Origin of the sequence: Dyadobacter sp. 676 (assembly GCF_040448675.1) — a bacterium.
Classification (GTDB): domain Bacteria; phylum Bacteroidota; class Bacteroidia; order Cytophagales; family Spirosomataceae; genus Dyadobacter.
In genome coordinates this window covers 3,051,951-3,092,500 of the sequence record NZ_CP159289.1, presented here as the reverse complement: position 1 = coordinate 3,092,500, position 40,550 = coordinate 3,051,951, and the positions used below count along the sequence as shown (strand labels likewise).

Annotated in this window: 39 protein-coding genes, 2 rRNA genes and 1 pseudogene (2 of these 42 cut by a window edge); 19 read left to right on the top strand and 23 right to left on the bottom strand. The window is 49.8% G+C overall.

Going from position 1 to position 40,550, the window contains the following annotated elements; translation table 11 throughout:
* Together ABV298_RS13925 and rrf are read left to right on the top strand one after the other, a co-directional pair.
* Positions 1 to 903: ribosomal RNA gene (locus ABV298_RS13925) — 23S ribosomal RNA — on the top strand; it begins 1,911 nt to the left of the window's first position.
* A 132-nt stretch (positions 904 to 1,035) separates the two neighbouring features.
* A 5S ribosomal RNA gene (gene rrf / locus ABV298_RS13920) occupies positions 1,036 to 1,147 on the top strand.
* A 382-nt stretch (positions 1,148 to 1,529) separates the two neighbouring features.
* Here rrf and dxs read toward each other — a convergent pair.
* The 4 genes from dxs to mutL form a co-directional block, all read right to left on the bottom strand.
* Positions 1,530 to 3,473: a 1-deoxy-D-xylulose-5-phosphate synthase gene (dxs, locus tag ABV298_RS13915; protein ID WP_353722681.1), complete on the bottom strand. Its 1,944-nt coding sequence runs from the start codon at positions 3,471 to 3,473 to the stop codon at positions 1,530 to 1,532.
* A gap of 86 nt (positions 3,474 to 3,559) precedes the next feature.
* The gene (locus tag ABV298_RS13910) at positions 3,560 to 4,474 is read right to left on the bottom strand and encodes a rhomboid family intramembrane serine protease (RefSeq protein ID WP_353722680.1); all 915 of its coding nucleotides are present in this window, start codon (positions 4,472 to 4,474) and stop codon (positions 3,560 to 3,562) included.
* A gap of 3 nt (positions 4,475 to 4,477) precedes the next feature.
* Complete coding sequence (locus ABV298_RS13905; protein WP_353722679.1) at positions 4,478 to 5,263, bottom strand: rhomboid family intramembrane serine protease; 786 nt, start codon at positions 5,261 to 5,263, stop codon at positions 4,478 to 4,480.
* Between the two features lie 59 nt (positions 5,264 to 5,322).
* On the bottom strand, positions 5,323 to 7,212 hold the full coding sequence (mutL, locus tag ABV298_RS13900) for a DNA mismatch repair endonuclease MutL (protein WP_353722678.1): 1,890 nt from the start codon (positions 7,210 to 7,212) through the stop codon (positions 5,323 to 5,325).
* Positions 7,213 to 7,455: 243 nt separating this feature from the next.
* Here mutL and ABV298_RS13895 point away from each other — a divergent pair, with 243 nt between their 5' ends.
* Complete coding sequence (locus ABV298_RS13895; RefSeq protein WP_353722677.1) at positions 7,456 to 7,620, top strand: hypothetical protein; 165 nt, start codon at positions 7,456 to 7,458, stop codon at positions 7,618 to 7,620.
* A gap of 92 nt (positions 7,621 to 7,712) precedes the next feature.
* Here ABV298_RS13895 and nagB read toward each other — a convergent pair whose 3' ends face one another.
* Positions 7,713 to 9,653, bottom strand: a complete 1,941-nt coding sequence (gene nagB / locus ABV298_RS13890; protein WP_353722676.1) for a glucosamine-6-phosphate deaminase — start codon at positions 9,651 to 9,653, stop codon at positions 7,713 to 7,715.
* Positions 9,654 to 10,005: 352 nt separating this feature from the next.
* Here nagB and glyA point away from each other — a divergent pair, with 352 nt between their 5' ends.
* The 5 genes and pseudogenes from glyA (at position 10,006) to serS (ending at position 15,727) form a co-directional block, all read left to right on the top strand.
* On the top strand, positions 10,006 to 11,307 hold the full coding sequence (glyA, locus tag ABV298_RS13885) for a serine hydroxymethyltransferase (RefSeq protein ID WP_353722675.1): 1,302 nt from the start codon (positions 10,006 to 10,008) through the stop codon (positions 11,305 to 11,307).
* 233 nt (positions 11,308 to 11,540) lie between these two features.
* Positions 11,541 to 12,243 (top strand): annotated as a pseudogene (locus ABV298_RS13880) (tetratricopeptide repeat protein).
* A 118-nt stretch (positions 12,244 to 12,361) separates the two neighbouring features.
* A complete protein-coding gene (ribH, locus tag ABV298_RS13875; protein WP_353722674.1) occupies positions 12,362 to 12,859 on the top strand; it encodes a 6,7-dimethyl-8-ribityllumazine synthase in 498 nt (165 codons plus the stop codon).
* 157 nt (positions 12,860 to 13,016) lie between these two features.
* Positions 13,017 to 14,375: an aspartate kinase gene (locus ABV298_RS13870; protein ID WP_353722673.1), complete on the top strand. Its 1,359-nt coding sequence runs from the start codon at positions 13,017 to 13,019 to the stop codon at positions 14,373 to 14,375.
* Positions 14,376 to 14,434: 59 nt separating this feature from the next.
* Positions 14,435 to 15,727, top strand: coding sequence for a serine--tRNA ligase (serS, locus tag ABV298_RS13865; protein WP_353722672.1), 1,293 nt, complete (start codon positions 14,435 to 14,437; stop codon positions 15,725 to 15,727).
* A gap of 27 nt (positions 15,728 to 15,754) precedes the next feature.
* On the opposite strand, the gene ABV298_RS13860 is transcribed toward serS, so the two are convergent.
* From ABV298_RS13860 to ABV298_RS13845, 4 genes are all read right to left on the bottom strand, one after another.
* Positions 15,755 to 17,098 carry a DNA mismatch repair protein MutS gene (locus ABV298_RS13860; protein ID WP_353722671.1) on the bottom strand — a complete coding sequence of 448 codons (1,344 nt, stop codon included), beginning with the start codon at positions 17,096 to 17,098 and terminating at the stop codon, positions 15,755 to 15,757.
* 63 nt (positions 17,099 to 17,161) lie between these two features.
* The gene (locus tag ABV298_RS13855) at positions 17,162 to 18,403 is read right to left on the bottom strand and encodes a hypothetical protein (protein ID WP_353722670.1); all 1,242 of its coding nucleotides are present in this window, start codon (positions 18,401 to 18,403) and stop codon (positions 17,162 to 17,164) included.
* Positions 18,400 to 18,783: a hypothetical protein gene (locus ABV298_RS13850; protein WP_353722669.1), complete on the bottom strand. Its 384-nt coding sequence runs from the start codon at positions 18,781 to 18,783 to the stop codon at positions 18,400 to 18,402. Before ABV298_RS13850 ends, ABV298_RS13855 begins: the two co-directional genes overlap by 4 nt.
* A 159-nt stretch (positions 18,784 to 18,942) precedes the next feature.
* Positions 18,943 to 19,671, bottom strand: a complete 729-nt coding sequence (locus tag ABV298_RS13845; protein ID WP_353722668.1) for a hypothetical protein — start codon at positions 19,669 to 19,671, stop codon at positions 18,943 to 18,945.
* A gap of 186 nt (positions 19,672 to 19,857) precedes the next feature.
* On the opposite strand from ABV298_RS13845, the gene ABV298_RS13840 reads away from it, so the two are divergent.
* Positions 19,858 to 20,997, top strand: coding sequence for an acyl-CoA dehydrogenase (locus ABV298_RS13840; RefSeq protein WP_353723184.1), 1,140 nt, complete (start codon positions 19,858 to 19,860; stop codon positions 20,995 to 20,997).
* Between the two features lie 173 nt (positions 20,998 to 21,170).
* Complete coding sequence (locus ABV298_RS13835) at positions 21,171 to 22,100, top strand: AraC family transcriptional regulator (RefSeq protein ID WP_353722667.1); 930 nt, start codon at positions 21,171 to 21,173, stop codon at positions 22,098 to 22,100.
* 100 nt (positions 22,101 to 22,200) lie between these two features.
* Here ABV298_RS13835 and ABV298_RS13830 read toward each other — a convergent pair whose 3' ends face one another.
* On the bottom strand, positions 22,201 to 22,638 hold the full coding sequence (locus tag ABV298_RS13830; protein ID WP_353722666.1) for a nuclear transport factor 2 family protein: 438 nt from the start codon (positions 22,636 to 22,638) through the stop codon (positions 22,201 to 22,203).
* A 165-nt stretch (positions 22,639 to 22,803) separates the two neighbouring features.
* Here ABV298_RS13830 and ABV298_RS13825 point away from each other — a divergent pair, with 165 nt between their 5' ends.
* On the top strand, positions 22,804 to 23,094 hold the full coding sequence (locus ABV298_RS13825) for a hypothetical protein (protein WP_353722665.1): 291 nt from the start codon (positions 22,804 to 22,806) through the stop codon (positions 23,092 to 23,094).
* A gap of 157 nt (positions 23,095 to 23,251) precedes the next feature.
* Here the strand turns inward: ABV298_RS13825 and nadD are convergent, their stop codons facing one another.
* From nadD to ABV298_RS13795, 6 genes are all read right to left on the bottom strand, one after another.
* Complete coding sequence (gene nadD / locus ABV298_RS13820) at positions 23,252 to 23,824, bottom strand: nicotinate (nicotinamide) nucleotide adenylyltransferase (protein ID WP_353722664.1); 573 nt, start codon at positions 23,822 to 23,824, stop codon at positions 23,252 to 23,254.
* A gap of 13 nt (positions 23,825 to 23,837) precedes the next feature.
* Positions 23,838 to 24,407 (bottom strand): guanylate kinase, encoded by a 570-nt coding sequence (gene gmk, locus ABV298_RS13815; protein WP_353722663.1) that lies wholly within the window; start codon positions 24,405 to 24,407, stop codon positions 23,838 to 23,840.
* A gap of 378 nt (positions 24,408 to 24,785) precedes the next feature.
* A complete protein-coding gene (locus ABV298_RS13810) occupies positions 24,786 to 25,385 on the bottom strand; it encodes a sigma-70 family RNA polymerase sigma factor (RefSeq protein WP_015813277.1) in 600 nt (199 codons plus the stop codon).
* Between the two features lie 221 nt (positions 25,386 to 25,606).
* A complete protein-coding gene (locus ABV298_RS13805; protein WP_353722662.1) occupies positions 25,607 to 26,110 on the bottom strand; it encodes a hypothetical protein in 504 nt (167 codons plus the stop codon).
* Positions 26,107 to 26,781, bottom strand: a complete 675-nt coding sequence (gene mreC / locus ABV298_RS13800) for a rod shape-determining protein MreC (RefSeq protein WP_353722661.1) — start codon at positions 26,779 to 26,781, stop codon at positions 26,107 to 26,109. Before mreC ends, ABV298_RS13805 begins: the two co-directional genes overlap by 4 nt.
* Positions 26,782 to 27,072: 291 nt before the next feature.
* Positions 27,073 to 28,098: a rod shape-determining protein gene (locus ABV298_RS13795; protein WP_019946014.1), complete on the bottom strand. Its 1,026-nt coding sequence runs from the start codon at positions 28,096 to 28,098 to the stop codon at positions 27,073 to 27,075.
* Positions 28,099 to 28,310: 212 nt separating this feature from the next.
* Here ABV298_RS13795 and ABV298_RS13790 point away from each other — a divergent pair, with 212 nt between their 5' ends.
* The 3 genes from ABV298_RS13790 (at position 28,311) to ABV298_RS13780 (ending at position 31,449) form a co-directional block, all read left to right on the top strand.
* Positions 28,311 to 29,810 carry a GH3 auxin-responsive promoter family protein gene (locus ABV298_RS13790; protein WP_353722660.1) on the top strand — a complete coding sequence of 500 codons (1,500 nt, stop codon included), beginning with the start codon at positions 28,311 to 28,313 and terminating at the stop codon, positions 29,808 to 29,810.
* A gap of 27 nt (positions 29,811 to 29,837) precedes the next feature.
* Positions 29,838 to 30,998, top strand: coding sequence for a 1-deoxy-D-xylulose-5-phosphate reductoisomerase (locus tag ABV298_RS13785; RefSeq protein ID WP_353722659.1), 1,161 nt, complete (start codon positions 29,838 to 29,840; stop codon positions 30,996 to 30,998).
* Positions 30,999 to 31,158: 160 nt separating this feature from the next.
* Positions 31,159 to 31,449 carry a hypothetical protein gene (locus tag ABV298_RS13780; protein ID WP_353722658.1) on the top strand — a complete coding sequence of 97 codons (291 nt, stop codon included), beginning with the start codon at positions 31,159 to 31,161 and terminating at the stop codon, positions 31,447 to 31,449.
* A gap of 47 nt (positions 31,450 to 31,496) precedes the next feature.
* On the opposite strand, the gene ABV298_RS13775 is transcribed toward ABV298_RS13780, so the two are convergent.
* From ABV298_RS13775 to ABV298_RS13755, 5 genes are all read right to left on the bottom strand, one after another.
* Positions 31,497 to 32,261, bottom strand: coding sequence for a glycosyltransferase family 2 protein (locus ABV298_RS13775; RefSeq protein ID WP_353722657.1), 765 nt, complete (start codon positions 32,259 to 32,261; stop codon positions 31,497 to 31,499).
* Positions 32,262 to 32,299: 38 nt separating this feature from the next.
* On the bottom strand, positions 32,300 to 33,130 hold the full coding sequence (locus ABV298_RS13770) for a glycosyltransferase (protein ID WP_353722656.1): 831 nt from the start codon (positions 33,128 to 33,130) through the stop codon (positions 32,300 to 32,302).
* Positions 33,131 to 33,137: 7 nt separating this feature from the next.
* Complete coding sequence (locus ABV298_RS13765) at positions 33,138 to 33,956, bottom strand: phytanoyl-CoA dioxygenase family protein (protein ID WP_353722655.1); 819 nt, start codon at positions 33,954 to 33,956, stop codon at positions 33,138 to 33,140.
* Positions 33,957 to 34,052: 96 nt separating this feature from the next.
* A complete protein-coding gene (locus tag ABV298_RS13760; RefSeq protein ID WP_353722654.1) occupies positions 34,053 to 34,988 on the bottom strand; it encodes a hypothetical protein in 936 nt (311 codons plus the stop codon).
* 39 nt (positions 34,989 to 35,027) lie between these two features.
* Entirely contained in the window at positions 35,028 to 35,909 is an 882-nt protein-coding gene (locus ABV298_RS13755; protein WP_353722653.1) for a class I SAM-dependent methyltransferase, read from the bottom strand.
* 186 nt (positions 35,910 to 36,095) lie between these two features.
* Between ABV298_RS13755 and ABV298_RS13750 the strand changes: the two genes are divergently transcribed.
* On the top strand, positions 36,096 to 37,289 hold the full coding sequence (locus ABV298_RS13750) for a M20 family metallopeptidase (RefSeq protein WP_353722652.1): 1,194 nt from the start codon (positions 36,096 to 36,098) through the stop codon (positions 37,287 to 37,289).
* On the opposite strand, the gene ABV298_RS13745 is transcribed toward ABV298_RS13750, so the two are convergent.
* Both ABV298_RS13745 and ABV298_RS13740 read right to left on the bottom strand, forming a co-directional pair.
* Positions 37,252 to 38,013, bottom strand: a complete 762-nt coding sequence (locus ABV298_RS13745; RefSeq protein ID WP_353722651.1) for a polyprenol monophosphomannose synthase — start codon at positions 38,011 to 38,013, stop codon at positions 37,252 to 37,254. The genes ABV298_RS13750 and ABV298_RS13745 overlap by 38 nt on opposite strands.
* Positions 38,014 to 38,068: 55 nt before the next feature.
* Entirely contained in the window at positions 38,069 to 38,440 is a 372-nt protein-coding gene (locus ABV298_RS13740; protein WP_353722650.1) for a DUF4296 domain-containing protein, read from the bottom strand.
* Between the two features lie 84 nt (positions 38,441 to 38,524).
* Here ABV298_RS13740 and ABV298_RS13735 point away from each other — a divergent pair, with 84 nt between their 5' ends.
* The 4 genes in view from ABV298_RS13735 to ABV298_RS13720 are tightly spaced (at most 31 nt apart) and all read left to right on the top strand, a layout consistent with a single transcriptional unit that may run on beyond the window.
* The gene (locus ABV298_RS13735; RefSeq protein ID WP_353722649.1) at positions 38,525 to 39,418 is read left to right on the top strand and encodes a DUF58 domain-containing protein; all 894 of its coding nucleotides are present in this window, start codon (positions 38,525 to 38,527) and stop codon (positions 39,416 to 39,418) included.
* The gene (locus ABV298_RS13730; RefSeq protein ID WP_353722648.1) at positions 39,411 to 39,815 is read left to right on the top strand and encodes a hypothetical protein; all 405 of its coding nucleotides are present in this window, start codon (positions 39,411 to 39,413) and stop codon (positions 39,813 to 39,815) included. The genes ABV298_RS13735 and ABV298_RS13730 overlap by 8 nt, the downstream gene beginning before the upstream one ends.
* A 31-nt stretch (positions 39,816 to 39,846) precedes the next feature.
* Positions 39,847 to 40,335, top strand: a complete 489-nt coding sequence (locus tag ABV298_RS13725) for a hypothetical protein (RefSeq protein ID WP_353722647.1) — start codon at positions 39,847 to 39,849, stop codon at positions 40,333 to 40,335.
* Between the two features lie 12 nt (positions 40,336 to 40,347).
* Positions 40,348 to 40,550, top strand: the 5' end (the start) of a protein-coding gene (locus ABV298_RS13720) for a VWA domain-containing protein (RefSeq protein ID WP_353722646.1). 817 nt of this gene lie beyond the right edge of the window; 203 of the gene's 1,020 nt are visible here — the first part of the coding sequence; the start codon lies at positions 40,348 to 40,350; its stop codon lies off the right edge, out of view.

Below are 40,550 nucleotides of genomic sequence, written 5' to 3'. Positions count from 1 at the left end.
TAACGATCTGGGCACTGTCTCGGCCGTGAGCTCGGTGAAATTGTAGTAGCGGTGAAGATGCCGCTTACCCGCCACGGGACGGAAAGACCCCGTGCACCTTTACTATAGCTTTGCATTGTTTTCGGGTCAGGGATGTGTAGGATAGGTGGGAGGCTGTGAGTGGGCGTCGCCAGGCGTTCAGGAGCCAACGTTGAAATACCACCCTTCGCTGGCCTGGGATCTAACTGCTCAATGAGCAGGACCGTGCATGGTGGGTAGTTTGACTGGGGTGGTCGCCTCCAAAAGTGTAACGGAGGCTTCCAAAGGTCGGCTCAGCACGCTTGGTAACCGTGCGTGGAGTGCAATAGTACAAGCCGGCTTGACTGCGAGACCGACGGGTCGAGCAGGTGGGAAACCAGGGTATAGTGATCCGGTGGTTCTGTATGGAAGGGCCATCGCTCAAAGGATAAAAGGTACGCCGGGGATAACAGGCTGATCTCCCCCAAGAGCTCACATCGACGGGGAGGTTTGGCACCTCGATGTCGGCTCGTCACATCCTGGGGCTGGAGAAGGTCCCAAGGGTTCGGCTGTTCGCCGATTAAAGTGGCACGCGAGCTGGGTTCAGAACGTCGTGAGACAGTTCGGTCCCTATCTGTGGTGGGCGTAGGAAGATTGACGGGGGCTGACCTTAGTACGAGAGGACCGGGTTGGACCCACCGCTGGTGAGCCGGTTGTTACGCCAGTAGCATGGCCGGGTAGCTATGTGGGGAATAGATAAGCGCTGAAAGCATCTAAGTGCGAAACTAGCCCGAAGATGAATCTTCCACATAAGGGTCGTTGTAGACTACGACGTTGATAGGCTGCAGGTATACGTGTCGAAATACACTCAGCTGAGCAGTACTAATTACCCAACAGCTTGCACATTTAATCTTTATCTTCATCTCTTCTACTTCCAATATGACATGAAATTCAATGTTGAATGTCTGAATCAGTGAATATCTTTTATTCAATCATTCAAAATTCGATCATTCAATCATTGAAATACTCAAAGAGCTTGTTGGTGACTATTGGCCGGGTGTTCACCTCTTCCCATCCCGAACAGAGAAGTTAAGCCCCGTACCGCCGATGATACTTGGTTCAAACCTGGTAAAGTAGGTAGTCGCCACAATTATTTACAAAAGCCTCACAGAAGTGAGGCTTTTTGCATTGTATGCATTTGATTACCTCAGACTCACCCACCTCGATGGGATACGGCTCGAAAAAGAACTGTCTTTTGTTTTTCAGCTCTTTTTAAACCCGATTACTTTAAATTGCCTGCCATTTGCCAGCTATTAGGAAACCATCTGCCACGTATTACGCCGGTGTAGGGGATCATTTCCGCATTGGCTTGTTTTAAGCATCTGAGAGGTTTTCTGTGCAGGAGTCGGAACTCCCGTACTTCGACCTGAAGTAAAGGGATTAAACTGGATTTATCGACTATCCGGAAACACCGGGAAAGCAAAAAAAGCCGATCAATGCTGACCGGCTTTCCATTAAATATAAAAAACTTACTAATGCAAGACTGACGCGATCCTTGATTGACGTTGCATGAATTCAATTGAAGCAGCAACAATGCCGGCGGTATCGATGCCACACTCATGGTACAATTCTGCAGGCTCTCCGTGCTCCACGATGGTGTCCGGGATACCCAGGCGTTTCACCTGGCTCGTATATCCGTGATCGACCATAAATTCAAGCACGGCACTGCCAAATCCGCCTTGCAGGCAGCCATCTTCAAGTGTCATGACCCTGTCATAGGACGAAAATATTTCGTGCAACAGAGCCTCGTCTAACGGCTTTGCGAAACGCATGTCGAACAGGGCAGCATTCACACTAAGTTTTTCCAATTCCTCACACGCTTTCAGGGCGAAGTTGCCGAGCGGGCCAAGTGAGAGAATCGCGAGGTCGGTGCCGCTTTTGATTTTTCTACCCTTGCCTATCTGGATTTCTTCGAACGGAGTCCTCCATTCCGGCATTACGCCGTTGCCCCTAGGGTACCGGATGGTAAATGCATTCTTGCCCGACTGAAAAGAGTCCAGCTGCGCTGTATACATCATATTCCGGAGTTCCTGCTCATTCATTGGCGATGCAACCACCATATTTGGAATACAACGCATATAAGCGATGTCATATACGCCATGGTGCGTAGGACCGTCGGCACCGACTAACCCTGCCCTGTCGAGACAGAATATGACGGGTAGCTCCTGAATGCATACATCGTGCACGACCTGATCGTAAGCGCGTTGCATGAATGTCGAGTAAATATTGCAGAAAACCACTTCGCCCCTCGTCGCCATACCTGCAGAGAAAGTAACCGCATGCTGTTCCGCAATACCGACGTCGAAGGCCCTCTCGGGAATTGCTTCCATCATGATGTTCAGGGAGGAACCCGACGGCATTGCAGGTGTAATACCTACAATTTTTGGATTTTGCCGGGCGAGTTCCACGATGGTATGGCCAAACACATCCTGATATTTCGGTGCCTGGGGTGTGTCGTAGACTTTCTTCTTGATTTCACCCGTTATCTTGTCAAAAACGCCGGGAGCATGCCATTTTGTTTGATCCTTCTCCGCCGGACCGTAACCTTTTCCCTTTATGGTAAGGCAATGCAGGAGCTTGGGCCCCGGGATGTTTTTAAGGTCTTTCAGCACTTCGGTGAGGTGGCTGATATCGTTGCCGTCGATAGGGCCGAAATAACGTAATCCAAGCGATTCGAACAGGTTGCTCTGACGAAGGATTGCAGTTTTCATCGCCGTTTCAACCTTCGAAACGATTTCCTGCGCGCTCTTGCCGAAATTGCTCATTTTACCGAGCAGGTTCCACACTTCGTCCTTAAACTTATTGTAAGTCTGCGAAGTGGTAATGTCGGTCAGGTATTCTTTCAGCGCACCGACGTTCGGGTCGATGGCCATGCAGTTGTCATTGAGGATAATCAGCAAATTCGAATCCGTAGCGCCGGCGTGGTTCATGCCTTCGAAGGCTAGCCCGGCGGTCATAGCGCCGTCACCGATAATAGCAATATGCTGGCGTTGGAAGTTCTTCTCCAGTGCGGACGCTACCGCCATTCCGAGCGCCGATGAAATGGAAGTAGACGAATGCCCGACTCCAAACGCATCGTAAACGCTTTCTTTTCTTTTTGGGAAACCAGAAAGGCCACCGTAAACACGGTTGGAATGGAACTCGTCGCGCCGGCCTGTGAGGATCTTGTGGCCGTAAGCCTGGTGGCCGACGTCCCACACGAGCTGGTCGTCGGGCGTATTAAAAACGTAGTGTAATGCTACGCTTAGTTCAACCACACCCAGGCTAGCGCCGAAGTGACCGCCGTACACGGACACGTTGTCTATGATAAATTGCCTTAACTCGTTACAAACCTGCGGAAGCTGAGAACTATCCAGTTTTCGGAGATCTTCGGGAGAATTAATTGTCGCTAATAATTTTCCTGGCGTTATAAGCATACCGTAGGGCTATTGAATCGAATTTACTAGCTGTCCGCTTTATTAAATAGTCACAAAATTAAGCAAATACGTATTAAATGCGACTATTATTTTTGCTGGCTTGCCTTGAACAACTTCTGCTTTTCCTCGCGTGTCAGACTTTCATAGCCCGATTTCGAGATTTTATCCAGGATCGAATCGATCTCCATCTGGTCGGGCATTTCGATGGTGCCCGACGAAGATGATGAATACACGCTTGTACTGCGGTAAACCTGCCGCTCGCGGTAAGTTACCTGCATCGACGGGCGCTTCCGGAAAATACGTGACCACACAGCCAGAATGCCGTAGATCGGCTTACCCAAATCTGTCCCGTTTTGCAGCAATTTGATGAAAACATAACCTGTAAACGCGCCGCCCAAATGCGCCAGGTTACCGCCTGCATTCGGTCCGACGGTTTGCGCGAGCGAAAGGATTATGTAAAAAAGCGCAATGAATTTGATGCGGACAGGGCCGAGAAAGATCAGGTTAAACGTATAATTAGGCAGCAAAGTTGAAGCTCCCACAGCCACCGAAAACGCCGCGGCGGATGCGCCGAGCATTCGGGAGCCCTCTATATGTGCCTGAAAGTAAGGGAGTAAATTGTATAAAACAATATAAATCAGCCCACCGGCGATCCCGCCAAGCATGTACAGCGCCACGACCCTCTTCGCTCCCAGATATTCATCCACCAGTTTCCCGAACCAGTACAGAAACAGCATATTGAACAGGATGTGGAAAATATCGTCGTGCGTGAAGAAGTAAGTGATGAGCGTCCAGGGCTTGTATATGAACTCTTCCGTGGCTGCAGGAAGCTGTAACATATTGATTACCAATGCATACACATTCGAAGATTGGGAAAGGGTAAGCACAATCTTCATCAGCAGCAGGATCAGGAATACTGCCGTATTTATCAGGATAATCTTTACAAGTGCGTTCTCGGATTTCGCGAATTCCCGTTTTACGTCGTCAACAATATTGCTCATCTTCTAATAGAAATTTGATTTTTGCGTTCCCCAGTAACGCAACAATATATATGCAAATAGCATTCCTCCAACGTGTGCGAAGTGGGCAACATTGTCGGACTGAGCGTTTTGTATCCCCGAATACAGTTCGAAAAGCCCGTAAAAAGCGACAAAATATTTCGCTTTTATCGGAAACGGTACGAACAGGAGAAACAGCTCCGTGTTTGGAAACAGCAGACCAAACGCCATCAGAATCCCGAAAATTGCTCCCGAGGCCCCGACCATAGGGATGCTGATCGACCAGGCATAAAAACCCTGTACCAGCTTAATACTCTGTTGAATATACACCGAATTGGTTGGATTTCCTTCGAAAGAATTTAAAAATTCCAGGTTCGGTTCGTAAAGAGGTTCGGCGTGCTTGCTCAGAAAATCGGCCAGGCCGTCGGGGGTAGGGTTTTGGGTAAATAACTCAACAGCCTTCGCTACCTGCCAATTTTCATAGAGCCCTATTCCGGAGAATAGCAGCCCCGCTCCGATCCCGGTGACGAAGTAAAAAATCAGGAAGCGTTTCGGGCCCCATACTCTTTCCAACAGCGGTCCGAACATGATCAGACCGAACATGTTGCTGAAAAGATGCCCGATACCGCCATGCAGGAACATATAACTTACAAGCTGGAAAATATGAAACTGAGGCGACAGCACAGGCATGAGCGCGAACTGTTCTTTCAGACTGAAAACAGAAGAATCTATGAAATAGAAAAGTATATTCAGGATCAGTAAATTCCTTACAGTAGGGGTTATGGCTAACATATTCAATTAAAATTCAAAAATTTATCTCCAATTAACTGCGTATACCCGGTTTTCGTTTCTCAGTTCCGGAATATATTTGCCAGCTTTTCCATGGTCAGCAGGACGATGATCGGCTCGCCGCCGGGTGTTCGGTTGGGGTCCGAGGACGAGAACAGCTGGTTCATCAACGTGTGTATTTCCATGTGTGACAATTTGACCGCATAGCGCACCGAGAAACGCTTGGCCAACGATCGGGAGAGACTTTCTGGTTTATTCAGTTTAAGGTCGGAATAGCTCTGTTTAAGTTGCTCGATCAGCTCCTCAAACAAATCCTGCTCGCTTTCCTCCGGCAAATCGGCCGGAATACCTCGTATGATAAGCTCATTCGACCCGAACTCGTCAAACTCGAAACCAAGGCTCCGGATCTCCTTTTTAGTCTCATGCACGAGTTGCATATCCGAATGCGTGAGCCGGATGGTTTTCGGAAAAAGCAGCTGCTGGCATGCACCGTTACGGTTAATGAGCATCTTGCGATATCTTTCGTAGAGAATGCGTTCGTAGGCGGCTTTCTGGTCGATGAGCATGATTCCGTCCTTCACCTGCGACAAAATATAGCGGTTATGAAGCTGGAACAACAGCGCATCGGCCTCGGGAGCGGCCACTACTTCGGATGCCATCCTGTTCACCTTGCTGGCGACGGTTTTGGCCTGCTCCTGGTATACAGGTCTCGAAGCGGTAGTCGTACCTATTTCGAATGCAGCCAGTTCGCGGTTCCGGTCTTCGGTGTTTTGCAACCCTTCAAACAATTTGCTCCAATTGGTCAGGTTCGATTTGGAAGCCGTATTCCCGCTCTTGCGCGGCTGTGCGGCCCAGTCGGGCATTACAGTGCGCGGAATAAGGTTAGGGCTTGGTTCGACGGGTGAGGTTGGGTTGAGAAAATTGATGTTCTCTTCAAAATCGATGGATTGTGAAAGATTGTACACCCCCACGGCCTTCTTCACTGCCGCCATGATAATCGCATACACCGAACGCTCGTCGTCGAATTTGATCTCCGTTTTGGTAGGATGAATGTTGATATCGATATGGGACGGGTCGATGTCGATAAACAATACATAAAACGGGTGACTACCCTCCGGAATAGTGCCGTCGAATGCGCTGATTACCGCGTGATGCATGTAATTATGCTTGATGAAACGGTCGTTGACAAAGAAGAACTGCTCTCCACGCGTCTTGCGGGCAAATTCGGGTTTGCCGATGTAGCCGCGGACGTTAATGTAAGAAGTGTCTTCCTGGCAATAGGCCAGTTGCTCGCGGTAGCTTTTACCGTAAATATCGATGATCCTTCTCACAAGTTTCACCGGTTGCAGATTGAAAACTTCTGTATCGTTATGGTGCAGCGTCAACGCGACTTCCGGATGCGCCAATGCAATGCGTTGAAATTCGTCGAGCACATGACGCATTTCGACGGAGTTCGATTTGAGAAAGTTCCGGCGTGCCGGTACATTGAAAAACAGGTTCCGTATCGAAAAGCTGGTGCCTTTGGGGCAAGCGACGGGCTCCTGCGCCTTGATCTCCGAGCCGTCGATACGTATCAACGTACCCAGCTCTTCCGACTCCTGACGGGTACGCAATTCCACCTGCGCCACAGCCGCGATGGATGCCAGCGCCTCGCCGCGAAAGCCCATTGTCCTGATCCTGAATAAGTCCTCCGACTGCCTGATCTTGGAAGTAGCATGCCTTTCGAAGCACATGCGCGCGTCGGTTTCCGACATGCCGATGCCATTGTCGATTACCTGGATAAGCGTTCGGCCCGCCTCTCGCAGTATCACCTGCACCTTCGTCGCCTTCGCATCGATCGCATTCTCCATAAGCTCTTTCACCACCGAGGCGGGCCGCTGAACGACCTCTCCCGCGGCGATTTGGTTGGCTATGGAATCGGGTAATAGTTGGATGATGTCGGATGAAGGCATGTCGGAAGTGGCAGTTAACTTTACTATAACAAATAAACAAAAATTTTTTTTTACGGCCTGGCCAATTTCGACGGGTAACAAATCGGGTGGTTTTTCTTTTTCAAGAATCCTGATTGAAATAATTACATTAATAATTCAAATTTTACACAAAAGGCAAGCGTTATTAGAGTAAAAACTTGTTGACTATTAATTATTTGTATAAATTGGGATACTAACCCACATTAATAAGCACCTGATCCTGTTATGAAAACGCCAATTATCAAGAGATTTAATTTTACAATGGCCTTGCAATGGCTGATCTTCTTACCAGTCATTCTGCCGCTTTGCATCATTTTCGGCGCCGTTCAGGGCGTCATGAATATGGTAGAAAAAATGGCGCACAGGATGTGGGCGGATATGGAACTGTGAGTCCGGTACCGGCATATCGATCGGCGTATCAGGTAGATATAAAATGAAAAGAGCCCGGAATTTTCCGGGCTCTTTTCATTTACGGTTATTGCTTAGAACTTCCAGCGTACGAATGCTTCCATCGCTTCGTATTCGGCCAGGCCGAGGGAGTCGTACAGGCGGGCGGTTCCGCGGTTGCGCTCTTCGGCACGTTGCCAGAACTCGCGCGAATCTTCGCCCTGGAACACCACACCATCTTTCTGCGACTGGTGCTTGAAGATTCCCTGACGTTTTTTCAGTACCTGGTCGGGGCTCATTGGCACCGCCATTTCGATTTCATAAATATCCCATTCCGCCCATGCGCCGCGGTATAGCCATACCCAGCAATCTTTCATGAAATTCTTATGTTTCGAACGCTGCAATGCGGCCTCAATGGCGTCCCAGCACACTTTGTGCGTGCCGTGCGGGTCGGCGAAGTCGCCGGCTGCATAAATCTGGTGCGGCTTGATTTCCTCGATCAGGTTTTCGATGATTTTGATATCTTCTTCGCCGATCGGCTTCTTTTGAACAGTACCGGTTTCATAGAAAGGCATATCCAGGAAATGCGCCTGGCTGGTTGGAATGCCCACAAAACGGCAGGTGGCCTTGGCCTCGCCGCGACGGATCAGGCCTTTCACCTTGCGAACCTCAGGTGTATCGATTTCGCTGTTTTTGGTGTGCCTCAAAAAGTCTTTCGCATCCTGGAACAGCTTGCTCGCATTCGGGCTGTCGATTCCGAAGCCTTTGTTGAAGTCGACCACAAAATCGATGAAACGCAATGCTTCGTCGTCGGCTACGGCGATGTTACCGGAAGTCTGGTAGGCAACGTGTACCTCGTGGCCCTGGTCGACGAGGCGCTGGAATGTCCCACCCATCGAGATAATGTCGTCGTCGGGATGCGGGCTGAAAATCAGCACGCGTTTTTTCGCAGGTTGGGCACGCTCCGGACGGTGCGTATCGTCCGCGTTAGGCTTACCACCCGGCCAGCCGGTGATGGTATGCTGCAACTGGTTGAAAACATTGATATTGATCTCATAGCAAGCACCATATTGTGCCAGCAGGTCGCTCATACCATTGTCGTTGTAATCCTTGTCGGTCAGTTTCAGGATCGGTTTTTTCAAGGTTTGCGACAAGTGCGTCACCGCTTTCTTGATCATTTTATTATCCCAAACTACCGAATCCACCGCCCACGGCGTCTTGATGCGCGTCAGCTCGGAAGCCGCGCTTTCGTCCACCACGAACGTAACGTCCGCATGCGCCTGCAGGTAAGATGCCGGGTTCAGCTCGGTTACGGGACCTTCCACGGCGCCGCGGATTACGGATGCTTTTCGTTCACCCCAGGCGAGCAGGACAATGCGGCGTGCATTCAGGATCGGCGCAACACCCAATGTGATCGCCTTGCGGGGCACATTGTGCAGTCCGCCGAACTCCATGCTCGCGGCGGCGCGCGTCGAGTGGTCGAGCGTGATCAGGCGCGTGTGCGAGTTGATGAGCGAGCCCGGTTCGTTGAAACCGATGTGACCGTTGCCACCGATACCGAGGAGCTGGAAATCCAGCCCGCCTACCGCATTGATTTTATTCTCGTAGGACGTGCAGTAATCGCGCAGCAAAGCGGCGGGTACCGTTCCGTCCGGAATGAAATAGTTTTCTTTAGGAATATCGACATGATCGAACAGCTGCTCTTTCATGAACCGGTGGTAGCTGTAAATGGAATCCGGCTCCATTTGGTAGTACTCATCCAGGTTGAAAGAAATCACATTCTTAAAGCTCAAACCTTCTTCACGGTGCATACGCACGAGGATCGCGTAAACGGTCTTCGGCGAAGAACCCGTCGCAAGTCCCAAAACGCAAGGCTTGCCTTCCTTTTGTTTCTGACGGATCAGGTCCGAGATCTCTTTTGCAACTGCATAGGACGCTTCTTTGGAATCGGCAAAGATCTGCGTCGGGATCTTTTCATAGGTAATGGGTTGCCCTATGGTGCCGGTAGTGCCTTTTCCATTACTGGAAGCTTGCATCAGGATTGTTTGTGGACTTACCGTTTGTTGGCTCATAACTAAATGTTAAGTGATGTAAGAGTTTCGTGAATAGACTGGAATTAAACCGCAAGTTACTCATGTGTTCGATCACGCACGAACGATTTGACCACAAAAGTACAACGGAAAACAATTATTATTAAAATAATTTAAGAAATAACTTACACTTAAAATTACGCCTGTCGCCCGTCTGCGGGCTATTTGTCCGCCCGATGCTTATCGGCCGGTTGGCACTTTAAATATAAAGTAAGTGTTCCTATTTTATTCCAAAATAATTGCTTGTATTTTTGCGGCTTATTCCACGAGTATCACACCATTTTTTCTGACAAATCCCATGTCTACACTCACCAGCGTTGAACGTGACACCACCATTTTTGATCTGATTAACAGAGAAAAACATCGCCAGGAGTCTGGTATCGAACTGATCGCTTCTGAAAACTTCACATCGCGTCAGGTGATGGAGGCGTCGGGCAGTGTGTTGACCAACAAATATGCGGAGGGCCTTCCGGGCAAGCGCTATTACGGCGGTTGCGAAATTGTCGACGAAATCGAGCAGATCGCGATCGACCGTTTGAAAGAACTTTTCGGTGCTACCTGGGCTAACGTACAGCCACATTCGGGAGCACAGGCCAATACGGCCGTTTTCCTGGCTTGCCTGAACCCCGGCGACAAAATCATGGGTTTCAACCTCGCACACGGCGGTCACCTTACACACGGTTCTCCTGTGAACATTTCGGGTAAATATTTCCAGCCTGTATTTTATGGTGTAGAAGCGGAAACCGGTCTGATTAACTGGGATAAAGTTGAAGAAACCGCATTGAAAGAGCGTCCGAAACTTTTGATCTGCGGCGCGTCGGCGTATAGCCGCGATTGGGATTACGAGCGCCTGCGTGCGGTGGCCGACAAAATCGGCGCATTGCTGATGGCTGACATTTCCCACCCTGCCGGCCTGATCGCAAAAGGTCTTTTGAAAGATCCGTTCGATCACTGCCACATTGTTACTACTACGACTCACAAAACACTTCGCGGCCCGCGTGGCGGTGTCATCATGATGCGCAACGATTTCGAAAACCCGTTTGGGATCAAAACGCCGAAAGGCCAGCTGCGTACCATGTCGTCATTGCTCGACTCGGGCGTATTTCCCGGCACACAAGGCGGACCTTTGGAGCACATTATCGCTGCCAAAGCCGTTGCGTTTGGTGAAGCATTAGGCGAAGGATACTATAACTATGCAACCCAGGTTGCGAAAAACGCCCAGGCAATGGCCAAAGCATTTGTAGAAAAAGGCTACCGCATTATCTCTGGCGGTACCGACAACCACCTGATGCTGATCGACCTGCGCACTAAAAACGGTGTGGAATCGGGCCTGACAGGTAAACTGGCCGAGAATACATTGATCAAAGCGGATATCACCATCAACAAAAACATGGTGCCTTTCGACGACAAATCTCCGATGATAACGTCGGGAATGCGCGTAGGGACTGCAGCGATGACCACCCGCGGATTGGTTGAAGCGGATATGGAGCGCATCGTGGATCTGGTAGATACCGTGCTGGTTAATCACGATAACGATGCGAAGATCGCCGCCGTGAAAACAGAAGTGAACGAGTGGATGAAACAATATCCATTGTATTAATATAAATGTATTACAAAGCTGCGCGGTGACCCCGGTTGCCGCGCAGCTTTTGTTTTTATGGCTGGTCTAATGCATTGATGTACAAATCAAAGGAGTTGAAATGCATTTGTCACCATTCGCCTTTCGTTAATTAATGGTTGGCGGGAAATATATAACACAAAGAATTGTGTCCTAACTTGTTTTGACTTAACAAGTTTTTCATAACTTTGCACTCCAAAATCGAATTAATTGATATGAGCAAGAAAAATACGGGCGAATCCGGGATTGAAATCATCGAATCTCCGGAGGCATTAGCAAGCCAGATCAATAAAGCAGAGGTTTTTTTCTTAAAAAACCGTAAGGTTGTTCTTGGAATTGGGGGGGGCTATTCTGGTTGCTATTATCGGCTTTGCCGGTTACCGTTTTTATATCGATGGCCAGGAAGGTACCGCCCAGAATGCACTTGCGAGTGTCGTTTACGATTTTGAAGCCGATTCATTGCAGAAAGCATTGAACGGGGCCGGTGGTAACGAAGGCCTTTTGTCTATCGCTGACAACTACAAGGGAACCGACGCCAGCAACCTCGCGAACTTCTACGCGGGTGTGGCTTTGCTGAAACAAGGCAAATATGACGACGCTATCAGCCGTCTGCAATCGTTTAGCTCTTCGGATCTGTTGATTCATGCACGCGCTCAGTCGTTGATCGGCGACGCCTATCTCGAAAAGAACCAGCCCGCCGAGGCGATCTCATACTATCAGAAAGCCGCTGATTATGAGAAGAACGAATATTTTACACCGGTTTATCTGATGAAATTGGCGCTCGCTCAGGAGAAGGCTAACCAGCCTGCCGACGCGATCGCTACCTATAAACGTGTTGTGGACGAGTTCCCGCTTTCCTCGGAAGTGGTGAACGCCAAGAAATACATGGGATTATTAGAGGGACAGGTCGGCAAATAATGGTTAACCATTCTGTTTCTGAAAAAAGGATAAAGCCGACGCCGGTTTTATCCTTTTTTTATTCCTTTAATCCGAAATTTTAAATAGTACCTGTTTTTAATTAACCTATTGAAAATCAATGTCAAGTGCCGATAAAAACCTGAGCGTATTCACCACGGAAGGACTTCCGGATATTACCCATAAAAAATTCGCGATCCTGGTAGCCGAATGGAACAGCGAGGTTACCGAAAAACTATTCGAAGGCGCTTACCAAACACTTGTGACCTACGGGGCCTTGCCGGCGAACATCGTCAGAGGCAATGTACCGGGAAGCTTCGAGCTCACAATAGGCTCGCAATGGTTCGCACAACGCGCCGATATCGACGCCGTAATTGCATTAGGCGTTGTAATCCAGGGCGAAACCAAGCACAACGACTACATTAACCACGCTGTGGCACAAGGCATTACAAACGTCAGTCTGAAATACGACAAACCCGTTATTTTCGGCGTACTCACGCCTAACAATATGGAGCAGGCACTGGAACGCGCAGGCGGCGTGCACGGTAACAAAGGCGACGAAGCGGCCATTACGGCGATCAAGATGCTGGGACTCAAAAATTTAATTTTGAATGACTGAATGATTGAATGATTGAATAGGGCGTGTTACTGTTTAGCGACAGAATTCACGCTTAATTTTTTGCTGGAAAAAATATTCGGTCATTCAATCATTACGCGTTCAGTATTCAATCATTCAATCATTCGGTCATTCAATCATTCAATCATTCATAATTACTATGCAAGTCTGGAAATTTGGCGGTACTTCGGTAGGGAAGCCTGAGCGTATGCACTCAATCCGCGAACTCCTCAACAATGATCCTAATCGTAAAATTGTGGTTTTGTCGGCATTGTCCGGTTCTACCAATGCGCTGATCGCTATCGGAGAAGCGGCCAAGTCGTATGACGACGCCAAGGCAGCGGCATTGATTGAAGAGTTGAAAAACCATTATGACCTGTTTATCAAAGAACTGTATTCTACGCCGGAAGCATTGGCGGCAGGTCAGCAGATCGTCGATTCGGAATTCGGGTTCATCAAATCGCTGGTAGGCGTGAAACCCTTCACGATCAAGCAGGAAAAAGAGCTCGTTGCGGAGGGTGAAATATTGAGTACCAAAATGTTCCAGGCTTATCTGGAAGAAAAAGGGGAAAACTCCGTATTGCTGCCTGCATTGGATTTCATGCGCATCGACGCCGATGGCGAGCCTGAGCTGGCGACGATCGAAGAGAAATTGGTGACGATTCTGAACCAATATACCGACAAGCAGACGATCATAACGCAAGGCTTTATTTGCCGCAACCCGCGCGACGAAGTGGATAACCTGAAAAGAGGTGGTTCCGACTACACCGCGTCGTTGATCGGCGGGGCCATCCGTGCGGACGAGATCCAGATCTGGACCGATATCGATGGAATGCACAACAACGACCCGCGCATTGTGAAGCGTACCTTCCCGATCCGTGAGCTGACGTTCGAAGAGGCGGCCGAGCTGGCATACTTCGGTGCGAAAATCCTGCACCCGAGCACCATTACGCCCGCGAAACTGCGTGGCGTGCCGGTCCGTTTGAAAAACACCATGCAGCCCGAAGCGCCGGGTACGCTCATCGCGACCCAGACTTCCGACCGCGACATCAAAGCCATTGCCGCGAAAGACAATATCACGGCGATCTACATCCACTCGACACGTATGCTGAATGCTTACGGTTTCCTTCGCAGGGTGTTCGAGATCTTCGAAAAATATAAAACACCGGTGGATATGATCACGACCTCCGAAGTATCGGTATCTGTAACGATCGACAACTCGGAAAACCTGGAACAGATCAGCGCCGAATTGCGAGAATTTGCTGATTTAGAGGAACATGACCGCGATCAGAACATCATTTGCATTGTAGGTAATTTCAGTGCCGACAAGGAAGGAATCGCCCTGAAAGTGCTCGACGCATTGAAAAATATTCCGATACGAATGATTTCGTACGGCGCTTCGGAGCATAACCTTTCGTTGCTTATCCATTCAAAATACAAAGCGGAGGCATTGAACGTCCTCAACGAGCGCCTGTTCTTTTACGAGGATGCAATGAAGGACATATTCACAGCGCCTTAATTTCAAAGTAACCAAAAACATTAAAAGCTGATCGCCGACAGCCGACAGCCGACAGCCTCATGTTACAAACCAATTTTATCCGCGAAAACCGCGAGTTGACCATCGCGGGGCTTACCAAAAAGCATTTCAAAGATGCCGAGCAGGCGGTAGACCGCATTATAGACCTGGATAGCAAACGTCGCCAGGTGCAGCAGGAGCTGGACGACGTGCTGGCAGCGTCCAACAACAAAGCCAAGGAAATCGGCGCATTAATGAAAGCCGGCCAGAAAGCCGAGGCGGAAGCCGCCAAGGCCGATACCACCGCATTGAAAGAGCGTTCCAAAGCATTGGAAGAACAGCATAAGGCATTCGAGGAGAGTTTGCTGCAAGAGCTCGTGAAACTGCCGAACCTCCCGCACGAGAGCGTTCCCGAAGGCCGCACCGCCGACGACAACATAACCGTGCTCGAAGCCGGTACCAAGCCGACATTGCACGAAGGCGCATTACCGCATTGGGATTTGATCAAAAAACTGGGCGGTAACCTGGCCCCGATTATCGACTTTGAACTCGGTAACAAGATCACCGGCGCAGGCTTCCCTGTGTACAAAGGAAAAGCCGCCCGTTTGCAGCGTGCGATGATCGCATTCTTCCTGAACGAGGCGGGCAATGCGGGTTATACAGAAGTGCAGCCACCGATTGTAGTGAATGCCGATTCCGGATTCGCTACGGGGCAGTTGCCGGACAAGGAAGGCCAGATGTACCACGCGACCGTGGACGATCTTTACCTTATTCCAACTGCGGAAGTGCCCGTTACCAACCTGTACCGCGATATAATCGTGGCTGAAAGCGAATTACCTGTGAAAAATGTGGCATTTACGCCCTGCTTCCGTCGCGAAGCAGGTAGCTGGGGCGCGCATGTACGCGGGCTGAACCGTTTGCACCAGTTTGATAAGGTCGAAATCGTGCAGATCAACAAGCCGGAGGAATCTTACAAAGCGCTCGATGAAATGGTTGACCATGTAAAAAGCCTTCTCGAAAAGCTGGAATTGCCTTACCGTATCCTCCGCTTGTGCGGTGGCGATATGGGTTTTACCTCAGCATTGACCTACGATTTCGAAGTATGGTCGGCCGGGCAGCAGCGCTGGCTGGAATGCAGTTCTGTTTCAAATTTTGAGACTTACCAGGCCAACCGTTTGAAATTGCGCTACAAGAACGCCGATAAGAAAACGCAGCTCCTGCACACGCTGAACGGCTCCGCACTGGCATTGCCGCGCATCCTGGCCGCATTGCTCGAAAACAACCAGCAGCCCGACGGGACCGTGAAAGTACCGGCCGTGCTCGTGCCATTCTGCGGTTTTGATGTGATAGAGTGATACTTTTAAATGCATAAGCAAAGGCTCTCATTCCAGTGAGGGCCTTTTTGCGTTTTGAAGCAATGCGGTCACGCCGGTCTGGTCCATGATGAGCCTTCCTACTTTTTCAAATGCGGCGCCTTCTTCTATTTTAAATGTGTTTCGGAATTGATGGTCGGTAATGCGTGTGCGGAAGCAGCGAAAACTCACTTTCGGGTGATCGGTATAATGCCTGATCAGTTCATGCAGGTGTGTCGAAACGAGAAAATATGAACCCTCGAAGTTCGAAAAGCCATCCAGCACCGTTTGGGAGCAATGCAAGGCATCCTCCTGATTGGTACCACGGAATAATTCGTCCACAACCACAAAACACTTTTCTCCGTTGCTCAATGCCTCGGAAATTTGTTTGATACGCATCATTTCATTGTAAAAATGGCTGAAACCCTGATCGAGGTCGTCGGAGAGGTGAATCGAGGTGAAGAGCCGGTCGATAAACGGCAAATGCAGCGATTTCGCGGGTACGGGCCAACCCAGGTGTGCGAGGTAAAGAATGAGCCCGCAGGTTTTGAGAAAGGTGGTCTTACCGCTCGTATTCGCGCCGGTGACGATGCAAACCGGCTGGTTGGTTGTCAACGCCAGATCATTCGCTACCGGATCTGTAATGAGCGGATGCCAGGCGTTTGCTGCGGAGAAGTTTTGGGAACGCGTATCAAAAACCGGGAATGACAGGTCGTGCCGTTTGGCCGTTTTAATAATCGCCAGGCAGGCGTCGAGCCGGTAAAGCGTGTCCAGCATATGCCGGAATTTGTCCCGGTGGCTGATCCGGAAATGATAGTCGAGGTAAAAGATCGCGCCGTTGGAATGTTTACTATCCTTCTTTTTCAGAAAAAGCGATAGGACGGGGGAGAAGATGAAGTCCCGCAATGCGGCAATGTCTTCTGAAATTTCCTCCGGGATTATGGTTTCCGAAAGGTTGCTCAACGTCGATTGTACCGCTCTCACCAGCCGCAATGTGGCCAGTACGCCGCTTTGAATGCGATAGAATTCGGCTTTATTGCGGATGGAATACCACCATGTGTCGAGCCAATGCATGACAGCATCCTGCGACATGGAATGCGCTACGCTCAATGCATAATAACTTTCCGCCGCAGCGGCATAGGCCCTGGCGATATTGACCTGCCATGCCGCCGGGCGGATCGCCATGGCTTTTAAGAGGTCCTGGAAACGTATGACTTCTTCGAGAGTCTGCCGCGGCTTCCCGATCATGCTTTTCAGGTAATCCGCGCCGCCGAGTGTGCCGGCGTGGTCGTAAAATGCCAGAATGCTGGCCGCTCGGCTGTTTTCGGGCAGGAGTTGTAGTTCGTGTAAGGTATGCCGGTCTATGGGCTGCATTCGGGCTGTTTTGGGTATTTCCAAATGTAGAAACCGCGGCGGAATGCAGGCCGTTAAAGAATGTTAAACTTCGTGCTTTTTGGGGAATGCGAGCCAGATGAAATAGCCGGTGAGGATTACAATGGCGGTCTGCATGGCATAATCGATGAGCAATTCGGTTGAAGCTGCGGTGTCCGAAGGCGTCATATAGCAAGGCATCCCCAGCCGCCACCAATAGGAAGGATGCACGACGCAAAGCAGATTGAATACGAAAAGGATCGTAACCTGTGTTTTGTTCTTCCAGTCAATCACATAGAACACCAGCGGGAGCAGGAAAAGGAAGATATAATTGCTATAAGCGCTCTGTTGTACGATCATCATCGTAGCATATAAGACCACCCAGACTTTCGAGAGCATTACCCGGAAATCGGCATTACGAAGCCGCCATGCGGCCATGCAGGCGAGCCCAACCGATACTACCAGACCGATCCAGTTCCAGAACTTCTCGCCAACACCGATGGAATTGTAAAACCACGGATTTAGTACCGATGGAATGTTCGGGGCGCGTAATGTTTTGGCTTCATCGAGGGGCTGCATAAATTCCAGTCCGACGAGCGGGTACAATATGCTCAACGAGACAATGCCGAGAATGGCAATGGGAATGACAAAGCGCACCTTTTGTTTTTCCAGTAAAAACAAAGGCACCACGATGAGCACGAAAATGGCCTTGGTCATCAGCAAACCAATGGCCAGAATGATCGCGTACCATTCCACACGCAATGTGCGCTCCCGTACGAGATATGCGAAGATCACGAAAAGCCACATCCACACATCCTCCTGCGCGCCTATAACGCACAATACGAGCGAGCCCGGGAGCAACAGGTAAACAAGCGCCCGGAACAGGAATGTACCCCGCGTTTGGAATGGCCTGAAAAAATGGTAGGAAATAAGTAATGCAATGCCGTCCATCACGGCCATTGTCAGGACGATCATTTTCGGATTGTACCAAATTTTCAGCCAAATGCCGAGGAAGTAGGCATAAAGGGGCGAGTAGGGCGACCAGAAATCGCGGTACACGACCTGGCCCATCGACGCCTTGCTGCCTTCGTCCCAGAAGCCGTTCACATCCGAGGTCGGCTCCATGTTCGCGACAAGGTACACCGCAATGAATGGTAGCAGACGCAGGAGCACCCATGCTATGGCCATTACTGCATTTGCAGATTTCTTTTCTAACCAGTCGGTCAGAGCCTCCTTTTTGAATAGTAATGCGGCGGTAACCAACAATGCGGCTACGCTGATGACGGTTTTGGCAAGGACTATATTCATGCCGTTGCCAGAGTTTGGGAGTGAACTACCTTACGATAAGTTTCGCGGAGAATCCATAGGAAGCAAAGTACATTCAGGATTTGCAGCACGTACTCGAACAGGTAGGAAGTATTGGCGAACATGCTCAGCGACGTGTACGCGGGCTGTTTGATATACACCCATACAAACGGCTGCACGACCGTAAGCCAGTTCAATGCGAGCAGCACTACCACATGGGCAGTTTTGCGGATATCGATGATCTCGAACAGAACGGCCATCAGGTAGGCGATCACGTACGCACCCATCGCGCTGGCCTGGAAAAGCATCATGCACACGAAACATGCGATGAAAATACCCGGCAATACTTCGCTGACATGCCGGTGCCTGGCTTTGAATGCCATATAAACAGGGATGAAAACCGTAAACAGCAGCCCGAACCAGTTGATAAGCGTCGATTTTTTTCATCCACATGAAAGACGATCTCCACGAAAGGCCTGAGCACCGAGAACAGGTTCGGGGTCATGAGCTGCTCGGTGTGCCGGATCGGCATCAGGAACAGGTCACCGATTTGCCAATAAAGAAAACCCACAGCCGGTAAGCCGATGGCCGCCATAACCAGTAACATTTTGACCGGTTTTTTGACCATCACCAGCAATGCCGGCAGCAGGAATATGAATGTGACCTTGATTGTCAGCAGTGTCATCGCGTACAGCACTCCGATACCCACTTCGTAGTTGCTTCTGTTCCTGATCGTGTAGCGCCAGATCAGCAGCGCGGCCCCCCCAGAACCACACTTCTTCCTGCCCGTCGACAAGGATGTACATGAACGCGGCCGGAAGCATATAGTAAATCGCGGCCAGTTGCAGCGCTTTCGGGCTGCGGCTTTTGTAAGTATCGTAAGTGAGCCAGAGAATGGCGGTTTCCATCAAAACCATAAAGAGAACGATTGCCCGTGCATTGTGCCAGATCCATATCGGAAGGCTGATGATGTAGGCGTACAGCGGGGCATGGTACGACCAGAAATCGCGGTACACGAAGCCACCAGCCTTGGCGCCTTCGGCTTTGTAGAAAAAGAAAGGGATATCGCCCCGCGGTTCCTCGTTGACGATCAGGAAAATGCCGATCCAGGGAATGAGCCGGAAAAGCACAAAGCCTAATGTAAGGATCAGTTTATCGTTTTCCCGCTGCCATTTTGAAAACAGGTCCGAACGACTGATGGTCCAGATGATTCCGATTGTCAATGCAAGGTTAATGAGCAGCTTAATGTAAAAAACGGTAAGAACGGGCATGTGTAATCTGTCGTGATCAGGGCGCAAACTTAAGACAACTTTTCTTCAAATCGGCCTTCAAAACCCAAAGTTTTAATTGGTTAGGAAATTGTATGCTTGCATACTGTTTTCATAAATCTTATTTTTGAAAATCTTCATCCTCAAAAATCAACGTCTTCTATGTCAGCTTCCCAACCCCTTACCGGAATGGATTTCAACCTTAGCGAAGAGCACCTGGCGGTGCAGACCGCTGCACGCGATTTCGCCCAAACCGAGTTATTGCCGGGTGTAACCGAGCGCGATACCGCCCAGCATTTCGACCCGGCATTGTTGCGTAAAATGGGCGAATTGGGCTTCCTGGGCATGATGGTGGCACCCGAATACGGGGGTGGGGGCATGGACACGCTCGCATACGTGCTCGCAATGGAGGAAATTTCGAAGGTAGACGCTTCCGCGGGTGTGATCATGTCGGTGAACAATTCGCTGGTATGCTGGGGGCTTGAAAAGTATGGTACGGAGCAGCAAAAGCGGCAATACCTGACACGCCTTGCGTCGGGTGAGATCATCGGCGCATTCTGCCTGTCGGAGCCGGAAGCCGGATCGGACGCGACTTCCCAGCATACGACCGCCTTGCCGGATGGAGACCATTATTTATTGAACGGTACGAAAAACTGGATCACGAGCGGGAACACGTCGTCGGTGTGCCTTGTGATAGCGCAGACACACCCAGAGTTGCGGCATAAGGGAATCAACGCATTCATTGTCGAAAAGGGCTGGGACGGCTTTTCGGTGGGAAAGAAAGAGGATAAGATGGGCATAAGAGCCTCAGACACAAATACTTTGATGTTTTCGGACGTGAAAGTGCCCGCGGTGAACCGGATCGGGGAGGATGGCTTCGGGTTCAGGTTTGCGATGAACGTACTGAATGGCGGCCGTATCGGTATCGCGGCGCAGGCGCTGGGGATCGCGGCGGGGGCGTTTGAGCTTTCCTTGAAATATTCCAAGGAGCGGAAGACCTTCGGCAAACCCATCGCCGAGCACCAGGCGATTCAGTTCAAATTGTCCGAAATGGCTACGAAAATTGAGGCCGCCCGGTTACTTGTATACAAGGCCGCCCGATTGAAAGACGAAGGAAAGGACTACATTCAGGCTGCGGCGATGGCAAAATTGTACGCATCCGAAGTGGCTATGTGGGTGACAACGGAAGCCGTCCAGGTGCACGGGGGCTACGGTTATGTGAAGGAATACCACGTCGAAAGGCTGATGCGCGATGCTAAAATCACACAGATTTACGAAGGTACCTCCGAAATCCAAAAACTTGTAATCGCCCGGGAGCTTCTTAAATAATTAGTAATTGTTCCAAAAGTCGATTTTGTTCTGAATCTTGGATTAAAATAATATGAAAATATCACTTTTTTTTTAAATTTTTGTGAAACTATACTTGTATTAGTTTTGTACAATTTATTAGATTTGTACAAAATTTGAAAAATCGGTCAAAACGACCCTTAAATATATCAAGTATGGAAGACTATAATAAGATTATTGAGTCGTTGGGGGTGAAATTTGTGAAGGCCCGTCATATCAGGATTTTACAGCCCATCACAATCAAAAATTTCTATGACGTACAGAACTCCCTGACCATTCTGTACGACGGTGAAGTTTCCTTCGGTTCCGAGGAGCCTCAGAAGGTTGAAGAAGGGGATATGCTCTTCATTCCGGGAGGAAAACATGCCACAGTGACGTACGGTAATACCGCCACGGCGAAAACCGTATCGAACGAGGAATTCATGACCAACCGCGATAATTATATCGAAGCCGGCCACGATCCCGCATTGATCGGAAAGTTGCCCAACTCATTCGGTTTGATATCTTTCGAAGCCAAAGTCTTTGATACGGTTAACTTCTTTACCTCGCTGGATGTGCCGCCGTTCCTGATCAAACGCGATGATCAGATTGCGGCGACTATCAACCAGATTTTGATGGAAGATATGCTGGATACGCCCGGAAAGGGCCGGATCATCAAGATCAAGACCGAGGAAGTGGTGATCGAGATCATCCGCTATATCCTGAAAAACAAGCTGTTCGTCGAGCAGCTGGTAACCAATAGTACTTATTTCAAAGACCCTCGTCTGATCGACATTTTCGCTTACATCAAAGACAACCTGGGCGGCGATCTGTCGAACAAGGTGCTCGCGAACGTAGCGAACGTTTCAGAGGATTATGTAGGCCAGTATTTCAAAATGCTGACTGGTATCAACCCGCAGGATTACATCGAGTACCAGCGTATGGAAAAGGCGGTGGACCTGCTCCGCACGTCGAAGAAGAGCATCCGAGCGATCGGTTCCGATGTGGGTTACAAAGACACCGCGTATTTCTGCCGCCGCTTCAAGATGATGTTCGGTATCCCGGCCGGAAAAATGCGCCGCCGCGAATCGCTGATGAATGTTTAAAATGTAATGTTAGACTATAATCGAAAAAGAGAACTGGTTCCGGTTCTCTTTTTTATGGACTTACTTTGCATTTAAAGCCCTGGTTTAGTCACACGGTGCTTCATTGCGCGGGTGTCAGTTGTACGGTCGTGACTCGCCATTTCCCGCCCGCCCGCACGCATACGGTGGTGTAGGCGACGTCCCCGTTGAAGCTGTTGTTCTGAATCCTCGCACTCACATTCCAAAGTCCCTGTACAACTGCCACATCCCCGTATGTGCGCGTACGTGTACTTGTGAGCATGCCGGAGTCGACGATAATGTAGCCCTGCGTAACCGCCTGCTGTAATGCGCGGGCTTCGATGGTTTGACCGTTGAAGTTGGTTACAGTAAAGTCGTTTGAAATGAGGCTGGTGATGGCATTGGCGTCTTCTTCGAGCAATGCTTTGAAGAACAGCTTGGAGCAATCGGTGCCATCGACAGGCTGCGGGACGTTGCCTTGTGCCGCCGCTGCCAGTGTCGCGAATGTTAAAAGGAAGATGGTCAGGTGTTGTTTCATCATGTGGTCAGGTGTTGTCTGATATTGTCAAGCGTTGTCGAGTATGGTCAGGTGTTATTTCATGATGTGGTCGGGTGTTGTCAGGTATTGTAAAACGTTGTCAAGTATGGTCGGGTGTTGTTGGTTTGGAAAAAGCGATTTAGTCAAATAGCGACATTCTCGCATGGTATGGCTAGATTCGCCCTGATTTTGAATGAACGAATCGGGACAATGAAACTATCTATAAAAATTCTTTTGACCGCGCTGATCGGCGTTGTTGTCGGTTGTTCGGGTGCGCCGGATAAAATAGGCAATCTGGACCTTAAAAAGTGGCGAGGCGATCGTGGAGGTTGTAACGGTGTTCGGAAGGGCCTGGAAGGCGATTTTAAGAGTGTAGAAAAGGAATTGAAGGGGGAAATTCGCCGATACGATCGGAGAGCTGCTTGGGCGGCCGGATATTCACCAGCTCGGCGAGCGTAATACCAAATTTTACGTGTATTTTCTTGAAAAAGGCCCCCAATGCGAGAACATGCAAGCAAGGTCGGACGCCCGGAAGGTGTTGTTGAAATTCAACGCGGTGGGATTACTTTCGGAGATTACCTATCAGGACCGGCCGTTGTAATTGACCGACTGCCTTCTATTGATAAAACTTCTTGATTTTAATCAGCTGCTCCACCGGCTCGGGCACCATGTAGCGGATCGACTGGCCTTTTTTAATGCAGGCCCGAAGAAATGTGGCCGAAATGTCCAGTAACGGCGCTTCCACGAATTTTACGTCGGCGTGGTTACTGAATGCGTGCGGTTTTGAATTGGGCCTCGGATAAACATACAGGCCGGTGTATTCCAAAATCTTCTCGTAATTCTTCCAGTTTGGGAACTGCTCCAGGTTATCTTCCCCCATAATCAGTTTGAACTGATGCTGCGGAAATTTCTCCTGCAAACGAACGATCGTGTCGATCGTGTAGCTCGGCTTGGGCATGTGAAACTCGATGTCGCTGGCCCGGAGCAATGCATTGTCCGAAATAGCGCGTTGCACGAGGTCGTAACGGTCGAATTCGTGCAGAAGGCTGTTGTTTTTTTTGAAAGGATTTTGCGGGCTCACGATAAACCAGACCTGTTCGAGGTCGGTGGTCGTGGCCATCGTATTGGCAATGATCAAATGACCGACATGAATAGGATTGAACGATCCGAAAAACAGGCCGATCTTCATTACACAGTAAATTTTAGGATTGAATGAACGCCTGAACGAGTTGTTCCGCTTTGGCAAGCGTTTCATTCAGTTCATCATTGACAAGGACTTCGTCGAATTCGTGCTCGAAACTCTGTTCGTAGCGCACTTTGGCCAGGCGGGTGGCAAGCGTTTCGGGCGTTTCGGTGCCGCGGCCCGAGAGGCGGCGTTGGATTTCTTCGTCGGAGGTAACTTTCACAAATATGGCGAGTGCGGCATCGCCATATGCTTCTTTCAGCTTCAATCCTCCTTTCACGTCCACATCGAAGAGGACGTGCTTGCCTTCGTCCCAAAGGCGCTGTATTTCTGATTTGAGCGTGCCGTAGTAGTTACCGGCGTAAACTTCCTCCCATTCCGCAAACTGCTGATCCGCTATCTTCTGACGAAAGTCCTGCAAGGTGAGGAAGTAATAATCTCTGCCATCTACCTCGTAATCGCGGCGCGGGCGCGTACATGCCGAGACAGAAAATGCCAGTTGCTGTGTGTATTTTGTTAAAAGATGCCTTACAATGGTGGTCTTTCCGGATCCGGAAGGGGCAGAAAATATGATAAGCTTACCTTTCACTCGAACAGATTAACTGTTAATTTTTGAAATAATCGTATTGAGAATGCTCTCCGGGCACGGCTTCTTGACAATTTTGTGATTGAGGGAGTCCTTAATACACTTTTCGAGTCGGTATGATTCGATACAAGGGATGCATTTATCCATGTTTTCGCGGAAGTGGTCTTTCTCTGCTTCGGTCGCCTCGTCATCCAGGATAGCCTGAATGATTTTCATACACTCAGCGTGATGCTCGCAGGTATGCTTCATTTGTTTTTGCGCAACTTCTGTTACAGAAGGCGTCGTGGAAGATGCATTCATTAGTTAAAATGAAAAAAGAATAATGGAATATTGTACAGTTGTACCCTATAACCGAAGAGGTTGCAAAAAAAGTTTCACAACCTATGAATCATATCCCATTGAGCTGGCGTAGCTTCTGAGTTTTTCTTTCAGGAGGTTACGCGCGCGGTGCAGTCTGGACCTCACCGTTCCGATCGGAATGTCCAGGATTTTGGCCATCTCTTCGTAGGTGAAGCCCTCGATGTCGCAGAGAATGATGACCGTTCTGAAGTCGACAGGCAGGGCGTTGAGTGCGTTGGCAACTTCATCGCCGATCAGTTCCTGTACAGCATCGGCACGGAGATCTACGGTATAAGTGGTATCGGATGCTTCCTCGGAATTATAGGTCGTTTCCACTTCCTGATAATCAACCTTGGAAGGTTCTTTACTTTTTTTACGGTAGTCGTTGATGAAGCTGTTTTTGAGGATCCTGAAAAGCCACGCTTTCGCATTGGTACCCTGCTCGAAAGAAGATATAAAACGGAACGCTTTCAGATAAGTGTCTTGAACCAGGTCATTCGCATCGTCTTCGTCCATGGTGAGTCGGAAGGCGAAGTTGTACATGGAATCAATGTGTGGCATGAACTCGCGGTTAAATACTTCATAACGAAGATCGTCCGTGTATTCATTAGTCGTGAGCGTTTCTGACATGGCAACTAACATAGGAATGCTGAATTTACAAAGATTAATAACAGCTCCAATTCGTACAAATTAAAATTTGATAAATGGCTGAATGGAGCGCCCTAACTGCCCTTATTTCACGATAAAATTAAAAAGAGACGGGATGGATAACTTAGCTCCCGAACGGTGTCGCCTCCTATCGTTAATTCAATGTCATTACATCAAATTCCGAGCCAAAAAGGAGGTTACGCCAAAATGTCATGCTAGCGTTTGGAGAAGAGTTCCAGCAGGATAATGAGGATGGTTGTGAACAATGTGCTGGCACCGATGCGGATCAGTGTATAAAGGATCATTCCAAAGTTGTTCATCTCCATCAGGAACAGCATGGAATGGTGTACGAGGATCAACGGGAAAATGTACGAAACAAATGCCCCGAACCCTTGCGCACGTATCCCTACTTCCGCGCGCTCGGCCCCGCGCGACTTCATTTGATAATGGATCACGAATGGCCTGATGTAGGCGATCAGCACCGTGGCGGAGGCGTGCATACCGAACGTATTGGAAAAAACATCGACGATAAAGCCTATGGCGAACGCGATCAGCAGCATATACATCCGGTCCATATCCGCGGGCAGCAGCAGAATGGCCGCAATGTAAATGAAGCTGAACGCGTAGTTGAACAGCACGATATTCCGCATGAAGAAGATCTGCAAAAACAGGTAAAGCAGGATCATCAGGGAATATTGTATGGCTTCGCGTAAGCTCATTTTTTCGGTTCTATGGTTCTGGATTTAAGGTTTTCCTGTTCTACAAGTTGGTGATTTTGTACCACATACACGTAAGACAGGTTCCGGAAGTCGGTCGCGAGGCGCAGGACGATATTATAGAATGTCTGGTTGGGATTCACGGCCACGCTCTCCACTTTTCCGACCATAATGTTCGGCGGGAAAACCGAGTTCTGGTCCGACGTCACCGCCGAATCTCCCTTATAGATTTTGGTATACTTCGAAACATCGATCATATCGATGAAATTGGGATCTTTTCCGTCCCATTTCGCATAACCGATCTCTTTGCTGCGTACGAGTTTGGACGAAACCATGAAGTTCGAATGCAAGATCGACGTGATCACCGAATAATGCTCGGAACAGAACCGCACCTTACCGACTACACCCGTCGCCGAAATGACACCCATACCCGGCTTGATGCCATGCGCAGTGCCTTTGTCGATCGTGATGACGTTGTTCGCCTTGTTGGTTTCGTTGTCCACTACTTTCGCGACGGTGTACGTAAACCGCGACGCGAATGCCGAATCGGGCACATAACCTGCCGGCGCCTGGCTGGTGTTCGTCTGGCTCAGCCTGGCTACCAGAGCGTGCAAATGCGCGTTCTCGCTGGCAAGGTCGGCATTGATCTCGTCGAGCTTGGTATAGTCGCGCACCGAGTTCGAAAACGCGAGCGTTTTGGCAACGTAATAATTCGAAGTATTGAAATAGGTAGCCCCCCCAGTAGGTGTTGTTGCGCACGATCATCCAGACACTGAGCACTTCCAGCAACACAAAAACCAAAAAGAAACGATTCCGGACAACGAAATCAACGAGTTGGAGCATGGGGTTAAATGTTCACGCGCAGTTCATCAATCCCGGCGCACGTTGCGCAAAAATAGAAATTTTTTTCAGACGCGGCGCGTCAGGCGCCAAACGCCGGCTGATGAACTGAGAGCGATCCGATCCTACGAAATCAGTACGGGCTTGTATAGTTCGAGGTTTTTGAGGACTTCCCCGGTACCTTTTACAACCGCCTTCAACGGATCGTCGGCGATGTGTACGGGCAGCTTGGTTTTCTGGGCGATTCGCCTGTCGAGGCCGTGGATCAACGCGCCGCCGCCCGTGAGGTAAATACCGTTTTTGAAAATATCCGCGGAGAGCTCCGGTGGGGAAATTTCGAGGGCCTTCATGACACCCTCTTCTATTTTGGAGATCGATTTATCGAGTGAATAAGCGATTTCGCTGTAAGTGACGCGGATTTCCTTTGGAATACCCGTCATAAGATCGCGGCCGCGGATCTGGTAATCGTCGAGCGGGATTTCCAACTCGGGTGAAGCAGAACCGATCGCCATTTTGATCAGCTCGGCGGAACGCTCGCCGATCAGCAGGTTATGCTCGCGGCGCATGTAATCGACGATGTCACGCGTGAAAACGTCGCCCGCAATGCGCACCGACTGCTCGCAGACGATACCCGACAATGCGATTACCGCGATTTCGGTGGTACCGCCGCCGATATCGACGATCATCACGCCGTTCGGCTGCGTAATGTCGATACCGATACCGATTGCTGCTGCGATAGGCTCGTGCACCATGTAGACTTCCTTAGCACCAGCGTGCTCGCAGGAGTCTTTTACCGCACGTTTCTCAACCTCGGTAATTCCCGAAGGAATACAAACGACCATGCGGTGCGAAGGGGTGAAGAATCGGCTGCCGGTATCGATCATCTTGATCATCCCGCGGATCATCATTTCGGCCGCCGTAAAGTCGGCAATCACGCCGTCTTTCAGCGGGCGGATCGTCTTGATATTCTCATTCGTCTTCTCGTGCATTTGCATTGCCGTGTGCCCGATCGCCAGCACTTTGCCCGTGGTTTTATCCATGGCAATGATCGACGGCTCATCAACAACAACAGTATCTTTATGGATGATCAAAGTATTAGCAGTACCCAAATCGATCGCTATATCGCTCGTCAAAAAATCAAACAATCCCATATATAATGTTAAAAACTTTTGCCCACTTTGATTTCAGGATGGCAAAATTACAGATTATTAACCACAAACAAAGGCATTTAAAAAATTTCGGTATACGGTTTCCGGAGGACGTAAAACTAGTTGCCAGGGGCTTTTCAAGCGGGTTTCCAACCGGGTTTCCAACCGGTTTAAAATCATGGAATTTGTAATTCCTGCGTACATTTGTTTTCACTATGGGAATCAGATCAATTTTGAGCAGGCCGCTGGCCCGCTACATTGTCAAACAGCAGCAGGAATGGATCGCGCGCAGTGTTGAGGTCCAGGAAAAGTGGAGGATGGAACTTGTAAGGAAAGCGGCTGGCACGCGGTTTGGAAAAGACCATTTTTTCAAAGATATCCATAGCTATGCCGACTTCCGGCAGGCTGTTCCGGTGAGCGATTATGAGGATTTGAAATCTTATGTCGAGCAAATAAAATCAGGGGAAAGTGATATTTTATGGCCGGGGAAACCGTTGTATTTTGCCAAAACGTCAGGCACTACTTCCGGCACCAAGTACATACCTATTTCGAAGGATTCGATCTCGAATCACATCGACTCGGCACGTAATGCCATTTTGACGTATATCGATGAGACACAACGGTCTGAATTTCTGGATCATAAGCTGATTTTTCTCTCCGGTAGCCCGGTACTGACAGACACCGGAGGGGTACTGACAGGCCGCCTGTCAGGTATTTCCAACCACCACGTGCCTTCGTACCTGCGCTCGAACCAGCTGCCGAGCTACGAAACCAACTGCATCGAGGATTGGGAGACCAAGCTCGACAAGATCATCGACGAGACGCTCGACCAGCGCATGTCGCTCATTTCCGGCATTCCGCCGTGGGTGCAAATGTATTTCGACCGCATTATCGAACGGACAGGCAAGAAAATCAAGGACGTTTTTCCTGATTTCTCGCTATTTATCTACGGCGGTGTAAATTTCGAGCCTTACCGGGCCAAGCTGTTCGAATCCATCGGCAAGCGCATCGACTCCATTGAGTTGTACCCGGCTTCGGAAGGTTTTCTGGCATATCAGGACAAGCAAAACGATGAAGGCCTGCTGCTTTTGCTCGATACCGGCATTTTTTTCGAATTCATTCCCGTAGAAAACTACTTCGACGAGAACCCGCGCCGCTTATCCGTTGGCGAAGTGGAAGTAGGTAAAAATTATGCGGTGATTGTCAATAACAATGCAGGACTTTGGGGTTATTCGTTGGGCGATACCGTCAAGTTTGTCTCGACTGACCCTTACAAAGTATTGGTAACGGGCCGTATCAAGCATTTTATTTCTGCCTTTGGCGAGCATGTGATCGGGGAGGAGATTGAAAAAGCTTTGAAATATGCGTTGGAAAGGCATCCGGAGACGGAAGTGGTCGAATTGACCGTCGCGCCAATGGTAAATTCACCGGATGGCGGTCTTCCATATCATGAATGGCTGATCGAATTCGCCACACACCCGAACGATATGGAGCAATTTGCGAGCGATCTCGACCGCAGGCTAACCGAACTGAACATTTATTACAAAGACCTGATCACCGGAAGCATCCTGCGCCGCCTCGAACTGACGCCGCTGCGCAGGAACTCGTTTATCGACTATATGCGTGCTAACGGCAAGCTGGGCGGCCAGAACAAGGTGCCACGCCTCTCCAACGACCGCAAGATTGCCGACGAGCTCAACCCGGCTGAACCATAATTGACCGAACCTAACAGTGAGAATGCAATGAAAAAAAGAGTAGCCATTTTAGGTTCGACCGGTTCCATCGGCACCCAGGCCCTCGAAGTGATCGCGGCCAACCCCGAAACTTTCTCCGTGTCGGTACTTACAGCCGGCGGTAATGCGGACTTGTTGATCGAGCAGGCCGTGAAATTCAAACCGGAAGAGGTTGTCATTTGTAACGAACAGTATTACGAAAGGGTAAAGGCGGCCCTTTTTCCTTTCAATATTAAAGTTTACAGCGGCGCATCGGCGCTGGTTTCGGTGGTGGAATCGGATCATGTAGATGTGGTACTGACTGCCATGGTGGGCTACGCGGGGCTTCTGCCGACCATTCATGCGATCAAAGCCGGAAAGGACATCGCATTGGCCAACAAGGAGACGCTGGTGGTAGCCGGCGAGCTGATCACCGCCCTGGCGAAGCAGCATCAAGTCAACATTTACCCGGTAGATTCCGAGCATTCGGCCATTTTTCAATGCCTCGCCGGAGAGCAGGACAATGCGATTGAAAAGATCATATTGACGGCGTCGGGAGGCCCGTTCCGCGGTAAAGACCGTGCGTTCCTCGCGCACGTAACGAAGGCGCAGGCGCTCAAACACCCGAACTGGAGCATGGGTGCGAAGATCACCATCGACTCGGCGACGCTGATGAACAAGGGCCTGGAAGTGATCGAGGCGAAATGGCTGTTCGATTTGAATGCTTCGCAAATAGACGTGATCGTGCATCCGCAGAGCATCGTCCATTCGCTGGTGCAGTTCGAAGACGGCAGTATCAAGGCACAAATGGGCCTGCCGGATATGAAGCTGCCCATTCAATATGCATTATACTACCCGCAGCGTCTGAAATCCGATTTCCCACGGTTCAATTTCATGGATTATCCGTCGCTCACTTTCGAGAAGCCCGACCTGGAAACCTTCCGGAACCTGGCCATCGCCTACGAGGCACTGGAAAAAGGCGGAAATGCGGCTTGTATCGTCAATGCAGCCAATGAAATCGCCGTTGACGCATTCCTGCACGATAAGATAGGATTTCTGGATATTTCGGACGTTATTGTCGAAAGCCTCGCCAAAATCGCATTCATAGGGAATCCTTCAATCGGGGATTACGTTGAGACGAACGAGGCGACAAGGCGTTTTGCTTCTGAAATGATACAGGTTAAAGTATAAATGAAAACCACCTTCTTGAAATACCTGTCTGTTGCGCTTGCCAGTACATTGAAATTCTTCGGAGGGCCGATCGCGGGGGTTGTATTGAAACTGACCTGGTGGGAAACCGCCCTTTGTTCGGCTGTGGGTATGATGTTCACGGTGTTCGTGCTCACATACGTTGGCGGGGCCATTCGTAACCTCATTCAGAAATACCGCAAATCTCCCCCCCAAAAAATTCACGAAAACCAACCGCATTGCCGTCAATATCTGGCGAAAATTCGGGATTGTAGGCATTGCATTCCTGACCCCGCCACTGTTTACCCCGCTTTTCGGGCCCATTCTGGCGGTTGCATTCCGTGTGCCGAAAGCCTCGATATTTCTGTGGATGTCGGCCAGCGCGCTCGTGTGGGGACTGGCGATCTCCTACATCGCCCACAAAATGACATTTATCCAGGAATGGATTAAATAAGTGTGACCAGCTAGGCGCCGCCGGCCAGGCGTGGCCAGCCAGGCGCATTACCTGCTAACTTCCTTCTTCGGCGCGGCGGTTTTCTTCATAAAGTCGCCTTGCGAGAAGTATTTTTCGATGAGGCAGTACATCAATATAAAGAAGTACCGGCTCCCCATTTCCTTGATTTTCAGCTTCGACTCGCCGTATTTCCGGTTAGTCCAGCTATTGGGTACCACGGCATAATTATAGCCGCGTACGATTGCTTTCAACGGAAGTTCGATGGTCAAATTGAAGTGAGGAGCCAAAAATGGCTTGATACCTTCGATTGTTTCGCGCTTGTAGAGTTTGAATGCGTTCGTGGTGTCATTGTATTTAATACCCATCACAATACGGACAATGAAGTTCGCGACGCGGTTAATGACCTTTTTCAATACGGGATAATCGATCACTTTACCGCCTTTTTCCCAGCGCGAGCCAAAAACGCAGTCATAATCGCCTTCCAGCATTTTGTAGTAAAACTTCACGAGGTCTTCGGGATCGTCGGACATATCGGCCATGAAAACAGCCACACAGTCGCCTTTGAAGCGTTCCAGACCGTAACGCACGGCATAGCCGAAGCCGTTCGGGCCGGGATTGGTATAATAAACCAGCGTAGGAATTTGAAGCGAAAGTTCGTCCAGCACACGCAATGTACCGTCCTTCGAATTATCGTTGGTGACGCAGATTTCGTGAGGGATATTGTATTTATTTAATGTATTGTGTAAAGATAAAAGCGTGTGGCTAATGGATTCCTCTTCGTTATATGCTGGTATTACGACGCTTAGCTTCATAAATGTGTTAAGTGTTAAACAGTACAAATTAAAGATTATTAATTCGAACTGCCAATTTTTTCAAGACCGGCAAGAAGCTCGTCGTAACGATGGAGGGTCTTGGTGACAGTCGCGTTATAGCGTCCACCGAGCCATTCGTCCACATTCCGGAACATCTCCTTTCTGTTTTGTAAAAACTTCAAATTCGTGTATGCGTGTACATTGCTCAGGCCCGCGCTATGCTTGCGATAAACGCCCATGACGTCGGGCAAATAGCCGATTTTGCCTTTTGCTGCAAGCTGGAACATAATCGCCCAGTCGCCCGCCGCCGCCTTGGCATGCCATTCTGCAAAGTCTTCCGTCAGGAAATGATTGCGGTAAACCCAGCTTGCGGTCGCCATAAACCATTTGTCTTCGAGCAAATCCTCAATCGTGGAAACGGCTTTCTGGTCGGGAGCATTAAAAAGGTGCGGTGGAGAGCCGTCTTCGTAAATGACCTCCATATTATGATGGCAAACGGCGAAATCGGGGTTCTGGTCCAGAAAATCGACCTGCTTTTGCAGTTTTAACGGGTCGGTCCAGTAATCGTCCCCCTCACACATCGCAACATATTCGCCTTTGCAGGCTTTTAGCAATTGCAGTACATTATTTCGTCCGGCAAACTCGCGCGGCTCTTTCGGCCCCTGGTTTTCGGAATGTAGAAAAGCCCGGATGATTCCGGGCCTTTTTCTAGAATATTCACGAATAATATCCGGTGTCGCGTCCGTGGAAGCGTCATCCCCGATTACAATTTCAAAGTCGAAACTGGTCTGCTGCATGAACGCGCCATCCAGCATTTGACCAATGTATTGCTCGTGGTTGTACGTCGGTACGCAAACGGAAAGTTTCATTCGGATTTTAGCTAAAAACCTCTTTCAACTGCTCTACCGTCGGGAAATTTGGGGTTACGAGCTCTGTTTCGGGTTTGTAAATGTACGCCATCGGATAGCCGCGCTCGATGAAAGTCGGTTCGTCGAGGTTGTTATAACGGAGCTGCACCGACCAGCGGATGTTGTTCGTAATGTTGTTGCCTGACTGGTGGATCAGGAATGCCGAGAAGACGAGGATATCGCCGACTTTGAATTCCGTCTGAATAAAATCTTCGTCCTTTAACTCCACCGTAATGCCTCCCTGATAACCCGAAGTGGACGATTCCTGCAAACCGATCTTGTGGCTGCCCGGGATCACCTGCAATGCGCCGATGTCGGCACCTGCGTCGACCATCGGGAACCAGATCACCGCGCTGTCGAGTGAACCCTGGCCGGTGCGCCAGTCCTGATGCGCATCGAGTTTCCAGTGCTTGCTGCCGTCCTTGGACAAAAAGCGGCTATTGAACTGCATCGCCGCGCGTGCTCCGATAATGGGTGACGACAAGCCTATTTCCTTCAAAAGATTCTCGATAACCGGGTCCACGCCCAGGCGGTGCAGCGAAAAAGAATGCTGAACCGTTTTGCCGGTGCTGACAAATCCGTCAAAATCCTTTTCGAAGAATTCGAACATTGCATTCTCGAAGGTGTCGCGGTCGTCGATATCGACGGTTTTGCCCGTCACGCGCTTGATCTGTGTCGCGAAAATCTTGCGGGCTTCGGTGTATATTTCATTAATGACGCCCTTGTCGAGGTAGTTTCTCAAAAGGACATAACCATCGCGGTTGAACTGCTCCTGAAGTGTACTCATTGTGCGATCACGTTTGTGACATTTAATGGTGATTTCTTCAAAATTATCTCGCCATTGTTGCTGAGGCTATGATGGGCCTCAGTTTGATTCAGAATATTAATCTTCCCAAACCGCGTAGCCAAACCCCGCCGCGCCGAAGCCATTACCGTTATAAAGCAGGTAACGCTTGCCGTTGTGCTGGTAGAAGTTGGCGTAGTCGATCATTTCGTAGTCGAAATCGTCCGGATTTTCGGATTTCGCGATGCCTACCAGGTGATCTTTGCGTTCCCAGTTCGTACCATCGAGCGATTCGGCGTAACCCAGGCGGTAGCTCTGGTTGCGGTCGGTACGGTAGTTGCGGGTATGGCGGTAGGAATAGTACATTTTGTAAATGCCGTCTTCCTTAAACACGCTCGGGCGGCCCACCGCATGCAGGAAATCGTCGAAATCCAATGTCGGAATGTCGCTGATTTGCCAGCGGATGCCATCTTTCGACGTCGCCGACTGGGCGCGGTAGTAGGGCTCGGGGTAGCCGTGAATGTACTCGCATTTATGGCCCGAAATGTACCACATCCGCCAGGTACCATCCTCGTCGATCAGTACGGAAGGCTGTGCGGCCCAGAGCGGGTTTTCGATGCTGCGGTCCATGATCGGGCCGGTAAACATCTTTTTGAACGTCAGGCCGCCATCGTGGCTCACCGCGAGGCCCATAGACAGCCGGTAGGAGTTCCAGGTGCGGTTCCAGCCGGTGTAATACAGCCAGATGTCGCCGTTAGGACGGTCCACAAACCAGGCGGGCATGGCGCCGGTTTCGTCGTATTCGCCCGGGCCGCCGAGTTCGAGCACGGGCTTGTCGTGTATGTAAAGGATCTTTTTGGGGTCGTCGTAATCTACATCGATGAATGTCGGTCGCGACTGTGTGCTGGAATCCCTGGTCGAGAAATAGATCCTTAAAAAATCTTTGTGTTTGTAAGCAAATGGCACCTGCGCATGGCTCTGGCTGTGTGCCATGGAGCCGTCAGGTTTATAAATAACTCCTTTTTTAACCCACATTGGAACGTTGAATTTTGGTATTGAAAAATGGCGTAATGCTTAGTCGACTGCTTTTTCAGCACGCAGGCGCCAGTTATCAACGAAATCTTTACCCGGGATCGGCAGATCGATATCCACTTCCGGAGCCTTCGCGGTTACGCGGTATTCCATTACATAAAATGCATTGCCAAACACGTAATGCAGCTTGAAGTTCTCGATATTGGCCGGAACGTCTTCCAGCGGCACTTCGGCGCGGAACAGCGGGTTCGCTTTCAGTAAAGTGGCGTAAGTAGGTGTATTCCGAAGCCATGGCGCGACGCTTTCGTCGCCTACCACCACTTTTCCACCCGGTTTCACCACGCGGGTCAGCTCGTCGAACGCACGTTTGCGTTCCGAGAAGGTGTTGATGCCGCCGAAATGGAACACGGCGTCGAAAGTATCGTCGGGGAAGGGCAGGTAAGAGCCGTTTCCGAGGAAATAATGCACATTTACATCGTCGGCGGAGAGTTTTTCCTGCGCCAGTTTCAGCATATTAGGCGAAAGGTCCGACAATATGGCAGTCCCGCCGGGCCTTACTTTGTCCAGAATCAATGCAGAATCCTTACCGGTTCCGGCGCCTACTTCGAGGGCCGTCATGCCCGGTTTCAGCTCCATCAGATCGATAAAAAAGCGGCGGGTGGCAGCTTCGTCGGAATGGTTCAGGGTTTCGAACACCCAGGAAACGCCCCGGTCATAGCGAAGGAACGCCTGGTCGTACAGGTATTGCTCGCGGGCATCTTCGGGAAGCAATTCTTTGGGATACAGCATGTTTACAATACCGGTGTCGCCAATTTCATAGACCGTACCGTCTTCGCTTTTAAGTGACTTGCCGTCTTCGGCTATGGTTAAAGGGGTTCCTGTGCGTGGGCAAACCAGTGATTCTAAAAACTCCTGTTGATTCATTTTTGCGTGTCTGATTGATTCATATCCGGTCAAAATTACCTTTTTTCTTCGGAACACCAGCCAATCGGGGCCGCGTTCTTAGCAAATGGGTAACGTGTTTTTCTGTTGCATGGTAACGATACCACGCCATTTTTTTATTATTACCTTTGAATGTTTTGTAAAGACAACCCGTAGTATTTCAATATCATGTCCCAGCTTCAGGAAAAAATCAAAGCGCTTGCCAAGGATCAGTCGGCAGACATCATTACCCACCGTCGCCATCTGCATAGTAACCCCGAGTTATCATTCGAAGAGTTCAAAACGGCCAAATACGTTGCATCCGAGCTCACGGCAATCGGTTTGCAACCCGAAGAAGGCATTGCCGGAACGGGCGTGGTAGCGATTATCGAAGGACGCAATCCGGGTAAGAAAATCGTGGGCCTGCGTGCCGATATGGACGCGTTGCCGATCCTCGAAGCGAATGATGTTCCTTATAAATCAAAAGTCCCGGGCGTGATGCACGCATGCGGGCACGATGTGCACACGTCGTCGCTCCTGGGCACGGCGCGCATCCTGCATGCATTGCGCGAGGAGTTTGAAGGGACTGTTAAATTGGTATTCCAACCAGCCGAGGAAAAGGCGCCCGGCGGGGCTTCGCTCATGATCAAGGAAGGCGTTCTGGAAAACCCGCGGCCTGCGAGCATGATGGGCCAGCACGTGGCACCGAATATTCCCGTCGGTAAAATCGGTTTCCGCGAAGGCATGTATATGGCTAGCACAGATGAATTGTATCTGACGGTGAAAGGCAAAGGCGGTCACGCGGCGGCCCCGCACCAGCTCGTGGATCCGGTTTTAATGGCATCCCACATTATCGTAGCATTGCAGCAGATCATCAGCCGCAACCGCAACCCGGCGAACCCATCGGTATTGTCGTTCGGCCGGTTTATCGCCGACGGCGTTACGAATGTGATCCCCAACGAAGTGACGATCCAGGGAACGTGGCGCTGCATGGACGAAGAATGGCGTGAAGACGGCCTGCGCCGCATGAAGAAAATGGCCGAAAGCATTGCGGAAGGAATGGGCGGAAGCTGCGAGTTTGAAATCGTGAAAGGCTATCCATTTCTGAAAAACCACCCCGAACTTACCCGTCGCACCAGAACAGCCGCCGTTGGCTATATGGGCGCCGAAAACGTGATCGACCTCGACCTATGGATGGCCGGCGAAGATTTCGCATTTTACTCGCAGGTGGTCGATTCCTGCTTCTACCGCCTTGGAACGCGGAACGAGGCACGCGGAATCGTTTCCGGCGTGCATACACCTACCTTCGATATCGACGAAAGCGCACTCGAAATTTCGACCGGCCTTATGAGCTGGCTGGCAATTTCTGAGCTGAATGCTTAGGGATATATCTTTTGAATAAACTGTTGATTTTCAACGTGATCACGCCAAAAATGGCTTCCTTGAAAATGCCTTTCGACATTTTTGAGGCGCCTTTGGTGCGGTCGGTAAAGATGATAGGCACCTCGGTAATGCTGAAACCGTACTTCCACGAGTTGAACTTCATCTCGATCTGGAATGCGTAGCCGATAAAGCGGATATTGTCCAGATCGATCGTGTTCAGCACCTTGGCTGTGTAGCAAATGAAGCCGGCCGTGGGGTCCATAATCGGCATTCCGGTGATCATCCGCACATAATATCCTGCGAAATAGGACATCAGAACGCGGTTGATCGGCCAGTTGACCACATTCACACCTGTAATATACCGGGAGCCAATCGCCACGTCGTGCCCTTCGTTGGCACAGGCGTTGTACAACCGAACCAGATCATCCGGCGGATGCGAAAAGTCGGCATCCATTTCGAAAATATAATTGTAGCCTTTTTCGAGCGCCCATTTGAAACCGTGGATGTAAGCCGTACCAAGGCCCAGTTTCCCCTTTCTTTCGACGAGATGCAGGCCGCTGAATTCTTTCATTAACTCCTTGACAACCGCTGCGGTGCCATCCGGCGACCCGTCGTCGATGATCAATAAATCAAACGGATGCGGCAGGCTAAATACTTTCCGAATGATGGCTTCAACATTTTCAAGTTCGTTGTAGGTGGGAATAACTACAATGCAATCGTTCACAGAAATTGTCCAGTTTAGAAGTTAAATGTGTCGTATAGAGCGCGATACGAAAAAATCAGAGCTTAATATTATTACTTTTCTCCCTAACCTCAATTTTCTTGTTCACTTTTTCGTAAATGGCGGTCATCTGCTCCGGATGGCTCATATAATAAGAGTAGCTTTCACGGTACGCCGTTGTATCAACCTTGTGTTTTTTCCAGATATCTGTTTTCAAACGGTTGAAAATCATTAGCGAAGAGTCGAGAGATTTTAGCTGTAAACGGTTCACACGCGATTCCGCGAGGTGTATGTCCGTCAGGATATCGGCCATCTTTTCGGCAGGAATGGTGCCTTTGGGCGGCTTCTCCTCTTCGGAACAGGCCGAAAGAAGCAAGGTCAGAAGCGCCAGAAGGGTCGCCCGAAGGGTTATGCCGGTCGTGAATTTCATGGTAGGGCGTAGCTTACTATCAAAATACCTATCTTTGTTTGAGGTACACCAGACGACAAAGGTGGTAATTTTTTTGCAAAACTTATGTTTGAGCAGTTTCTGGGAAAATTAAGGAAGTATGAAATCCGGATGCGGAAAGCAGTGACCAGCGAGCGTCACGGCAATTTCCATTCGGTATTCAAAGGGTCCGGCCTGGAATTCGACGACCTGCGGTTGTACCAGTATGGCGACGACGTGCGGGCGATCGACTGGAACACATCTGCCAAAGGCCACGGTACATTTGTCAAGATTTTCAAGGAGGATAAGGAGCAGACGGCTTTCTTCATGCTAGACGTGAGCGCGTCGCAGCAAGTAGGGGAAATCAAAAGGTTGAAAATCGATATCGCGAAGGAAATATGCGGGGTACTTACCCTTTCGGCCATTCAGGAGGCGACGCGGGTAGGTTTGCTTTGTTTTTCGGATAAAAACGAACGGTATATCCGTCCGTCCGACGGTATGAAGCATGGCTATGGCCTCATCTCGGAGCTTTACAAGCTGGTTCCCGAATCCACCAAAACCAATATTGCAGAGGCGATCCTGATCGCGTTGAACGTGCTCCGGCGCCGGAGCCTGATCTTCCTGATCTCCGATTTTATCGACAACAATTACCAGCATAACCTCAAAGCACTGGCCCGCAAGCACGATCTGATCGTGATTCATTTGTACGACTCGCGGGAGGTGAACCTGCCGGGATTGGGGATTATCCCGCTCTATGACGCGGAGAAGAAAACGACCGTCTGGGTGAACACGTCGTCGAGGCAATACCGCGAGGAAATGGCCAACCGGTTCGGCAAACGCAGCGCCGAGTTGCAACGGCTCTGCCACCAGAACCGCGCCGACTACATTTCCATCAATACCCAGGAAGATTATGTGCCGGCCCTGATCCATTTGTTTAAAGTAAGGCGTTACACCAAAAGTACGGCACCATCCAATGGCTAGGGTTCAGGCAATCTTTTCGGTAACGATGTGCTTTTTGCTCTGTTTTTCGGGCATTGCGAGAGACGCACGAAAGCAACGCATTACGCCGAAGGGGGCCTTCCATACCGACAGTGTGGAAGTCGGGAAGCCCGTGTATTTCTCGCTCAGCGTCCGGCACAGGCCTGACATGGAAATTTTCTTTCCCGACAGTACATTCGATTTTTCCCCTTTTGAACTCGTATCCAAGCGAAGTTTCGTATCCAGTACCGATGCCCGCGGCACACTCGACAGCGCGGTTTACCATCTCATTTCCTTCGATGTATCCAAAGTTCAAAAGCTCGGGCTACCGGTTTTTGTGTTTCAAAAAAAGGGATTGCACGGCCGTTTTTACGGCACCCGATTCTGTTCTTTTGATTAAAAGCAACAACATTGACCTGCGGAAGAAACCTGTGCTCAGAGCTGAAACCCGACTGGTGCCACTGAGCCGGGAATTCAATTTTTCGATGCTGATTGGCTCGGTGGCGTTGATTATCGGCGTTGTGGGGAGTATTTACTGGGTTTTCGGGCAGGATATTTATAAACAATGGCAATTGCTCAAATTGCAGCGTAGGCATCTGGAATACGTCCGTTCATTTAACCGCCTTATGCGCAGCGCGAGGGAAAAGAATAATATCAAAGATGCGGAAAAGGCGATCATCATATGGAAAAACTACCTTGAAAGACTGGAAAAGAAACCCTTTGCCACATATACTACCCGTGAGATCATCGACAATATGCCCGATGACGAACTGGCCGACGCATTGAAGAACATGGACAGTATTGTGTACGGGCAAGGCCGGTCCGCGAACATGGACGTATACCTCGAAGTGCTCAAAACAGGTGCTACCCGCCTGTACCGGGCCAAAAGGAAGTTTGTACTCGACAGTCCAGTCGCTTAACCCGTTTATTACATGGAAAACTGGTTTTCACTGGAATGGTTCGGGTACGGTAGATTGAGGTCATACGAATGGGTATATCCTTATTTCCTTTATTTGCTGCCGCTGGTTCCGTTTCTGTTCTGGCTCAGGAATGCATTGCACCGCAAGCATAAGCAGCGGCTTACGATTACCTATACTTTGGTAACCGGCTTCCGGAGCTGGCTCACGCTGTTGCG

Bases quoted from the DNA above. Each gene is read 5' to 3' on its own strand.
- dxs (WP_353722681.1), bottom strand. From the start codon at position 3,473: ATGCTTATAACGCCAGGAAAATTATTAGCGACAATTAATTCTCCCGAA.
- ABV298_RS13910 (WP_353722680.1), bottom strand. From the start codon at position 4,474: ATGAGCAATATTGTTGACGACGTAAAACGGGAATTCGCGAAATCCGAG.
- ABV298_RS13905 (WP_353722679.1), bottom strand. From the start codon at position 5,263: ATGTTAGCCATAACCCCTACTGTAAGGAATTTACTGATCCTGAATATA.
- mutL (WP_353722678.1), bottom strand. From the start codon at position 7,212: ATGCCTTCATCCGACATCATCCAACTATTACCCGATTCCATAGCCAAC.
- ABV298_RS13895 (WP_353722677.1), top strand. From the start codon at position 7,456: ATGAAAACGCCAATTATCAAGAGATTTAATTTTACAATGGCCTTGCAA.
- nagB (WP_353722676.1), bottom strand. From the start codon at position 9,653: ATGCAAGCTTCCAGTAATGGAAAAGGCACTACCGGCACCATAGGGCAA.
- glyA (WP_353722675.1), top strand. From the start codon at position 10,006: ATGTCTACACTCACCAGCGTTGAACGTGACACCACCATTTTTGATCTG.
- ribH (WP_353722674.1), top strand. From the start codon at position 12,362: ATGTCAAGTGCCGATAAAAACCTGAGCGTATTCACCACGGAAGGACTT.
- ABV298_RS13870 (WP_353722673.1), top strand. From the start codon at position 13,017: ATGCAAGTCTGGAAATTTGGCGGTACTTCGGTAGGGAAGCCTGAGCGT.
- serS (WP_353722672.1), top strand. From the start codon at position 14,435: ATGTTACAAACCAATTTTATCCGCGAAAACCGCGAGTTGACCATCGCG.
- ABV298_RS13860 (WP_353722671.1), bottom strand. From the start codon at position 17,098: ATGCAGCCCATAGACCGGCATACCTTACACGAACTACAACTCCTGCCC.
- ABV298_RS13855 (WP_353722670.1), bottom strand. From the start codon at position 18,403: ATGAATATAGTCCTTGCCAAAACCGTCATCAGCGTAGCCGCATTGTTG.
- ABV298_RS13850 (WP_353722669.1), bottom strand. From the start codon at position 18,783: ATGGCATTCAAAGCCAGGCACCGGCATGTCAGCGAAGTATTGCCGGGT.
- ABV298_RS13845 (WP_353722668.1), bottom strand. From the start codon at position 19,671: ATGCCCGTTCTTACCGTTTTTTACATTAAGCTGCTCATTAACCTTGCA.
- ABV298_RS13840 (WP_353723184.1), top strand. From the start codon at position 19,858: ATGGATTTCAACCTTAGCGAAGAGCACCTGGCGGTGCAGACCGCTGCA.
- ABV298_RS13835 (WP_353722667.1), top strand. From the start codon at position 21,171: ATGGAAGACTATAATAAGATTATTGAGTCGTTGGGGGTGAAATTTGTG.
- ABV298_RS13830 (WP_353722666.1), bottom strand. From the start codon at position 22,638: ATGATGAAACAACACCTGACCATCTTCCTTTTAACATTCGCGACACTG.
- ABV298_RS13825 (WP_353722665.1), top strand. From the start codon at position 22,804: ATGGCTAGATTCGCCCTGATTTTGAATGAACGAATCGGGACAATGAAA.
- nadD (WP_353722664.1), bottom strand. From the start codon at position 23,824: ATGAAGATCGGCCTGTTTTTCGGATCGTTCAATCCTATTCATGTCGGT.
- ABV298_RS13810 (WP_015813277.1), bottom strand. From the start codon at position 25,385: ATGTTAGTTGCCATGTCAGAAACGCTCACGACTAATGAATACACGGAC.
- ABV298_RS13805 (WP_353722662.1), bottom strand. From the start codon at position 26,110: ATGAGCTTACGCGAAGCCATACAATATTCCCTGATGATCCTGCTTTAC.
- ABV298_RS13795 (WP_019946014.1), bottom strand. From the start codon at position 28,098: ATGGGATTGTTTGATTTTTTGACGAGCGATATAGCGATCGATTTGGGT.
- ABV298_RS13790 (WP_353722660.1), top strand. From the start codon at position 28,311: ATGGGAATCAGATCAATTTTGAGCAGGCCGCTGGCCCGCTACATTGTC.
- ABV298_RS13785 (WP_353722659.1), top strand. From the start codon at position 29,838: ATGAAAAAAAGAGTAGCCATTTTAGGTTCGACCGGTTCCATCGGCACC.
- ABV298_RS13775 (WP_353722657.1), bottom strand. From the start codon at position 32,261: ATGAAGCTAAGCGTCGTAATACCAGCATATAACGAAGAGGAATCCATT.
- ABV298_RS13770 (WP_353722656.1), bottom strand. From the start codon at position 33,130: ATGAAACTTTCCGTTTGCGTACCGACGTACAACCACGAGCAATACATT.
- ABV298_RS13765 (WP_353722655.1), bottom strand. From the start codon at position 33,956: ATGAGTACACTTCAGGAGCAGTTCAACCGCGATGGTTATGTCCTTTTG.
- ABV298_RS13760 (WP_353722654.1), bottom strand. From the start codon at position 34,988: ATGTGGGTTAAAAAAGGAGTTATTTATAAACCTGACGGCTCCATGGCA.
- ABV298_RS13755 (WP_353722653.1), bottom strand. From the start codon at position 35,909: ATGAATCAACAGGAGTTTTTAGAATCACTGGTTTGCCCACGCACAGGA.
- ABV298_RS13750 (WP_353722652.1), top strand. From the start codon at position 36,096: ATGTCCCAGCTTCAGGAAAAAATCAAAGCGCTTGCCAAGGATCAGTCG.
- ABV298_RS13740 (WP_353722650.1), bottom strand. From the start codon at position 38,440: ATGAAATTCACGACCGGCATAACCCTTCGGGCGACCCTTCTGGCGCTT.
- ABV298_RS13735 (WP_353722649.1), top strand. From the start codon at position 38,525: ATGTTTGAGCAGTTTCTGGGAAAATTAAGGAAGTATGAAATCCGGATG.
- ABV298_RS13730 (WP_353722648.1), top strand. From the start codon at position 39,411: ATGGCTAGGGTTCAGGCAATCTTTTCGGTAACGATGTGCTTTTTGCTC.